The following is a 57,671-nucleotide window of genomic DNA, read 5'->3' as shown; positions in this document are numbered from 1 at the left end:
GAAACCGGAGCGCCTACACCGCCATAGGCAACTCGCCCTCTGAACGGCGATTAGAAGCGCCGCAATTACTTGAAGTACAACACCTTTCGCTGTCACGACTCCGCTCAACGAAGCCGCATCCAGCATCTCAATCGCTCGCGCCGCGACAGACATCACAATCCGGCACATGACAATGGAGGACTCGATGAGCATCCACCAACTGGTCGTTATCGGCTACGACGAGATCGTTCGCAACAAGTACATGCCCGTCATCCGGGACGCGATCGCCGAGGGCCACCTCGATTCCTGGTCGCTGATAGACCTCGAATCCGAACGAGAGGTCATCGAAGCACGGCTTGTCGGTGCGGACCCGCAGCCGCGCACGAAGTTCTTCGTCCAGTCCGATCGAGGCGACCCCGCCCTGGCTCTGGAAACAGCCCAGACCGCGCTGCGTTTCCTGCGGCTGCCGGGCCTGCCGATGCTGGCCTATATCGCCACCGAGGTTGGCTCGCACGAGCAATATCTGCGCCGGTGCGTGGCCGAAGGAATCAACTCGCTGGTAGAGAAACCGGTTCTGGCTCCGATGATCGACGGAGCGTTCGAACCCGCACTGATCTCTACCACCATGGCCGAGCTGATCGCCGACGCCTCAGGAAGGACGGCGCGGCACTCAGTGATGACCTTGAGCCGCTACCACAGCATCTACAACGATCGACTCATCCAGCCGCTGCGCGATCGGATGCTCGCGTGGAAGGCGCCACTGACCTCATTCCATCTGCGGGCCGCAGGCGGGGTCTGGAATCTGTCACATGAATTCGTGACCCGTGACGACCACCCCTACCGTCATGGGTACGGGATGTTGATGCACGGCAGCTACCACTACGTCGACCTCGCGGTACAGGTGCTCGCGCTAAACAAGCTGCTGTTCCGGGGCCGGCCGCTGCGATTGCAGGTGTGCTCCTTCGGCGCTTTTCCTGCTGACCAAGACCAGCGAGTGTCGGCCCGGGCAACGAAGATGCTCGGCGGACACTCGAAATGCGCTGCGCTGGCACGTGAACCGCGCCGGTACGGCGAAACCGACATCACCTCCACGTTCCGGCTGATCGACGCCGAAACCGATACCACGATCACCCTGGGCACTCTGTCTTTCGAGCAGACGACACCGTCGATTCGGAGCTGGCGAGCGTTCCCGGACGGGATGTACAACAAGAACGGCCGGACCAGCAGCGTCGACCTGGAAGCGCAACTGTCGACGCTGTATTCGGTTCACGTTCACTGCTACGACGTCCCTCGCGGGCCCGATGCCGACAAGATAGGCGCGGTCGCGGAGATCCTCACCCGCGCCAACGCCTCGCTGCTCACCGACGATGAGTACGTCTCGCGTGAGACTTTCGACGGCCTCTTCCACAGCGATAGTAACCGCGCCCTGATGCAGAACTGGTTGCGCGGCACCGAAACCCGCAGCCGACTGCAGGACCACTACCTGCCGATGCGTGTCACCGAAGCTCTCGCCCTGTCGCTGCGCATCCCCGGCCAAATCGTGGAAGTCGACGGATTCTAGGAGCCCACGCATGTACCTAGCACGTTCTCAAAAAGACGTCACCGCCTTCTATCTCGCGGCCCTGGCCGGTAAAGCGCCGACTGCGGAGCGGCTGTCGGCACCGGTTTCCGACAGGTTCGCCGAATTCCTGAACGCTGTCGACGTCCAGGCTCCTCGAACCGCCCTCGACCTCGGCTACGGCAGAGGCGCCTACACCGTGGCCTTGGCCCGAGCCGGCTTCGAAGTCGTGGCCGTCGACCAGGTCCCGACCCAGATCCTGCGTTCACGACTAGCGGAGCTCGCGGACTCGGCCGACCGGATCGAGGTGGTTCAACGGAGAATCGAAAACTTCTCCGTCGAAAGGCAATTCGGCGTGGTTGTCGCCAAAGATATCCTGCACTACCTGCGCCAGGATCAAGTCCGCGAGACCCTGACCCGCTGCATCCAGCGTGCCCCGATCGGCACAGGGCATTTCCTCGAGGTGTTCACCGACATCATCCGCACCGACCGGCAAGGACGTCGAGTGTTGATCGAGGACGAAGCCGCATACACCGCCGACACCTTTCGCACCACGATCGAACGCCTCTATACCGGATGGGACTGCCACATGAGCTTGACCCGACACCGCGAGCGCAATACCGACTCGGCGCACAACTACTTCGAAGCCAACAGGATCACTGTCCACGCGCACCGCAACACCGACCACGATCCCCGCCCATGAGGAAACACCCGCTCGGCCTCACCGTAATCCTGCCTTGCTATAACAGCGGGCAGTTCGTTCTGGAGGCGGTCGACTCTGTTGTGCGACAACCGATGTCAAATCCGCTCGAGATCATCGTGGTCGATGATGGCAGCGACGACCCCGAAACGCTGACAAGTATCGACGCTTGCCGCGAGTTCCCCGATGTCCGCGTCGTGCGGCAAGGCGCTAACGGTGGCGCCCAAGCCGCCCGCAACGTCGGCCTCGGCATTGCCCGCTACCCCTACGTCCTGCCACTGGACTCCGACGACCGGCTGTCCACCGATCCAGCCCTCCTCGTAAACGGCAGCTACCCCGAACAAGCGGTCCAGCTCCTAGCCTCCTCACCGCACCTGGCGTTCATCCACACCTACTCGCAGATGTTCGGCGCGTTCAACGGGCTGACGATCTCGGCCTATCCCTGCCGCGAAGAGCTGCTGGTCCGCAAACACCATGCACCGATGTCGATCGTCTACCGGCGCGCCGATGCCCTCGCCGCGGGCGGATATGACCGGGGAGTCCGCAAATGGCAGGACTGGGCGTTCGCGATCGACCTCCTCGCCGCCCGCCACCGGCGCGGGGAAACGAACGAGATCAGCTGCATACCGCGCCCGTTCCACGGGTACCGCGTCCACAGCCGGTTCGCCCGTCTGTCGGCCGCCCAGGTCGATGAACTGGAATCAGTGCGCCTCGTGGTCGAGAAGAACCTCGACTACTTCCATGCGGTCCTCGGCGACGATCGCCCTGCCGACGAAGTGGCGGCGTTCGTCTGCGCGAGCAAACCCGACCGGTTGACCGACCTTCTGCACATGGCCGCCGTCGACCTCGATCAAGCCCTGACGCTGGTTCGAGGGCGCAAAGCCACCCTCGGCAGTCCTGTCGACGTTCTGGGCATCCCATGACCGACACGAATGCGACGCCACCTCCCACCGGCGCCGAGGAGACCAGCGATGGGCAGGCAATATGCTGGGCGACTGTGACCGATACCCACCGCCCCAACAGCGCCGACCCCACAACCCTGCCGACGACTTTCGTACCGGTAGAACTAGAGGGTGAGCTGTACGTACGGTGGGTAGACAACGGCTACTTCAAAGCCGATCAGACCAGCGACAAGCCCGCCTACACCGTCGTCATCCCGCCCCCCAACGTCACCGGCCGCCTGCACATGGGCCATGCCTACGAGCACACCCAGATCGACGCGATCACCCGCCGCAAACGAATGCAGGGCTTCGAGACCCTGTGGCAGCCCGGTATGGACCACGCGGGCATCGCCACACAGAATGTGGTCGAACGCGAACTCGCCAAAGAGGGCCTGTCCCGGCACAATCTCGGCCGCGACGCGTTCGAGCAGCGTGTCTGGCAGTGGAAAGCCGAGTCCGGTGGTGCCATCTCCGATCAGATGCGTCGCCTCGGCGACGGCGTCGACTGGGACCGCGAGCGGTTCACCATGGACGAGGGGCTGTCGCGCGCCGTCCAGACGATCTTCAAACGCCTCTACGACGACGGCCTCATCTACCGGGCCGAACGCATCATCAACTGGTGCCCGCGCTGCGCGACCGCGATTTCCGATATCGAGGTCGATCACAAGGACCTCGACGGCGAGCTGGTCTCGATCCGCTACGGCGAGGGCGATGACCAGATCGTTGTCGCGACCACCCGCGCCGAAACGATGCTCGGTGACACCGCCGTGGCCGTTCACCCTGACGACCCTCGATACAGCCATCTGGTCGGCCGCGAGATCGAGCTGCCGCTGACCGGTCGCCGTATCCCTGTAGTCGCGGACGAGCACGTCGATCCCGAATTCGGTTCCGGCGCTGTGAAAGTCACCCCCGCCCACGACCCCAACGACTTCGAGATCGGCCAACGCCACAGTCTGCCCTCACTCACGGTGATGGACGACCACGCGATCATCACCGCTCATGGCCCGTTCCAAGGACTCGATCGTCTTGAAGCTCGCAGCGCCGTCGTCGCCGCGTTACGAGCCGATGGACGCATCGTCGCGGAGAAGCGGCCCTACACCCACGCTGTCGGGCACTGCTCGCGCTGCGGCACGGTCATCGAACCGCGCCTGTCGATGCAGTGGTGGGTCAAGGTCGCACCTCTGGCCCAGGCCGCCGGTGACGCCGTTCGTGACGGGCGCGTCGCCATCCACCCGCCAGAATTGGCTGGCCGCTATTTCGACTGGGTCGACAACCTTCGCGACTGGAACATCTCCCGCCAGCTGTGGTGGGGACACCGCATCCCCATCTGGTACGGCCCGACCGGCGAAACCAGGTGCGTCGGCGCTGACGAGAGCGCCCCAGATGGTTGGACACAGGATCCCGACGTCCTCGACACCTGGTTCTCCTCGGCACTATGGCCGTTCTCGACCATGGGCTGGCCCGACCAGACCGACGCCCTGGCGAAGTTCTACCCGAACAGCGTGCTGTTCACCGGGTATGACCTGCTCTTCTTTTGGATCGCCCGGATGATGATGTTCGGTCTCTACGCCACCGGGCAGTCACCGTTCACTGAGATCGCCCTGCACGGCATGGTCCGCGACAAGCACGGCAAGAAGATGTCCAAGTCGTTCGGGAATGTGGTCGATCCGATCGAGTGGATGGACTCCTACGGCACCGACGCACTTCGCTTCGCCCTCGCACGCGCCGCCAACCCCGGCACCGACGCACCAATCGCCGAAGAATCGGTCGCGGGCAGCCGCAACTTCACCACGAAGCTCTGGAATGCGAGCCGATTTGCCCTCCTCAACGGCGCTACCACCACCGGGCCGCTGCCTGCGGCCGAGGATCTCTCGGTCACCGACCGCTGGATTCTCTCGCGCCTGAGTGCCGTGATCGCCGAAGCCGACGGCTACTACGAGGACTACCAATTCGCGAAACTGTCCGAGTGCCTGTACCACTTCGCCTGGGACGAAACCTTCGACTGGTATCTCGAACTGTCCAAAGCCGTATTCGCGCAGGGCGGTCCAGCCTCAGATGCATCGCGTCGGGTCCTCGGGCACGTGCTCGATACCTTGCTGCGGCTGCTGCATCCGCTCGTGCCGTTCGTCACCGAGAAGTTGTGGACCACCCTCACCGGCGGGGAATCGGTCGTCATCGCGACTTGGCCGCAAGATTCCGGCTTCCGTGACCCGGCGGCCGAGGCCACGGTCGCCCAGGTGCAGCACCTCGTCACCGAAGTTCGACGGTTCCGCTCGGAACAGGGTGTACGAACCAGCCAGCGCGTCCCCGCCGAACTCGAGCTCACCGATGCCCTGGCTGGTCACGAGGCGGCCATCCGGCAGCTACTTCGCCTCGATCCCCCCACTGACACCTTTCACTCGACCGCGACGCTGCCGATCGGCGAATCACGCGTCAGCCTGGACTTGTCGCAGGCGATCGACGTCGATGCCGAGAAGCGTCGCCTCGAAAAGGACCTCGCTGGCGCGCTCAAGGAAATCGAAGTTGCCGCAAAGAAGCTGAGCAACGACAGCTTCCTCTCCAAAGCTCCCGACGATATCGTCGCTGGTATCCGCACCCGTCATCAGAACGCCGAGCTGGATGCTGACCGAATTCGCGAGCAGCTCGCGATGTTGCTCGGATAACCCTTCGACCGCGAGGCCCCTAGCACTCCCTGGCCGCACTCTCGTTACAGCACTCGGGACAGCGGGCCTCGCGGCATCCCAATCGGACATGGTCTACTCGGGACCAACTTTTGTTCGGATGCATTCACTGGAAGTCTTGCGAAGCCGGCAATGAGTCTTGAAACGCGGAGCCTCCCCACCCGAGCCTCCGAAGACGTTTCCCACGCCGACACGATTGGAAGCAATGATTGGTCGGCGTATTCAAGGCTGACCCACGTAGAGGATCACTCACGGCCCGGGAAGCGGACACCCGTTACAGCTCGTCGCCTCGACCACCGAACCCGGACTTGCGGAAGATCGCGCCTACATCCTGTCCGGTCAGTCGGCCTATACGACGGCGAACTCGAGCAGAAGTGCGGTCTCGACGAGTTCACGGGGACGACGCGGACCACGTTCAGTTTGCCGTGAGATCTTCGTACGCCTCGGCGGCTGGGTGCTGCCATGGTAAGCACGGGTACTGCGCTATCTGCCATTCGATGTGTTTCATGGCGGCCGTGATCAATTCGCTCGGTTCGTGGGCGACTTCGCCGTACGTGCGGCTGCGCCCGTCGTGAACGGTATCCCACTTGGACTTGCCACTTTTACGGGTCGCCGCCCCTTGTTCGTGACTGCCGAACCCTGTGAGCTTGCTGTTCCATACCGGCTGATAACCGACCCGCAGACCGTTCTCACCCAAGTCCGCGTGCACGTCCGGCATGAGCAAGGCGCGGAACCGGAACTCCTCGATCGGTAGACCGCCCTCCATGATCGACTTTCGATGCGAGCGGAGCCGCGAGGAAACAGGACGGGCCGCGCCGACGGTCTTTCCGGTCGCGCTGTTGCTCGACCGCGCCTGTCCCGCGTACACGGGGATCTGGAACTTCGACAGGGGGCGATACAAGTCGATGCTGTCGCCACGGTAGTACAGCGCGTAGAGGCCGGAGCCGTCGAAGCGCGGGATCTCGTCCTCCATCGAGACCAACGGTTGCCGCTCGAGCATCTCGCAGATCGTGTTGGCGAGCCGGGCCGTCGACAGTGGGTCGAACGACTCGGGCGAGTACTTCGCGTCCACGTTCACCTACTCGCCCGAGTATCGACATCACGTGGTGGGGACGAGACGAGCATCGGGTGCTTCACTCGTCGATATCCGGCGTGTCTACGGCGGCGTCCTCGGGAAGGGACTCCGGTGTCACGTCGATTACATCTCCCGCTCGGTAGTAGCGCCACGCGCTCCTGTACTCCTCGGTTTCCTTGTACATGATCACGTACCCCATCAGGGCTGTGATCTGCCAGCCCTCCGGCAGGGCGGCGGCGACGAGGCGGAATGCCTCGTTCGCGGTGAGATCCGCGCGGACGACGTCCAGGAGGCCCCCACTCGACTGGGATGGGAGTTTCTCGTAGCGGAACACGAAGGGCAGTCCGGACTTCAACGCCCCGAGGAACGGTCCGAGCGTCGTCGCGCCCGCTTCGAGACCAGGCACGGGCACGTCGAGGTTGATCGGGAACTCGACGTCGAAGTGCTTCTCCTTCAGGACCGTCCTGTCCCGCTGCCGTCCGGGATCCTTGTTGCCGAAGCCGTTGTTGTTCCACGGAACGCCACCCTTGCCCTTGTAGTGGCTGATCAGCAGCTGTTCCGGCGCCAGGGCGGAGAAGTCCTCGGCGACGTACAGACACGAGAAGGTGACCCTGGTGAGAGGGATGTCGCGGCGGCCGGAGATCTTGCGCAGGTGCTGACTCAACCGGTCACGGAGCGACTTGTCGGCCTTACCGACGTAGACGAACTCTCCGTCGAGATAGAGCTGGTAGACACCGGGGCGCTCGTCGACACCCTCAGTCAGGTTCGTCTCGGTCAGCGGGATGGCGACCAGCGTCGCGAGCGCTGCGGCGAGCTGATCCCCCAGCGCCTTGGTGATGCTAAGCCGGAAGTCGCTGTGATGAGTTCCCCCACCGATCGGCAACATGTGCTGACTCATCTCGGTTGCCCTTCGATCACGATCACGAGAGAACTCTATGGACTCGACTTCTGTCAATCGGACTCACCACGTCCGGAACCATTCCTGTCCGACCCCCGCGGTATGGTTCGCCCATGGATGACCAGCCGGGAAACGTGACCAGGACACGGACCAGCGTCGAGTTGTTCGCCGGTGGTGGCGGACTCGCGATGGCCGTTCATCAGGCCGGCTTCCGGCCCTTGCTGTTCAATGAGTTCAACAAGCGCGCATGCCAGACCCTGGTCGCCAGCGCTCGCAAGACCCTGGGCACCGACGGCTTGGTCGAGATCGAGAATGTTCGACCGAAGCCACCGGCGGTGGGGCAACCCGCGCCTCTGTACCCTGCCGACGTCCAGGACCTCGATCTCAGCGCTTTCCGGGGGGAGGTTGACGTCCTCGCCGGTGGGCCGCCCTGCCAACCGTTCAGCGCTGGTGGTGTCGCCAAGGGCGACGAGGACAAGCGCAACATGTTCCCGGCGATGTTCGAGGCGATACGCCAGGTACGCCCGAAGGCTGTCATCTGCGAGAACGTCCGTGGTCTCCTCCGGCCCTCGTTCGCGGACTACTTCCAGTACATCGTCAACGAGCTCCGACTCCCCCACCAGCAGCGCGTTGACTCGACGCGTTGGCAGGACCACGACGCCCAGCTGCGGCGGATCCTCGCCACCCTCTCTGACAACGACATTGACGCCGAGCACTACAAGGTCGTCGTGGTTCCCGTCAACGCCGCCGACTACGGAGTCCCGCAGATACGCAACCGCGTCGTCATCGTCGCGTTCCGGGCGGACCTCGGCGTCGATGTCGAGGCGTTCGAAAAGCTCGTCAAGACACCCCGATACTCCGAGGCGGCGCTGTTCCGCTCGATCAGGAACGGCGACTACTGGCGACGGCACCCCGACGTTCCGGCGCATGTGCGGGCCCGAGTCGAGGAACGCATACCTCGAGTCGTGAAGGAGGACGACTGCCTCCCCTGGCGTACGTTGCGCGACGCCATCGCCGGATACGGCACCGACGCCACGCTACCGAAGCTGCCTGCGGTCGACCTGAAGCGACTCGACGAGAAGTTCGACTTCGGCGACAAGATCGGCGTCCAGCATCACATCGGATGGCCTGGCGCGCGAATCTACAAGGGCCACACCCCGAACGAACTCGACCGCCCCGCGAAGACGGTCAAGGCCGGAGTCCACGGCGTGCCCGGTGGCGAATCGGTTATGCTCCTCGACGAACGCGACCGCGACCCCGAAACCCCCGACGGCTGGACCTACCGACACCGCTATATGACCGTGCGCGAAACCGCCCGCGTGATGACCTTCCCCGACGAATGGCTCGGCTCCGGGCCCCGCGGTGAGCAGATGCGGCAGCTCGGCAACGCCGTCCCGGTCGTGCTCGGTCAGTTCTTCGCCTCGGCTGTCGCCGACGCCCTTACCGCGGCGGAGGCGACAGAGGCCGACGCCAGCGACACGCTCGTCGCGACCCACTGAAACGATGCGTGAGCGGACTGACGAACACGGCTGGAACCAGCACCTACCGTCAGCGCGGGCGTACAAACGGCGCGACGGGGCGGTGGCCCCGGCGATCGAGCAGGACCGTGCCGCGGGCGGCCGTCACCGTCGAAGTGTCGATCTCGGCGACGGGCGCGTGGCGCGAGCGTCGGTCTCGCTCCGGGTCTATCGACGTACTCGCCGGATCCGGGCGTACCTGCGGTGGTCTTGTGATGGCAAGTCCGTGGAGCGGTACGTCTGCGAGGTCACTCGCGATTCCCGCAAAGAGAATCTGGCACAGGCGTGGCGAGAAGCCCACGCCCAGAAACTGGCTGGTGACGCGCCGCTATCATCCGAATCTAGCGCGTCATCTCCCGCTGTGCGCGCGGTGATGCGCGCGAACCGCAGACGCGACACTGGACCGGAGATGGCGCTGCGGAAGGAACTTTATCGTCGCGGCCTTCGCTACCGGGTTGATGCCAGACCGCTAGCGGGACTTCGCCGAACGGCTGACATCGTCTTCGTCTCCGATCGCGTAGCCGTCTTTGTCGACGGTTGCTTCTGGCACGGCTGTCCCTCGCACCATCGCCCAGCGATGAAGAATTCGGAGTTCTGGAACCACAAGATCGACGCTAATCGGGACAGGGACCGGGATACGTCCATTAAGCTCCGCGACGCCGGTTGGACGGTGATCCGTGTATGGGAGCACGATCGACCTGACGAGGCCGCTGAATACATCCAGGCGGCTATAGGCGACCGTCGGCGATCGACCCGTTCGTAGTCGAGGCGCCGCCGACGCGGTGGCGGCAGATTTGATTTGGGTCGATTAAGCCATTTCCCGCTAAATCAAGATCGCCGCAGTAGTGGTGCGGTCTTTAGCCGAACACCACCTACCACGACTCCGGTGATGTCACCCTCGGCCACGAATTCCGTCACGCCGAATGTCGGTGTCCTTCCTTCGGTCGCGATTTGGATCGCCCAACCGGCGGTGTGATCGTCTAGCGCGATATTCCGCAGGGCGACGGATTCACGTGCCACACCGCGTAGGTGGCCGGCCAGCACAGCCGCCACCACGCGAGTCGGATCGTCGGCGCCGGTTTCCTCGGCTGGCCATTCCAGGAGCTGCCCCAGATCAGGACGGAGGAGGACCAGCACGAGGGCCTTGGCCGCCACGTACGGGCTACCAGGGTTCCGAAAGCGCTCGAAATCCCTTTCAACGTTTACGATCTCACGCACGCGCCGGAGGTAGTGCGCGACGATGGCGTTGACCTCATCACTCGGATTTGCCGCAGCGATCTCGCGGACGACAGCTCCCACCACTTCCGACGGACTCCACGCATCGGCTCTGTCGCGTTCCCCTAGCACGCGATACGCCGCCAGGAAGATCAGCCGATCGGCCTTCGCGGCATCGGTCTCGGTCGCCGGTTCGGCTGCCGCGCTGCCGAGGTCAGGCCAACGCAGCCAGGGGGGCACGATGGCCCCTTCTGGCAGGTGTCTGGCCCCGAGCATGCCAGCCGCGACCGCCATCGCCCCGCTACTTTCGGCGGACGCTATCGCCGCGCTGATCGCTCCGCGCAGGCGGTCGATTCGACCCCAATCGATGTCCGGAGCTCGAGCTGGCGATGCGATCACGACCTCGGCGTCGGCCTCTGACGAGAACAGCTCGGGGCTGACACGCAGCAAGTCCTCATGTGGAAAGACATTTCCGTAACGACGGGCACGATGCTCGCGAAGCGACTTCTCGTCACGGAAGTGGATCGCTACTACGTCGGCCATCGCGGCCGCGCGCGCGTAGACAACGGGATCGTCTAGCTGTTGGCCGTTCAGCACGGACTCCGACAACTCGACCAGTACAGGTGCGCCCGCGCCACGCTCGACCACAACCTGCTCGACCAAGGGGGCTGGCGGTGGACCGACGAGAATCGGAACCCACCCGGGACACAGCCCAGACAGATCCGCGTAGTACTTGTAGAACGACTCGCGCGGTGCCAACAACCGCGAGCTGAGCAGAGCGACGAGGTTCATGCGATTGGTCAGGACGAACAAGCGCGACGACGCGCTCTCGAAACCGTCCGATTCATTCCCAACGGCCGGAACCAGTTCCGATGTCGTCTCTCTCGTTCCAGATGTCGCAACTTCGAGATGTTGACCACCGACGCCTTCGCGGTCCTCTCGACCTCCCTTGGTCACTGTTCCAGCACCAAGCCGGCAAGGTCCGCGACGATGTCCGGCACGTCCGAGTCACCGCTCCAGGACAGATGTAGTTCGTGGCAGGCTCTGGACATCACCACGTAGAACGTCATGCGTGTGGCCGCCGACGTCGTATCGGCGGTGAGCTGCTGTAGCTCGGGCACGAACAACGTATCGAACTCCAACCCCTTGAGCGACTTGTAGTGGGCCAACGTCACGGCTGGTGAATCGAAGTCGAGGACGCGGTGCTGAGGGCTGGTCGAGATGTACTGCTGAACTGGCACCGGCAGCTCGCGCTTCGACAGGGCTCGGTAGAGCTTGCGCTGCATCGTCTGGTTGACGCATGCCACGCCGACTGTCAGGTTGTTGCGTGGCTTGACGTAGCGGACGACGAAATCCACGAACTCATCCGCACTCGCGTGACGCCTGAGCGTCGGCTTGTCGCCATGCCGCTCGGGAGGGTGTGGGAGTCCGGTGGGTGCACCGGCGTAGTACTTCGCCGCCACAGCGGCGATCTCGGCGGTGTTTCGGTGGTTGCGCAGAAGGGATAGATGCTTGCGGGCGCCGATCGCTGTCTCGATCTCGCGCAGCGTGGTGTTGTTGTCGAACAACTGCTGATTCTCGTCAGCGAAGACCGTGATGTTCTTCGCGACGAAGCGCGCGATCCTGAAGAAGCCGAGCGGTAGGTCCTGCCCCTCGTCGACGATCAGGTCCACCAGACCACCCAGTTTTGGCGGGTTGGCCATGAACAGCTGGGCGATCTGAGCCCAGTCGACCTCGTACGAACTATCAGTAATGGTCGGAGGACTGGTGCGGTAGTGCTGCCGCCAGAAGTCCCAGAACCACTTGTGGAAGGTGGTCACATACCCGGCGACGTCCATCTCGTTGGCCGCCTGCTCGGTGTACTGCTGGAGCACCTTCGAGTACATCAGCACGGCTGGCTCTCGATCGTCGAAAGTCAATGCCTGGGCGCGGTATAGCGCCATCACCGACTTGCCGGTCCCCGGGGGACCGCTCACCAGGTAGTTGCCGTCGAGGTCGAGGCTGTAGATGAGGTCCTGTTCCTTGGACAGGTCCTCGAAGGCGGGCAGCCTCACCCTATGCTCCTGACACCATCGACCGCTGCCTCGATGGCCGCGTCGAGCACTGGTTTGAAGAAGCCCCGCACCTTGTCGTTGCCGATCACCATTCCTCGGTCCAGCAGATAATTCCCGCTCTCACAACTCGTTTCGGCTACAAGCGAGCAAGCGTGACAGGCCGCGATGTTGAGGCTGGCGAAGGTGGATGCCAGATTTTCGCTGCAGAGCGGATCAGACGAGCACCACATGGCGTCCTGCAACGCTTCCAAAATGGTGGTTCGTAGGGTCGGCGCCTCGCCTTGGCGCACCAGTCCGCCCAGGGTGCCTTCGGAATCACCCGCAGCGGTATAGATCAGGATGCCCGCTTGCTTGGCGGTACCGTCCGCTTCCAAGCTGCTTCGGGCGTATATGCGTTCCCGCAAGCTCGTCGCCGCGTACCCGGATTCGAAGGCCAACCGGCGAATCATCAGGTGCGCGAAAGTGTGCAGGAGAACGTAGCGAGGGCTAAGGATCGGCCCCGTCCGCTCCCGAAGCCGCGGCGCCATGAAGGAGTTGTCCAGACGGCCTTCGAGTTCCGCGACGCGGGCGCGTACGTCATCCTGCTGCTCCCAGATGTTCAGTCGGTTCTCGTCCAGAGACAAGAAGATGCCCTCACCGCCGACGTCGATCGCTGGCAACCAGCTGACTCGGTGATTGAGCGCGGCCTTCACCAAGGTGTCTTTGTCACCCGGTTTGACCCGATGGAATCCCTCCAATGCGCGCACCTCGCGCAGCCGATCGGCCAGCACCACCTTGTCGATGCGGTCAGTGAGCAACGACGTGACGGCGTTGCTGTCAGCGGCACCCGATGTCAGGCCAACGTGCCTAGTCCGGAAATTCGGATCATCGGAGTTGTCCGACGGAGTCAGGAACGCAGCCCATTCCTCGCCCAACAGGTCGCCCGGCGTCGCCTCGACGGCTGTTGCTCGACCAGCCTCGCGTTGCTTCTCGTCTCGGGCGAGTGCCTTGATGTAGTCGCCAGCTACTCCATGTGCGTCCGCGAGAGTCTGCACCGTGAATGCGAATATCGGGGCGTCTTCGTTGGCCGTCATCAGGGCACGGAACCAATCGTCGGCCTTGATGGCCATGGCCTTCTCGCTGTTCGCGTCCGACCGTGACGGATTCGGAATCTCGATGGACGAGTGGACGACCGGGAAGTACACGTTGCTGGCTCCGCGCTGAACCGCCAGGGGAATCTCATCGCAGTCCGCGCGTTCATCGAAGCGTTGCCAGGGCTGTCGGCCGCCGCACGAGACGCCGATGGACTTGAGCGAATTCTTGGAGGTTATCCCCACTAGGTTTCGACGGCTCTGGCAACTTTGGCACCGGATTTGGAGGGTGTCGAGGCCGCCGCCGCCCTTACCCGGCAATGTCTCGAAGCACAGGTTGTCCTTTTGGCACTGGCGAGCGTCAGGGGTTGAGCTTCGGGAGTGCGCCCACCGTCGCCAGTCGATATCGTCCATGTGCCCCTTCGGGCAGATCTGAATCCAACGCATCGGCACCAATGGCTTGCGGCCGGCGCAACCGCCGCAGGTCGGCGACTTTCCGTCTTGCTCGAGCGAGCGCTTCCACCGAGTCATCCGGCGACACTTCTGGCAGAACAGCCAGGTCGGGAACCGCGAGTACGGTACGCCAGCTTTTGACGGTGCCCAGGAGTTGCTGTCGATCGACGGAGCTGCCCGAAACTGCGTGACGCCGAGAGCAGCGGCCAACCGATCGCTTTGTATCGTCTCGCCTCGGGCGCCCCACCTGAAGATGTCACAACCCACTAGCGACTCGCCTTGGAAGTCGAAGATCGCGCCGACGCCGAAGGGGACGATCGTCTGCGACTGCCTGATTTTGCGCTGCATTTGGCTACTTGCTCCCCTTCGACGACCCCGCACCGTGGATAACCTCGATCAGCGACTCCATGTCCACATTGCGCATCGAACCGAGTGTTGGCCACCCGTCGCCCTTGGCATGGAACTGTTTGATGAGGTTGATCTGGCCTTTGCCATTCGGCTTGTAATACAAGAGCTTGCTATCCGCTTCGGCTCGCCGAGCGCGGTCCAGCCAGTCGTCGATGAACTTGTCCATGTAGCTCCGCGCGCCAATTCGTTCGCGAGGTTCGACACGTTCCACCACTTCGATCAGGGCGTCCGCCAATTTTCGGACTTCGGCCTCGTGATTGAGGATCTCGCCAGCTTGTCCATCCGTGTTCAGGCCAAGTTTGTGTCGGACGAGGATCACCAAGGCGGCGTGCAGCGCGCGGTCACGCGATGGTGGTGAGTACGGGGTGACGCTTGTGGGCTCGACGTGACGGTAGAGCGCTGAGTGGTACCCGCGGAAGTTCTCGTAATGCGATCTGTCGCGCGGCTTGGTAGCGCGGAACAGATCGAACACTAGGCCGGGTGCCGTCGACCGTCCCACACGGCTGGTGGCCTGGATGTACTCGGCGGTGGCCTTCGGCTGACCGTTGACGAGCATCAAGCCAAGGCGAGGAACGTCCACACCCACAGACAGCATGCTGGATGTGGCCAGGAAATCCACCGAGTTCTTGTCGGAGCAAGGCTTATTCAAGCGCTCAAGGAGGCGTGGCTGCTGTGCGCGTGGAACGGACGATGACAGCTCATCGACTTCGTACTCGCGTTTGGGGCGACTAACGATCAAGCTTCCCAACCGGGAGTGGATATCGTCGCGGGCGATGGTGACCGTTTTGCCGAGCTCGCGCAGGGAACTGTGGTAAGCGACCACCGTCCAGTAGGCATCCTGGGCATCGCCTGCCAGGCAGAGGTCAACTGGTGCTTGGAGAAGCGCTGCGCCGGAGTGCACGACTGCGGTGTCGAAGGTGTGCCCTTGGGCCATCATGCCGACGTACAAGCGTCCGGGGGACATCTCGTCCTCCCTGGCGAAGTAAGAATTGCCAGCGTCGATCCCTGCTGGTGGGAATAAATCAACCGGCCGACCGAAAAGGCCGTTGATTTGTGCCGTGGCGCGTCGAATCGTCGCGGTGGAGGAGATGACCTTCGGTGGGCGCAGATCTGACTCGCAAAGCAGGTTGATTGCGGCTTCGTACAGCCCGACTGTCGTGCCCAACGGGCCAGTCAGTAGGTGCAACTCGTCCTGAATGATGAGAGACGGGGGAAGCGTGCCATTGGCGCGTCCGAACAGATTGCCTGAGTCTGGCACCCAGGCTAACTGGGCGAATTTATCCACGGTGCCGAGCAGGAAGGTAGGCGGACTGGCGTATAGCGCGTCGTCGATCACCCGTACTGGCAGCTCGGTATGGAACTCGCATTTGACTGATGGGCAGTGGAACTTGAACGACTGATCAGTGCAGACGATGCCGTAGTCGGCGTCCTCATCGCTGTGTTCGCGGGGCACGATCTCGGTGCCACACCACGGGCAGCGCTCGAGGAGGAACCGATCGTCTGTTTCGCCAGCGTCGCGCAATTCGTCGAACTGCTCGCGCGCCTTGACATAGCGGTTCGGCGTAGTCGCCTCTCCGACCCACAGCCCTACGGATATTGGCTCGTCGCCTAGGCAGGCTGGGTTCTCGCGCCGAAGGTGTTCGCAAGCCGCGATGGTGGAGGCGGTGCGCTGGAACTGCTGGGCAGTTAGCAGCGACAGCGTGTAGCGACTGACAACCGCCGTGCCTCCGCCCGCGGCATCTTCCAGCAGCCGACGTCGGAAGATCTCGAAGGCCGCCACGAACAGGTAGGCCTCGGTCTTACCTCCGCCGGTCGGAAACCAGATGAGATCTACGACATTCCGATCATCGTCTTTGGGGTATGCCAGACCGCGCAGGGTCGTCAAGAAGAAGCCCATCTGGAATGGTCGCCATTTTGCACCGCCCGGATAGTTAGTCGGCAAGTCAGGGGCCGCGCTACGCGGATGGCGCGTGCCAACCAAGTCCTCATCGCTGTGCCTCATCTGAATCAACATGGCCCGATTAGCTAGTCGGAAGGCTTCGATCAGTTTGGCGCGGTCGGGATGTTGCGCGAACACGCGTACGCCCGCGCGCATCCGGTCGCGGGCGCGCACCAGGCGTTTGATCACGGATACCGTCGCGCCTTTGTAACGCTCATCCAAGGCTGCGGCCTCTGCACCTACCTGTTCGATCCAGGCCGCGTACGGGTCAACGAAAGCATCGAGTTCGCGCACGAGATCGGCGGCATCGGTCGAGGCGTCGGCTAGCCAGGCGACGTCTAGTGCCCGCACCGAGTCGCCGTCGGCGCTAACTCGAGGCACGACGAAGGATGGCATGACTTCCGAGCGGACGCCGTTGACCTTGCCGTCAAGCTCTCGCCACTCCGGTGAGCAACCGTGACCAATGGCGAAGACGCGCGCCTTGCGGTGCATCAGCCGAAGCTCTTGCTCCTCAGGATCGTGGGAAGCCATTGTTACCGAGGGGTACTCCAAGAGTTCTCCCGCGCCGTCCACGCTCACGTCGAACTCAACCTGGAGCAGGATGTCGTCCCAGCCTTGTTTCGGGTGCTCACCGTCGATGCTCCGGGCGTTTACCAACGTAACCGTCACGAGATTCCCGTGGGGGTACTCGCGCCAGCGAATGTGGATCTCGGCCTTATTGTCCCAGATAGGCTGGGGCTCGGTGTCGTCAGCAGTAATCGTGACCTTCGCCTCAGGCAGCTGGTCCCGTCGCCAGACACGCCTTGAACCCGGGGACTTCTGACGCGGATCCTCGTCTTGTGCCTCGGTAGGTCCGCCGTCCCGTACCTCGTGAGCGGTCAAAGCTTCTATTGCCGCATCGCCGCTAAGTAGTTCGTACTCAGCAGCGCGGGCTTTGATCGTCAGTTCAGTCGCCGTGGTGAAGAACGACAGCCCCTGCGACGCGGGAAGAAAGTCGTTCGCCGCTGAGACCGGATCGTCGCTGAACTGACTCTCGTCGCCGCCAACAGCCGTCGGAGACTCGTCTTCCTCCTGTCCCTCCCGCTCGACGTACCCAGCGAACTCGGCTTTGCGAGGAAACAGTGTGCCCATGAGGTACCGGCGGTTCGGCGGATCGAAGATGATCTCAGCGGACCCGTCGAACGGACCGACGAGCTGGCGTCGAACGTAGTCGACGAAGTCGGCCCGGACATCTGGGAGTGTGGTCATGCGCCCGCCTTTTTCAATGCGTCGAGAGCCGTTGCGGCGTGGGTCTTGTACAACTCAGCCAAACGGGCTCCGACTGCTGGACTGGTCGCTAGCCATAGACCGGCGCGCGGCCGACTCAGTGCGACGTACAGCAGGTTGATTTCTGCCTCCGAGTCGAGTGAGTCGATATCTACGACGCACACGAACCGGTTCTCCAGCCCCTTGATGTTCACCGCTGATGCCCAGGTGAGGTCGTCGCCCGGCCAACCAGCTGCTGAGCCCTTCCCGAGCACACGCAACGTCCCCTTTCGGGCAACTCGAAGTCCCCTCGCGGCGCTCGTCTCCCAATCGCCACGCAGCGAAACAATGGTGACAGCACCCACCGGCACTTCATGGTCGCGGAGCACGCGCAGGTGCAATTCCAGCGCAGCGGTCTCCGCTGCCGGGTCGTCTACTGTCACCATCTCGACTTCCGGCCCCGAACCAGCAGCGGCCACACCGGTGTCCGCTCCGGTCAGCGCCCGGGTCTGGAATGCGATCTCACGAGTGTTGCGACAGTTGGTTTGAAGGGTGGCCGGCACCGGAGAGAACGACTGGATGTACTGCAGAGCTTCGCTATCGAAGTCGCCATAGAGGTCGGCTTGGCGATTCTGGTCCATGAACATCACCCAACGGCCGTCGCTCCAGCCACCGACTATGGTCGCCTCTAGTCTGTCGAGGCTGTCGAAGTTCATCAGATCCTGTGCCTCGTCGATCATTACGGCATCGAACTGCTGGTTGCTGGGCAATTCGGATGCCGCGTGAACGGCGACACCACTCCCGGCCATCAGTTCTCGTACATATGCGGCAAGGACCTCGCTTCGGCAGATGAACAGCACAGCACGCCCGAGCAGGACTTGACGGCGGGCGACTTCGGTCGCCAAGAACGTCTTGCCGGTCCCTGCTCCCCCGTTGCAGAGCACTCTGGGTGCCTCGCTGATGAGGTCGAGCCTGGTGAACTGCTCGTCGGTCAGACGCACGAAAGCGACGTCGAGCGTGATGGCGCGCGCATCGAGCAAGGGCGAGCGGTCAAAACTAGGACGCAGTTGCTGAATCAGGTTGCCGTGCAGGTGCTTGTCGATCGGCAGCTTCTCCGGCTGACGCCCGCCCCAGTATGCGACCGCCCGGTTGACCGCCGAAACGAATCCTCGACTGAATTGCCCTCGGCCACAGTATGTTTCGTCATCCCACTCAAAGCTGCTCAGGGCCAGGTCGACGTCGGGAGTAACCACCAGGGTCCCGAAAGCGATGTCATCAACTGCTACACCGATCTGCTGCCGCAGCCGATCGCGCAGCGCGTACATACCACTGTTGACCTGCTTGAACGGACCTTCCCGATCTTGTCGGTGGTGTCCGCTACGGTCGCTGTACGTCCACAAGCCGTTGTTACAAGAGATTTGGGCACCCTTGACCTCTACGACCAGCACCAGCTCGTCGAGCACGAGCACGAAATCAAGCTCAGAGGTGAGCTTGTACTCGTGCGTCGGCAGATTCAGCGAGTGCAGTGCCGTGCCCCGGAGGCCGCTGGCTGCCAGCGCCTCGAACACGCGCCGTTCGGACGTAGTTGTCGGAACCGAGCCAAGTTCGGCCGGGATCATTCTCAAAGTCGCTCCCCACAGGTTTGGCTGCAGCGTAATCCTGCCGCACGGAAGTGCCGAGCGCAGCGTATTGGTGTCGCCCAGAGGAGTCCTGAATGGACATTGAGTACGTACGTCGCGTGCTCGTCCGGCTCCAGCCCTTCGTCAAGGAGCATGTGATTCGACGCTCTCGCATCGAGCGCGTGCTGGGGACCCTGCGGACACCGCCCGAAGACATCGCAGCCGAGGTCGATCGACTCCTCGTCAAGGCGGGCATCAAGATAGAAGAGGACGGCGCACCCGCGCCGACCGAGCCCGAGATGCGCGAAAACATACTAACCGGTCCGGAGTTCGATATCGAGCCGGATAATTCGGCAGCGGCCGGTCCGGGACATAGCTCGGATCCTGTGGCAGCCGCTCGCCGGCGGATCCTGGCCGATCGACACGTCCCCGCCGCGAAACGTGCCCGTGTGCTGCTTCGGTCCGAGGAGGAAGTAGGCCTTGCCATTCTGGTGAGAGGGGAGGCGGGCGAACCGCTGGAGCAGGGCGACTTCGCCAAGTTGACCGGCGAATCACGGGAAGCCGCGATCTGCCTGCTACTCCATAACCAGGGTCTGGTGCGCTCAGTCGCTAAGCACTACGCGCCTACTGGCATGACTTCCGAAGACCTGTTTCAGCACGGCATGACAGGACTTATCCGTGCCGTGGAACTGTTCGATCCTAACAGGGGCTTCAAGTTTTCGACATACTCCATGAACTGGGTGCGCCAATCCATCACACGCGCCATCGCCAATGAGTCGCGCATGATCCGAATTCCTGTGCACTTGTTTGAGCGCGTGCAGAAGGTCTGGCTGACCCGTCCGCGTTTGACGGTCGACGGCGAGGAACCGTCTATTCACCAGCTGGCATTGGCTTGCGAGCTAACCGATGCCCAAGTGACCGAATGCCTGTTGCTCGGGCGCCATGACATCCTTTCGCTTGACAGCCCGATCGTGCATGAGGGTGAGGCCACGCTCGGCGAGCTCTTCGAGAGCGCTGACCCGTACGCCGACCCCGAGCTTGAGATTGTGTTCGCCCTCCTTCAATCTCATCTCGCGGCTGTACTCGAGTCCGTCAGCGAACGGGAAGCGAGCGTGGTATCTATGCGCTTCGGCCTCTCGGATGATTCACCGAAGACGCTTGATGAAATTGGGAAGATCCTCGGCGTGACGCGAGAAAGGATTCGCCAGATCGAAAGAAAGGCGCTGACCCACCTACGGGACCCGTCACGGAGCCAGATTCTTCGGGCGTATCTGTATGACACCGACGATCTGCCGACCCGCAAGCAGCCGCTCGACGAGGAGCTCAAAGAAGACGGTGGATGAAATACAGCGGCCCCGCTACAAGTCAGCACCCTGCTGCAGGTAGGGAAAGAGTGGCAGCGAATCCCCGTGGCCCGCGATCTCGGCCGACAGCTTTGATTCGAGATAGCGCGGCACCGAACGCGATTGGCCCTAGGAGCGACCTCGCTACACCGGTGACCTCGGCACCAGATCCGCGAGGAACTGCTGAGTCTCCTCGTCCGTGGAGTAGATGACAACGCCCCGCATAGCGCGCGTGAGCAAGACCTTGTAGACGTTACGAATCAGCTCGTTGAACTGATCGTCGAAGAGCTTCTTCGCCTTTAAAGGCTTGTCCAGGTTGGCATCCCGCACGCTGATGAAACGTCCACCGCGAACCACCAGGTCGGGGCCGATGATGACACCAGCCCAGTCGTATTCGAAACCTTGCGCGGTGTAGACGCAGCCAACTTGCCCGAAACCGGCGGGGTCGGTCGCCCAATATGCGCTCGGCGGAACCCCGTTGAGTGCCCGTTCCGCTCTGGAATTCCACGGCATCGACCACGCACCGATGGTTACGTCATCGACGAGACTACCGTCGTCGTTCGGATCGCTCCACGGCCAGCAATACCCCGCCGTGATGCGCGCAGACTCCCCCGCGTCGTTCTTCGCACGGAGGAAGTCCTGCATCTCCTGCGGTGACTGCGCGACCCGAACCTCGAAGTTCTGCTCATCGCGCCAGGGGGTCGGGCCACCGACCCGCAGTTCGAGCAAACGACGCACCCACTCGTCGTACACCTCACTACCACCGCAACGGAATTGTCCCTCCAGCGCGACGATGTGCACCGGATATCCCGCACGGGTCGCGTGGGTGCGGATCTCGTTCACGGTACCAACCTCATCCGGTCGCACAACCTGATGTTCGTCCAGCAGAAACACCGACACGTTGGCGGCGGCGATGAGTTCATCGATCTGTGGCCGATCCGTCCGCTTGTCCTTCTTGGTGAAGCGGTTCGTCGACACCGCACGGACGCGGTGCGCTTCATCGCAGATCAGAACCTGGAGCTGATTCGGCCGGTAGTCCGCGAAGGTTCGGTAGTACTGGAATAGTTTCTTCAGCGCGGTGGAACCTACCGCCGGATACTTGCGGAGGGACTTGGTGAACGCGCTCGACCCGGTTGCATGCTGGACCTGATATCCCTCTCGGTTCAGCTCCGCAAGTAGCTTCACCGCGATCAGACTCTTGCCGCTGCCCGGACCACCCGTCACGATCACGACGCTCTTCGGATGTTGCTCGTGCGCCAGCCGCACTTGCTCGATCACCCGCTGGTACGCGAGCTCCTGATTGTCGAGGAGCGAATTCTCAGTGGCCTGACGTAGTTCCGACGCAGTAAGGCTCAACAGGTTCGGGCGAGCCAGAATCTTGCTGTCCAACAACCGTTTAGCGGGCCCGATGTCTGGAGTGGGGGCAAGTCGGTCGGCCAGGAACTTTTGAAACGCGTCACGCCGTTCGCCCGTGAACAGCCGGCCGAACTGGTCAGGTTGTCGTGCCCGCAAAGTGCTGATCGAGTTCTCGGTGGCGTTGTGCAGGAACACGGCGCCGTGAACATCCTGCGGGCGACCATGTAGCACCTCTACATACTGTGTGAGGTATTTGCAGTACCCACGCACCTGATCGATCGGATGAAGCTCCTCGTCGCGGACGCCGCTCGCCCGCACGATGCGATCGCTGTTGAAGGCCAACTCGGCCCTGTCCCATTGCTTGAGCTCGACAACCACGTAGGTGTCTACCCCGGTCCGTGGATTGACTCCGGCGAGAACCACATCCGCCCGCGCAGTCGACTCCGGCAGTCGGAATTCGATCAGCATCTCGATCTCGCCCAGGCCGACTTCCTGTAGGTCCCTGGCAATCTCAGGAAGACTCGCTTCCCACGACCGAGTCCGGGAGTTTCGCTGCCCCAGCTTCCATCGCTGACCCTCCAGGATTTCGTCGACGAGCACTGCCTCCAGAGACCAGTTCATTACCTCTACAGCAGTTGTCCGCAGAACCCTGTCCACCATGCCAAATCCCCCTGGCAGCACGAAACCTCGTGCAGCAGGGGCATGTCCGCGCAGCGGAAGCCCGTCGGGCCGCAACCTAACGACCAAGAGCGTATCGCACCCATCACACGAAATCGGCGCCGCGTGATCCTGGAGCCCGTGCAGCGGCAGAAGCATTCCGGCCATCCACTTGCCCACGTAGCTCCCCTGAAACACCGCTCTTCCGCCACGTCGGGCAGCGCCACAGCCGCCCCGTCGCAGACCCTGCCCCGCAGGGCACGATCACGGAAACTGCCACCACAGCCACCAAATCACTGTCTCCGGCGATCGGTCGACCCAAACGTTCCGCCCAAACGTTGTAGTGACCTTCCCATCTCCCAGCACCGCTCGCGTCGGACCAGGTCAGGGTCGCTGAGCGCCTGTCAGCTCACGTTCCGACACCGCGACGCGGGCGGAGAATGGGCACCGCCAATCAGCAGGTTTGGGGCGGCCGGAGTAGCGGCGCGCTTCGGAAGACGTCTCGTACTCCATCAGGTTCGGGTTGATATCACCCTGCAGCATGATGTCCTGCTTGCGGATCTTGTCCGCCAAGCGGTCCCACATGCCCTCCGCTTTGATCCGTGCGAATTGTTCGTGGGAGTTGAACGCCAGCATTGGAAACGGAGGACGGCGGCCGAACCGCTGATGCGTCTCGTGTAGTCCGATCACGAAGAAGGGATGACCGGCGACGCTGTACTTGAACTCACTCGACTGCGGATCGGAAGAGCCCCCGGCCGTCCAGCCGAAGCGTGCCGAGTCTGCCTCGTGCAGCAGTTGCAGGTGCTGCCACAACAAGTCTTCGAAGCGCAGCTCATCCACACCCCGAGGCTGTTCGAAGGTCGCGATGAAGCTGGTGAACGTGCGAGCACTCCAGTCCGCGGCACCGACGAACTCCGCGAGATCCGCGGCCATCAGCCGCGCTGACTCTTCGCTGCCCATCACGTCGTAGTGGCGATGGGCGATGCCGCCCTGACGCCAGGCGGAGCGGCCCGCCAGACAGGCGAACCGGTCGCCGAGCAGGAAGTTCTCCAGTTGAGCTCGCGCCTCTGTCGTCAACGCCGGTGATCCTTCCGAACATCCGTCCTCGGCCGAGCGGGTGAGCTTCGATCCACTCGGCGAATGCAGACACCTCCACCGTGCCGCGCGGCTGATCCTGTCAGTCGACCAGCAGGATACGCGAATCGCGCGAATCATGGTTAACAACGGTTTGCCCGCTCGAAGGCCGAAACCGGCGGCTACCTGTGTCGCAGATCATGCCCCGTTGCCCACAGCGCCAGGTCGCGGTACGCGAACTGATCTGCGACACCATCTAAATCTCGGTGAAGAAGTACGAGGACCAGCAAATAGCCCAAGCGCAGGCAACGAACGCGTTGGGCAACGGCTACTGATCCACGCCGTCCGCTGACCAGTCCCCCGACGGGCAGGTCACATCCGCTGCGGTGCCGTGATCCCCAACTGCCCCAGTCCGATCTCCAGGGTCCGGGCAGTCAACTGGCACAACGTGATTCGGTTCGAACGTATCGGTTCGTCAGCAGCGAGGACCGGACACGAGTCGTAGAAGCTGGTGTAGGCGCGGGCCAGTTCGTAGAGGTAGCCCGCCAGCCGGTGTGGCTCCAACGTGTCGGCCACCTCGACGAGGACGGTCCCGTAGCCGTCTAGGCATAAAGCGAGTTCCCGCTCGGCTGGTTCCATCGGCCCGTCGATGTCCACGACCGTCGGGATCGTGGCCTCGGCTTTGCGCAGGATCGAGCAGACCCGCGCGTGGGCATACTGCAGGTACACGCCGGTGTTGCCGTTGAGCGTGGTCATGCGGTCCGGGTCGAAGGTGTAGTCCTTGACCCTCGATGTCGACAGATCCGCGTACTTCACCGCACCGATTCCCGCCTGCTCGGCGATCGCATCGAGCTCGGCAGACGACAGGTCCGGGTTCTTCTCGGCGACCACCACACGCGCACGCCCGACAGCTTCGTCGAGCAGGTCCATCAACCGAACCGTCCCGCCCGCACGGGTTTTGAACGGTTTGCCGTCCGGCCCGAGGATGGTGCCGTAAGCGACATGAGAAACTTCGATCGCCTCGGTGAGCCAGCCGGCCCGCCGTGCCGCTTCGAATACCAGCTGGAAATGCAGAGCCTGCCGCGAGTCGGTGACATACAGCAGCCGGTCGGCGTGCAGTGAGGTGATGCGGTACCGGATGGTGGCCAGGTCGGTGCTGTCGTAGCCGTAGCCACCGTCGCGTTTGCGGACCATCAGGACCGCCGGCTGATCATCGGGTCCTTTGACCTGTTCGGACAGCACGACGACCGCACCGTCACTCTCGACCGCGACGCCCTTGTCCAGCAGCTCGGAGACGGTATCGGCGAGCTTGTCGTTGTAGAACGACTCACCGAAGTAGTCGTCCGGAGTGAGCAGCACACCGAGCCGGTCGTAGATCGCGCCGAACGCCTTCTCGGACTCCGCGACGATCTCCCGCCAACGGGACACCGTGTCAGGGTCACCGGCTTGCAGGGCAACCACACGAGTCCTGGCCCGGTCCGCAAAGCCTGAATCCGAGTCGAATTGTTTCCTGGCCGCCTTGTACAGGCTGTCGAGCGCCGACACCGAGCTGGTTTCCCTATCGAGTTCCTCTGTATGCCAGGGAGATTCGGGGTGCTCGTCGATGTATTGGATGAGCATGCCGAACTGTGTTCCCCAGTCACCCAGGTGGTTCGCGCGGACGACATCGGCGCCGAGGAACCCGAAGACCCGGGCCAGACTGTCACCGATGATGGTGGTCCGCAGGTGCCCGACGTGCATTTCCTTCGCCACGTTCGGCGCCGAGTAGTCGATGACGACCCGTTGCCCGTCTTCGGTGGTGGGGACGCCGAGCCGGTCATCGGCCAGGCGCGCTGCGACGGATTGCCACACCACTGTATCGGCCAGGGTGATGTTCAAGAACCCTGGGCCTGACACTTGTACATCAGCGATCACACCATCGGCGAGATCGATCTGAGTGACGAGCTCAGCGCCGAGCTTCGTCGGCGGGATACCGACCCGCTTCGCCAACGGCAGCGCGGCATTGGATTGGAAATCCGCGCGATCGGAACGTCGCACTACCGGGTCCGCATCCGCCGCTTCCGGACGGACTCGGGCGATCGCCTCCGACACAGCGGCAGCGACACGTCCGAGCAGCGGCACAACACCGGCAGAGCTCACCTTGGGTTCCTTTCGCGTGGATGGTGAACTCATTGTCCCAAGCACATCAAGCGGAATATCGGCCGCGACTCAGCAGATCGCGCCTCCCTGCACTGAGGGTGGACGGGCAGCAGGCTCGGTAGCAAGCACAAGTCACCCACAGACGTACGCTGACCTGCGAAGTCCAACGCTTTCCAGAAGGGTGTGCTGATGACCGTCACTGCTGGCCGGTTCGCTGTCGGATTGATTGCCGCGGCCACACTGGCGTTGGCAGGATGTGACGGCAACCCGCCGACGACAACACCTACGGGGTCGGTGTCGCCGACGACGGCGTCCGCGCCCTTGTCCGAGGGGCCCGCTGCGTCGACGTCGTCGACCCGCCTCCCAGAAACCACCACCCCGACCACTTCGGCTGAGTTGACACCGCACGCCGCACCAGCACCACCCGCATCCTCACCCGCGATCCAGCAATCAGAGCCGACCTTCTTGTATTGCGAGAACGGCACCGCGATATATAGCGATCAGTCGTACGTAGTCGGGGACCCACGCTGTCCACAGCCCACCGCTAACGAAGACCCGCACGGTCGCGACTACCAGTGTGATGCGCAAGGAACCAACTGCACCTACCCCGATGGCTCTCCGGTCCCGGGTTATCGGCGGTGCGGCACACAGTGTGGTGAAGCACCGACTTCTGGTGAGGTTCAACGCAAGTGGATGGAATGCATCGCTGTGAAATCGGTAGAGCAATGTCGAGCGGAGCAGTGAGGAGTCGTCGATAAATCGCTGCGCCCGTTCCAGAGCCCATACCTCTGGGACGAGGAAGAACAGCTAACAGACCTGCGCCCCGCCGTGTATCTGCGAGACCGCATCTACTGTGACCAGACCCTCCGTACCCCACCCATGAAGCACCTTGATACTAGGGTTGACCATATGGAAAAACGCGTCCAGGTGAAGATCTGTGGTATCAGGTCCGAACTCGACCTCGCTGCGGCGTTGAGTGCTCGGCCCGATGCCGTGGGGTTCATCTCTGGCATCACGCACTTCAGCGAGGACGCGCTCACGCCGGAGCAGGCCGCCGCCCTGTCCGCGCAGGTATCGAGCCGAGTCGGCGCACGCTCGGTGAAACGTGTGCTGGTCACCCACCTCGAAGACGCTGACGCGATTTTGCAGCTTGCGCAGACGGTCGATGTCGAGGCTATCCAGGTGCACGGCTTGGTGAATCGAGCCAATTTGCGAAAGGTGTACGAGCACAGGGGCAATCGCGAGATCCTGCGGGCGGTTCATGTCACCGACGAGGGCGTTTTCTCCGCCGTCGAGGATGTCGCCAAGTATTGCGACGTTATCCTTCTGGACTCGCGCACGCCCAGCCGTCTCGGGGGAACCGGGCAGACACACGACTGGAACATCAGCAAGAAGATCGTCGAAGCGATGGCCGGGCGCAAGGATGTGGCATTGGCCGGTGGGCTCACCCCGGACAACGTCGGTAGGGCAATCGACCTCGTGCAGCCCTATGGTGTGGACGTCAACACCGGCGTCGACGACGCCGGGGGCAACAAGTCCAAGGCGGCATGTGCTGAATTCGTCAAAGCCGCGACCCGGGAGCTCGCCTCGACTTGTCGTCCAGCACAACAGCACTGAGCACCAGCGCCCCGCCGATCACCGCACCCACTGTGATCGGCGTGTTCGTGAAGATCGCACTCACCACGGCCGCGAAAACGGCTTCGTTGAGTCCGATGATGCTCGCAGTTGTCGCGTCCAGACCTCGTAGGCCCAACCAATAGAGGCAGAAACCCGGTCCGAGCAGCAGCGCCCCGACCAGGACGAGCGATCCGGCGGTCCGAGCGTCCGGTGGATCGGTCAGGATCAGTCCGCCGCCGAGCACACTGGCCACCACCAACTGCCATCCCGCCGACGCGATCGTCGGTCGCTGTGCCGACTCCCGGGCGATGAGGCTGACCAGCAGCGCGACACACACCGCGCTACCGACCGCGAGGACACAGCCCAACAGCGCTCTGTCCATACCGATTTCAGCCGAGCTGCCCGGTACCGCCACTGCCACCGCGGCACCGACCAGCACGAACTCGACGCCGACGAGCACCGTCGGTCGGCGCCGCCCGCGCACTATCTCGGCGGCGAGCAACAGCAATGGCGCGATCAGATGCAACGCCACCACCACAGGCAACGGTCCGCATTTCAACGCTGCGACGAACAGCAGCAAGTTGGCTGCCTCGAGCGCGCCCAATCGCACATAGAGGCCGGGCGACTCCAGCAGTGTTCGAATCGGACCTTGGCGGCGTGCACCCGCGACGAGGAGCAAAGTCACCCCGCCCCCGGCAGCGACCAGCGCCGAGGAGGCGAGGGAACCCTCGAGCGCCGCCAGCGCGGCGCTCGACATGCCCCACACGAAGGTCGCCGCGAGCATGATCCACGGCGACGATCGTGTGAGCGATGACCGGACTGCGGTCAAAAAATGTAGGTCACGATAGGCAGCACCACAGCAGTGAACCCGCCGAAGACGCCCGCCGCAATAGCCCGCTGGGAGAAGTTGGGGAATCGGCTGGTCAGCCAGGCGAGTGTGCCGAACGCGAGCACGAAGGTGCCCCACACGATCAAGCCACCCGCGGCAGCACGCTCAGGGAGCGGGGCCTCCTCGGCCAGGCCCGCCTTCAACAGGGCTCCGAGCCCTACGATCGTCAATCCGGCGGCCGATGCCAGCACGAACATCGCGAAGCCCACATGGCTGTTCATCACCAGCCGGCGTGACCCCCATTCGGTCACCACCCGGCCATCGCTGTGGTGCGCGCCGTCGACCTGACAGATCAGATCGAAAACCCTGCCGGGGTTGACGGTTTCGGCAACCGCGGTTCGCGCGTGCACCATGGCCTCGACGGCCAGGGTCGTCGAGTATGCGGTGATGAACCCCTCGCTCGATGTCCGGAATCCGCCGCGACTCGGTAGTTGCTGAGTCATCACCTGCAAATCGAACAACGCGGTCAACGCCGCACGGACCGCCGGGTGAAAGATCAGTGTGCCATCGGCGACCAGCACGGCACCGACTGCCGCATGCAGCCCGAGGTGGGTCCAGATGTGGGCGACATCGCCGCGCAGGAAATGCTCGTCCCCGTTGCAGTTGGCACCGCTGGCGAGCCCGTCGAGCATCCGTTCGATCGCCAGCTCGGATGCCCGCCGCGCCCGCCTGCCGCCCACCGACGCGTACTCGGGACGGGCCAGCACCGTGGCGATGTGTGCCGCCGAGTACAGCGGTTCGGCGCGGACGTCGTCGGACAGCATCGTCAGCGCCAGAAAGGTCACGCCGCGCAGTGTCGCCCGCGCTACTTCCACGTCGTCGGCCGCGTACGGGGCGAGTGCGTGCATCGCGGCAGTCGTCGCGGTCAGGGACACGGGGCCGACAGATCCGGACATCCGATACCCGCCCGATTCGGCATCTTGTTCCTGGATCAACGTCCTGATGCACTCGCGGACGTCGGAATCGGCGTCGGCCACCCCGAGGCAGTGCATCGCCCGCAGTTGCCACGCGATATCGATCGGACCCGTGAACTCCCCCGCACCCGCGGTGGGCGGCACGATCATCTGCCGACGTACCAGATGCAGCACCTCGGCTGCCCGCGGAACGGGAATGCCTGCCGCGGTCAGCGCGCACACCACCTCCGCGGTGTTCTGCGGATTCGGCGGCACATCATGGACCCAGCCCCAGCCTGCCCCGCCCGCGCCATCAGAGAATTGGTAACGCTCGAACCACTCGACCGCCAGTCTCATGCGTTCATCGAGATTGGACATGTCCCCACCTAACCGATCTGTGTCGAACCCATTCCAGCCCAGGTTCTTTCACTTACTAGATGCTCCCAGATGCCCATTGAGTTCACGAGCACCGTGGCGAACGACCTATGAACCCGCAGGTCCTGTCGGTGGGGCGGCGTAGTGTCACGCATATCGGCGTTGCGGGTGACCAACCGGAGGTTCGCGATGGACGTGCTGCTCGGGATCGGAACACGTAAGGGTTTGTTCTTGGCTCGTAGCCGGGATGGGCGGGCCAGTTGGACGGTGGCGCCGCCGCAGTTCCCGGTGGCTGATGTGAAGGCGTTGGCGATTGATACCCGGCGGGGGACGCCACGGGTGCTTGCCGGGGTGTTGAACAGTCATTTCGGGCCCACATTGGTGGTCAGTGATGATCTCGGGGAGACGTGGAGCGAGCCGGATGACGCGCCACTGGCATTTCCCGAGGACACCGGGGCCGCGCTGGGCGGTGTGTGGCAGATTGCGCCTGCTACCGATGTTGAGCCGGATGTGGTGTACGCGGGTGTCGAGCCGTCTGCCTTATTCCGGTCGGCTGATCGTGGCCGGACGTTCGAGCTGGTCAGAGGGTTGTGGGACCATCCCCATCGGCCGCAGTGGGAACCGGGTGGTGGTGGGTTGGCCTTGCATACTGTGCTGCCGCATCCGGTCGATACACAGCGGATGGCGGTGGCCATGTCCACCGGTGGGGTTTATCAGACTGCCGACGGCGGCGAATCGTGGACGCCGACGAACAAGGGTGTCACCGCGGACTTCATGCCCGGCCAGTTGCCGGAATGGGGGCAGTGCGTGCACAAGGTCGCTCTCGATGCCGAGTCGCCGAGCACTATGTATTTGCAGAACCACGGTGGGGTGTTCAGGAGCACCGATGCGGGTGTGAGCTGGCAGGCGATAGACGGTGGGTTACCGCCGTCGAATTTCGGCTTCCCGATCGTCGCGCATCCGCGTAAGCCGGGGGTGATCTACACCTTCCCGCTGGTGGCGGATATGGATCGCTTCCGCTTTCCGCCCGATGCGGTCTGCGCGGTGTATCGCAGTGCGGACGGCGGCGAGACGTGGTCGAAGCTGAACGACGGCCTCCCCGAGGTCCCGTTCTGGGCTGCGGTCATGCGCGATGCCATGTGCGCCGACAATGCCGACCCGACCGGCATCTATTTCGGCACTCGCAACGGCGAAGTGTATTGCAGCGCAGACGAAGGCGACCATTGGCGGCTCGTGGCCGACAAGCTGCCCGACGTGCTGTGCGTGCGCGCCGCGGTCATCGGATAGCGCGATGGCTCGCCTCTGCCTGCCCTCCATGCTCCGCACCTATGTCGACGGCGCCAAGGAACTCGATGTCGACGGTGCGACCCTGCAACAGGTCCTCGATGCGCTGCGCGAACGATCACCCGGTTTGGAGCGCCGTCTCCGCGATGAACGCGGGGTTTTGCGCCGGTACGTGAACTTCTATATCGACGGTGACGAATGCCGTCTTCTCGACGGCCAGGACACCGCTGTCGGCGCACGTACCGAGGTGATGATCATCCCGTCGGTTGCCGGCGGATGAAGCCTATTCCATTGGGGTGCAATGAATCCTGCTACCGGTAATAGGGCGCTGGCTGCACCCAATGGAACCCCCGCGAAACAGCCGGAAACTGCGCCAGGTCGACCTGGTCCAGCTGCATTCGTATCGGACGCCCACCGAGGATGCCCTCCAGAATCAGCCGATCCGATTGTGGCTGTACATAACTGAATGTCGCGAGCTTCCATTGGTGCGCCGTGTCTTTCGACAGCGTGAGGGTGTGCTGGTCGGTGTCGATTCGGGCGGGGAAGGAGACCAGTGAATCGTCCAGCCGCTGCACGGTCATGCCCTGGGGGATATCGAAGATGATGCGGCGGAATCGTTCGGTGGCGCTCGGCATTGTGCTGTTGGACGGTGATCGGCGGAAGTCGACCAGTGCGGGCACCTGCTCGCCCGCGATCGAGTACTCGGTGACGTTCCAGATGCCGTAGAGCGGCGACTTGGGCCGTGCGTTGCCGTAGGTGTGCCAGCCGTCGTATGCCTCGACGGTCGTGGCACCGAGCAGCCACACTCCCATCAGCACCTGGGCTGCCCGCAGTATTCGGTTGCCACGCGCAGTGGACAGCAAGGGTGTCGACGTTCGAGCTACGACGGTGCGGCCGAGTAGGGCCCGAACGATCCGGATCACATCAGGTGCGGCCAATACTGTTGCGTACAAGAACAATTGCAGGGCAAACAGCTTCACCGGCACATCGAACGTGAGATTCATCAGGAGCACCTGCAACGCCACAATGACAGCAAGAACAGACCCGATCCCCGCGGTCACCGGCAGGATGAGAAGGAGCGCCGCAACAACTTCCGCCGCACCCAGTGCCATCTCATACGGCTCCGACAGCGACGACTGCGCCCACAGCACCGCCATCGGGCTCATCTGACCGAACGGTTCGACCAATCGCTCGAGATTGAACGACATCTGCGACGGCAGCACCTTGATCATCCCGTACAGCAAAAGGGCGCTCGCCAGGGAGATACGCAACAGCAACCGGAACCACTCATACAGTCGCGTGTAGTTCGGGCGGCGCCGGTCGAAGACCGACCAGGCGGCGGTCACCGGCACGGCAACCAGGAGCAGGGTGAAAACAGCCACCCATTTCGCCGCGGTGTCTCCGCTACCGGTGACCGTGTAATCGATGGGTACACCGAAGATCTGGGTGCCGACCCAATCGGTGAGCGGATGCAACGCCGTCCATTCGGCGACCTCGCTCACCATCTCCTGTGGCACACCGAGGGTGCGCAGCAGCGCGTGCAGCAGCCACACCCCCGCCATCCCGACACCGACAACGATGAACCCGAACCGGAAGAGCACGCGGACCGCCGGATGCCACCGCGCCACAGCCTCCCGCTCTATGCCATCGACCTCGGGCTCCCGCTGAGCCAACACCCCTGTAACCATCCGTCACTCCTACGGTCGAAAGCCGTGCGGGTGAGACGCTATGGCAGCAGGCGTGTCTCGGAAATCCAGCAAAGTCGTTGCCCCGAATGCTCGGGGCGGCGCGTGGTTACCGCAGGAACGAGTCCACTCGGTTCGTCGCCGAATTTCCCATGCCCATGATTCGAAGTCCGACATAGCAGATGAACACAACCACGGCCACGGTCACCGTCAGGACCGACGCGGCTGCGACGACGGGCGCGATGGCGATCAGTGAAACGCCGAGGATGACACGGTGAACAATCACGGTCGGGGGGTCGAACCGGTTGAATCCCCTGGTTATGACGGCGTCGACGATCAGCGCCATCGCGCAGACGACGAGCAGTATCTGTTGTGCGAGTGGGTCGGGAAAGTGGGTGATCTTGGAGTAGAGGGATGCGGGGTCCAGCTGAGGCGCCAGCCAGATGTGCAGTCCGCTCGAGACGACGGAAACTACCAGCAGCCACCACGAAAAGGTACGACCACGATTTCGCCGGGGCGGCGGTGCAGCCGGGTAGTAGTGGTGGTTTTCCAGCCGCTGGTTCAGATCACCGCCGATATAGGCATGGGAGACTTCCATGCCCGGCAACCGAGGTTCGTGTGGGTGCGACATATCAACTGCCGCCCTGAGTCATGTTGAGATTGCCTTTGATCTTCACATCCTGGACAACCTGAGCAAGCGGATGCGCGCTGCCGATGTCGGCGGAGCCGTCGATTTCGGCGTTCCTCACCTGTTGCTCACTTCGCGGTGGCTCGCTCGGCGCGGCGGTGAGCCAAATCTGCACGATGAGACCGAGCACCAACAGCACCACACCGAAGGCGACCCACCCCGCCGTCCGGTTGTCGGTGAATATCGCAGTGGCGATGTTGACCACCGCCGCCACCACGACAGACGCCGCCGCACCGACAAGTCGTCGCCCGAATGCGTCCATGTCGACCTCCGAAATCCATAGTGCCCGACCTACCGGGCTCTCAGTGTTGTCGAAACCTGTTGGTATCGACGAAGAATCAGTCGTCGTATCGAATTCTTGGCGGACGCGGAATCGGTTGCGTCAGTGTGTTTTCGCCGAAATCGGGGGGCTGCGGTTGCCGGTGGGTTTGGGTAGGGGTTCGTGGTTCGGGTCGAAAACTGTCGCCGGGCACGGAATTCTGGGGCGGCACCCGATTCGATGCTCGCCGTGGCTCGTTCGCTGTCCATGGCGGCGTCAGATCCGCGTCCCCGACCAGGGCGCCACGCAATTCCGCTTCCGCGGCGCGTTCGGCTGCGAGCACCTTCGTATTGGAGGCCTGAGCGAACTCGCGACGGGCTTCGACCTCGGCATCCGCGTCGGCTTCGGCGCTCAGCTTCTCGTACAGCGTCGGCGGTCCGGTCAGCTGCATCAACTTCACCAGCACCGGAAGCAATTCCAGCGACAAGAAGAGCAGGAACAGCATGAGTTGGGCTCGCCCGAGGCTCGGCCTCGAATCACTGAGCGAGTCGAGCGCTTCGATTCTGGCGAGCAGTCCGTCACTGTTCGCCGAGCGGGAGCGGTAGTTGGCCATATCGCGCTCGCGATCGGCTATGAGTCCGTCCAATATAGGCTGACGGCGGCTGATCTCGGCTTGTGCCGCGATCGCGTCGGCGCCCGCGGTAGACGTTGCCTGCTCCTGCGCGGATTTCAAAGCAGCGTCGGCGATGCCGTATTCCCGTTGGGCCGCCTCCCGCCGGGCTGTCGCGGCAAGTGCGGCTGGCCCGTTCGCGCCTTCGACCATGCTTCCGCACGTACCCGCGATCTCGCAGGCCTCTGCATCCAACTTGACTTTGACGTCGTCCGATGCGGCATCGAGGCGCTGCTGCGCTTTCTGCACCGCCGGATTACTCGCGATAGCCCCGGGATCTGTTCGTGCCTTCATCCGCAGCTGGTCCAGCTCCTGCTGGAGCACCGTGATCGAGGCGTATTGGGTGTCGATGGAATCCTTGTAGTCCTGTTCCTTCTGCTGCTGCTGAACTTTGACCTCGGTGAGAATCTCCGACTCGAAAATGCGCAGCACCAACGGTGTCGAGATCACCGCGCCGAGCAACAACGCGAGCACCACCCGGGGTATCGCCGCATAGAGGTTGTTCCGAAACGACTTGTGCCGATGCATCCCGACGACGAGCAGTCGGTCGAGGTTGAGAATGACCACGCCCCAACCGATGCCGAGCAGAATGGCAGCCCACAACGGGGCGTGCACGGCCATCTGCAGTGCGAAGGCGGCCGAGACTGCTGCGACGGCAGCGGTGGTGAGAAGCACCCCGCCCATCGACAGATACTTGAATCGATCCGACGGCGCTCGCGCGAGAAGGTCCTCGCGAACACCGACCAGCGCTAGCAGCCATCGGCTGAACACTATGACACCTCTCGACCATAATTGTTGTGCACCAACGCATTTACTCGATCGACTACCACGACAACTCCGCCCGAGTGCCTGCACGGATCTCGTCGTAGCGGATCAAGGCTCGACCCAGCCCTTGGTCGGCGGACTCGAGTAGGGATTGCGCGTCGGCCAATGTCTCGCCGACACCGGCCAACACGCCGGCGTCGGCGACGCGGGACAGTCGGGCGAGCAGATCGCGGTCGACGTCGCAGTGCGCGGCCAACGCAGCGGTGCGCACCCGATGTTCGCCGCGTAGGACATCGACCTTGCGTTCCGCTTCGAGGTATTCGCGATTCAGGTCCGCCCACCGCGCTTCGAGTACGCGCAGCTCATCGATTGCCGCACTTGCCCGTTCGGTGAGCAACGCCTGGCACTGCGCGCTGAGCACCACGACGTTCTCGGCGGCATCGAGAACCGCCTGCTCCGCGCGCTCGGTGTCGGCGATCAACGCCTCGTTTCTGCCGAGCAGCTTTTGCTGCTGCTCCCGCAGTGCGGGTAGCTCTGCCGACAATGCGCGCAACCGGTCCAGCTCGGCGAGTCTGCGGGTGATCCGTTCGTGCTCGGCCCCGAGCGCGACCAACTCGTCCTCGGTCGAGCGCAGGGTGTCGTAGGTTCGCCGCGCGCCGGCGACTCGCTCGGCCGCCTCGGTCAGTGCCGCGGTCTTGCGGTCGAGCGTGCGCGCCACCGCCGGGCCGGCCAACGCCGCGTCGACCAACACCGGGATCTGCTCGACGAGCTCGTCCACTCGGGACAGCGCGTCGTCGACGGCGATCAAGAGGTCGAGCGTCGACGGGTCACTGCCGGGCACCGAGGCACCGGCCGCCACGACGGCGGCCATAGTTGCCGCGGACCCCGCGATCGCTTTCCCCAACGCCTGCAAAGTCGCGTAGTCGGTCATCGGTCACGACCTCCGGTCGGGTCGACCAGCACGGTCATCACAGCTCCAGAATCGTTGTCGCGCAAACATATCGCGCCGTACGGAGAACAGCGCGTCGCCACGGACACCCGATAGCGGCCGGGTGTCACAGCGATCGAGGCCTCGGTCACGGCGTCGAGCCATGGCCCCTGCTGTCCAGGCCGCACCCGAATCACAGACGAAGCCTCATACGTCTCGATGCATTCCAGCGCGATGGCGGTTCGTTCGGAGACCGGCGCGGGGAGAACGACCTGCTCGAGCAGTCCGTGAACGACACGGTGGGTTACCACACCGACCGCGTGCGGGTAAGCGCCGATGACGCCGACCACCCCCGACGCGATCCGCGCGGCGCCCAGTGCCACCGCGCCCGGTGCGACTTCCCGGACAGCGGCGACCACCGAGCGCAGCGCGACAACGACTGGGCCGAGGGCATTTCCACCGGTCACGATCAGTTCGGCCGGGCGCGGTACCGAGATCCGGTCGAGCAGTCGAGTGACCACCTCGGCGGCCACCTCCGCGACGGGCCGCAATGCGGCGGTGACCCTTGCCGCATCGATCGAGCCGCCGTGCGCACCCGGCAGGTAGACGGGGGTGTTTCGATAGGCCGGGAACTGCGCCGCCCGGTCGAGTACTCGCGTTGCGCGCCAGCGTCTTTCGGCCCGCTCCTCGTGGAGTGCGGCGACTTGTCGGCTACTCGGCAAGTCGAGCATCAAGGCGGTGGGTTCGACATCGCCGATCACCGCGGACTCGACCTCGAACACGCGCACTGTGTCGCCGTCCCGAACGAAGGCGGCCGCGTCGACAGTTCGCGCCCCGACATCGCAGACCAGCCCGACACCGTCGGAGTAGTCCTCGACGGAACCGGCAAGGCAGGCCGACTGTGAAACCGTTCGCACGGCACCGAATTCGGCTTCGAGTGCCGCGATCAGCCGCTCGGCCTGCGGTGTGGTGGCGACGGCGACGAGCGGCTCGTCGTCGCCGCGGACCATCCACTGGTCCGGGACCGCGACCACGAGCTCCGATCGCACAGTGTGGTGTGCTGCCGCTGATCGGGCGGTGGCGACAAGGTCACGCAACGTATGGACCTCTACCAGGTCGTCCTTCCACAAGGCACGCGGTGTCGGGATGTCCCACGGGTTACCGCTACCGACTGCGACTTTCGTGCGCACCGCGCCGATATCGACACCGATCGGCGCGAATCCGTCAGCGCGATCCACTCTTGCCTCTATCCGTCTTGCCCGTCACGAATACACCGACGCCCTTCTTGAACAGAGATTGGCCTTTCGTGTGCGGTTCGAGCAACTTCGTCACCTGCTTCGCGAGCTCGAGCTGTGCATTCGCCCGCACTGCCATCTCGTCGATAGCCGCCCGGTCGGTCGGTTTGCCACTCGGACCGATCCAACCGTCGACGATGGCTACGCCCAGCGAGTGCGGCTCCTTCACATGGCCCGCCAGCACTTCGGTCACCTGCGTCGCGAGGTCGAGCACCATCGATGGCGACTCACGGAACCAGCCGGCGGTCCGCAGCTTGGAGATCAGTTCCTGGACATGGACGCCCTGGACTGCGAGCCTCGCGAGAGTTTCGGCGACCTCTACCACCGAGGTCTGCACATGTAGCTTCTGCATCAAGATCTGACCACCGATCTGTTCGTCCCGTTCGAGCAATTCCAGCCACTGATCGATCGCGGGTTCGGCGAGCACGTGGAAGCCAACCTTGCCCATATCGGCGGCGATGGCGCGCCCGACACGATCGGCGCCGGCCGGATGGACGCCATGGGGATGGGTCAGGCGCCACAGGGCGTCGAGCACCGGCGAAGCTCCCGCGCCGGTCCATCCGACGTCGAGCCGCCCGACCACCCAATGGATGAGAGACTCGCGCTGGGACTCGGTCAGCGCGGCGCGCTCCGCGACCTCGATCAACTCGCGCCGATAGTCGCTGCCGGCGGCGAGCGAACGCCGCGGTGCCTGTCCTTGCCGATAGAGGACGAAGTCCACCGCCGCTTGGTGCCGCGGTTCGGAAATCTCCAGATCACGCAGCGAAGCAAGCAGTTTCGGTGGCAGTGCCGGGCCAGTGGCTCGCATCAAGGTCGGCAATGCCGAGTCCAGCACACTCGGCGCCTGTGCCGGATGGGTTCGCGCCACGATCTCGAGAACCTCACCGACGAGTTCTGGCCGGAAGCTCCACAACATGCCGAGGTCGGTCGGCGACGGGGCGCCGTCCAGCAGGGTGCGACGCAACGAATTACTGACCTGGAGCCAGACCGAGCCCGCCGGTGCCACCGAGTCCAGCTGTTCCGCCAGCGCCGCCATATGTGGAGCCCTGACGATATAGGCCTGCCGAGCAACCTCGACCGCCACTGACCCCGAGTCGACGATGAATGAGGCCAGCGCACCTTGCCATACCGGATCGCCTGCCAACTCGATGATCTCGTCGACGACCTCGGAGCTGGTCAGCGCACCCGGATCAGCCTTCCGCGCGTCCGACAAGGCATCGACGAGGAGGCGGTGGCAAGCACATTCCACCGCCAACGCGGCCAACCGCCGGACCGATTCCGCCGTCGGGACCGCGCACAGCCCGCGCGTCATCGCCGCGACGATCTCGGTGTCGGCGTAGCGCCACAGGCTGCTCAATATCGGCATATCGAGGACCAGGTCGGCGAGCGTCGCGATCCGCCCGTACGCGCCGATCACTACAGAGAGTTCGTCGTGGTTGTATTCGTGCAAGCCGACGAGCCCGAACCTGCGAATATCGGCTACGCGCACCGAGCCCGCTCGCGCACCGTCGAGCACGATACGTTTGAGGTCCATATCGTTCAGCGCGACCAGCGCGGCGTTCGCGGATCGTTCCCTGGTCGCAGTCTGCCTACTCAGATGCTGTGCCACCGCCTCGGCACCACCACGCACGTCCCGCAGGTGGACCAGTGTCCGGCGGTATTCCGCGGCGGTCGGGCTCAACGCGCGTCCCTCGATCGCACCGGTGCGCAGGTCGATCACCGCGTCGCCGGACCTGCCACCGCGCGCGAATGCCAGTCGCGGAGCGGGGTCGGCGGTGGCGTCCGACCAGGCCGCGGCAGACAGCCAAACCCTGGCGCCCGCGGGCAGGAGCTGCGCGATCGAGTCCAACACCGTCAACCTGGCGAGCAGGTCCGACGGACCACCTCGTAGCTTCACCGGACCGTCGAGTACCGCGGCTGCGGCGAGCAGTGCCGCCAGGTCGAGATCGGGATTCGCGTCTCGGCCGCGCGACACCTGGAGTCGTAGGTCGAGTCGCGCGCTCGCGCACGGGTCCGCTCCATCCGGCGCCAACGACGCATCGCGAACCGCGGTGTACAGGTCGGCCAGGCCACAGCCGCTGGCAAGCAACGGCTCGACCGGCACGTAGACGAAACGGTTGGTCGCGATGGGCCGGTTGGTGGCATCCACGTCATCGGTCCACTTGCGGATCACAGTCCCGAGGTACCGATCACCGTCGTCACCTTTCACCGGCATGAACCACACCCAGGGCAGCCCCGCCGGCCCACTCTCACTGGCCAGCGGAGAGTTGCCCGGACTGCGGGCCAGCACGTGTTGCTTCACATGGGCGGGCGGGCACGGGCCGCGACTCGAGGCAAGGATCGCGTAATCGCTGTGCGCGCCCGGCTGTTTGCTCACCACCGCCCAGCCTGCCGACAGGCTGGTCGTCATCGCGGATCCCGCAGACTCTCGTGCAACCAGATCAGCGGTTCCAGAACGTTGATCGGATGGACCTTGCCCCGGATTCGGGCACGCCCGTCTACCGGATCACGCTTCACATTGAAGGGGTCCTGCGATCGGAACAAACCGTCGGGCGCGTGAAATCCGACAGCCGACGTCACGAAGAACTCGATGTTCTTGTCGTCGAAGTACTTGGTCAGGCCCTCGTAGACGAGGTCCGCATTGCTGTGGTCGCTGCGGCACAGCCGATGGAAGAACTCCCGCGCCTGACCATTGCGAACGACCGGCGCGAACGGCGGGTTGGCGTCGCGGCCGGCGAAGCCACCGACATAGGCCGCTTTGTACACGGTCGGGTCATCGAACTTGGTGATGCAGACCGCGACCCGATGCGGCAGGCGCGATCCCGTGTAGGAGCTCTCCATCACCCTCGCCGCCAGCTGTTCCAGTACCGGGTGGAAATACGAGAACGAATCGCCCTGTCGCGCATCACGGTCGGGGTCGAAGAGGTAGACGATGCCCTGGCATTGCTGCAGGTGATCGAGCAACTTCTCGCGGTTGCCACCCGGTGTGTCGTATTCATCGGCGGAGTCGATCGCATCGATCGGACCATCGTCGGAGAACTCGAGATCGAGTAGGTCGTCATCGAGCCGGTCGGTGCGCGATTCGTGCTCGAAGTCGACGCCGGGAACGTCGAGCACATCGAGATAGAACTGATCGCGCTCCACCGACGGCACCGGCACCGGTGCCGGCCCGCCCCGAAACCGCCACGTCGGTTTCGGCGCAGGTGGCGCGGCGACCGCGCGCTCGCCCGTGAACTTGAACATCATGCTGCGGTGCCGTTCGGTCGCCGCCGGGAAGGTCTTCAGCTCGACCAGTTGTTTCGTCGACTCGGTGATGAACTCACTCGCCGTCGGGTCGGCGCCGTTCATCGTCCAGTTCCCGGGGAGTTTGCTGCGCAACGCGGCCAGATTCAGCGCGGCCAGATAGGTCGTCTTGCCGCTACCGGGCGGACCCCAGAGGCCGAGCCGGATCTGCGAGGGTGGCGGCGGCGTGTACGGGTCGGGACCTGTCATCGGTCGATCTCCTGCATCTTCTGCGTAGCCTTGATCGGAAAGTTCAGTGGGACAACATGTTCAGCGACTCGGGGAAAGAAGTCACCGACGATGTCGCGCGCCGTCACCGCGTCGAGCCGGCGGGGGCCTCGTGGTCGACCGAGCTGTTTCCACACCCGCTCGACCATGACACCGAACCGGCTGTTCGGGGCCAGCGACGCGGGTGGGTCCCATACCGCGTGCACTCGCACGTCGGCGCTGCGCAACCGCCTCAGACTCTGTTCCCAGTCGAAGTCGTTCGGACAGCTGCCGAGCGGGTCGACGTAGGGTGCTCGACTCCCGATGACCAGCAGCGATCGACTGACGTTCGGCGCCCACGGAAGCTTGGTCGCCGACGCCAACGCATCCTCCAAGGGCGCGACATCCGGCTCGATGATCTTCGACATCGGCAGTCCCTCGGCGATTTTCCCCGCGTCGTGCAGCGCGGTGAACCCTCGCCGATGGATGGCCTGCTCGCGCCGCCTGCTCAGGTGCTCGCGATAACCGAGCACCGCGACCCTGACCCCCGACGGATTCGGGTGCCGCGCCACGGTTTCGGCGATGACCTCCGCGATCAGCGCGCACCGGCGATCGACCGTCGATTCGCTGCCGGCCAGTTCGACCGCGAACACGACATCGGCCGATGCCTTCGATGGTTCGTATCTCGCCGGGATCGTCGCGAGCAAGGTCGGCCACTCGCTCGCCGCCACCTCCTCCCGATGCACCGCCGAAGCCACGTTCACCGTGACGACGCCGGGGCTCTCCAGAACGAACTCGACGGTCAGCTCGTGGCGCCCGGGGCAGCGGATGATGCTGAGCAGCGTGCGCTGCTCGAGTGGCAGATCGAGTTCATCGGCGATGACGGCGACGACGATCTCGCTCGCGCCGACCGGCAGCGTGAGTGACTGCGTGACCGGCCGGGTTTCGACAGCGACAGCACCCGCGGAGAACAGTCGGAGCAGGACGAAACCCGTATCGCCCGCGTCGTCCACATCCACGATGAACAGTCGATAGGCGACCGGCAAGGGCAGGTACGCCGAGCCTCGGCGGAGGAATTCGTCGCCGATCGGTTCGCCATGTACGCGGTGGGCGGTCGGCAGGAGGGCGACCACCGTGTCCACACCCGGCCACCCGAACAGGCGTTGCAGCACCACAACTCGCGAACCGTCGCCCGCCTGCGGTAGCAGCTGACGTGCCGCTTCGAGATCGAGCTCCACCGCGACCTGCCCCACCCCGACACCACCGGCCAACAGGAACAGGGCCTCCCCCGCCGATGACGGCAACATCGGAAACAGTGCGGTCCAGGGGATCTGACGGGATCGCCCCGCGAAAGCAAGCGCGCCGACGCCGTCGATCCGCACCGCGACGACGTGAAGACCGGTGGCCGACACGTCGACCACCGTGAGAGTGCGCGCACCGCTCGGCGCCTCGGCCAACCAGCCGAGCGCGGGCCCGAGGACATCCCACACCGGCATACTCTCGACCGCCCCCGAACGTGTTCGCGCGGCGTGTATCTCGTCGCTCGTCGGCGTGCCCCCACGAACGAACCCGACCAGCTCGGCAAGCAACGCGTCGTCTCCCGCGACCGGGAACCCGGCCCCGCGCGCGGCGGCGGCGAGATCGAAACGTCGAGTCGCCGTCGCCAGATCCTCATCGAACCGGCGCCGCCGATCCTCGGTGATACCGCCCAACCACGGACCCGCCACCATCTGCCAGCCACAGCCCGGACAGGTCGGCGCGTCCGCGCCCGAGCATCGGCACACCGGGCAACGCACCTCGACGGACTTCACCGTATTCGTCACCGCTGCTACAGCTCCGCGACGTCGACGGGCAGGATCAGGGTGCTGTTCGCGGCTCGCTGCTCGGCGGGCAACGCCGCGACCCGGCTCGCGACGCGGCGTTCCACCTTGTCGAACAGATTCCGCACTGTTCGGCCGTTCCCGAAGTGCACCCCCTCGGCGATGCGACGATTCTCGAGCCGATCACCCGCCCGCGCCAGCACCCCGTCGGCGATGTCGTAGCCCTCGTCGCGCGCCATGGCTTCGAAGATCTGTTCCAGCTCCGAGCGCGAGTAGTCGGCGAACTCGAGGCGCTCGCTGAACCGTGAGCTCAATCCGGGATTCGTCCGGAGGAATTCCTCCATCGGGCCTTGATAGCCCGCGGCGATCACGACCAGCCTGCCGCGATAGGCCTCCATCCATTTGATCAACTCGGCCACCGACTCTCGGCCGAAATCGTTCGAACCGTGCCCGACGAGGGCGTACGCCTCATCGATGAACAGCACCCCGTCCAGCGCCGACTCGATGACTTCGCGGGTCTTCGTCCCGGTCTGCCCGACGTATCCGGCGATCAGGTCGGTCGCGGTCACCGTGACCACATCGCCTTTGACCAGCAACCCGAGGGCGACGAGAGCCCGTCCGACCAACGTGGCCACGGTCGTCTTGCCGGTGCCCGGTGACCCGAGGAACAGCATGTGCGGTGCGGCGACGGGCGAGGTGCGATGCGGTTGGTTGCGGCGCAACTGGAGAACCGAAGCCAGTTCCCTGATAGCGGTTTTGACGCTCGCCAACCCGATCATCGGCGCCAATTCGGCGAGCACCTGTTCGAGCGGAGCAGCCTCGGCCAGGTACCGGCGCTTGCCTACCGGGATGTCGTCGATCGTGGCGGGAGGGATGTTCTCCGGATCGATCGGACTGGTCCGTTGAGCCCAGTTCCGCCGGATCGACGCCGCGAGTTCCCGCATATCGCGCGCATTGCCGAAAGACTCGCGCCGCGTGCGATGGAGGTTGAAGGTCAGCGTCTGCAGGGCGTCGACCAGTTCCGGTGTGCAGGTCAGGCCGATCCCGGACTCCAACCGCTGCACCAGAATCGTGTGCAATTCGTCGGGCGCGAAGTCAGGGAAAGCGATCCGGTTGTCGTCCGGGAATCGGCTGGACAGGCCCGGATTCGTCGCGAGGAGCTCGGTCATGCGGTCCGGGTAACCCGCGATGATCACGGCCAGGTCGTCGCGATGGTTCTCCAACTCCGCCACCAGGCGGTCGATCGCCTGGGTGCCGTGATCGCCGCGCAGCTGATAGGCCTCGTCGATGAACAGCACTCCGCCGAGTGCTCGACGGACCGCCGCACCCGTACGCTCGGCCGAATCGTTGATATAGGGCGAGACCAATTCCTCGACAGCGACTTCTACGATATGGCCGCGACTGAGCAAACCCATGTCTCGATACAGCTCACCGATCAGGCGTGCGACGACGGTCTTTCCGGTGCCCGGTCCCCCGCTGAAGACCAGGTGCAACACCATGGGTTCCTCACCGTTACCGCGACCGGCGGCTCGCAGGACGGCCGCGTTGCCGAGCGCGTCGCGATGTCCCTCCAGATATTCTTTGACCGAGCGCATTCCCACCATCGCATCGAGGGTTTGCCAGATATCGCGGGCGGCCGGAACTCGGCTCGCATCCACATCGAGTGCCTCGCTGGTCAATTCGATACCCTCCTGCGCCAACCGGATCAGTTTCTGCCGCCAGGTCCGAACGGAGTGACGTTGAGCGGCCATCACCCGCAGGATCTGACCCAACTCCGTCCAGTCCGCGATCTGCAAGCCCGCTGTCAGCCGCACGTACTGGACGAGGCGGCCCAGTTCGCGTTCGTCGGCGAATCCCACAGTGCTGATCACCGAGGCCGAACGGTGCGCGTGCATCTCCTCGAACCGGTACACCAATTGCTGTAGATACCCCGTCGCGCGCATCATGTCGGTGATCGCGGTGAAGTCGCTCTGGGCGAACAACAGGACGCACACGTTGCCGGGCGCGGGGTGACTCGCGCTGCTCCAGCGACGCAACATCTCCGGTGCCGATCGGCGCGTATTCGGCGCGATTCCCGGCAACCACGTCTCCGCACCGGGGATCACCACCGCGGTCCGGGTCGACGCGTTGCGCATCAGCCCGTCCAACGTCATCAGTTGGTGTGGGTCGTCGGCGGTCGGCTGTGGCCGGTCGGACCCAGGTGATCGCCGTGGGGTCGACGTCGGCCGCTCCAACAGCATCATGGTGCCGAGCGGACCCGAGAAACCGCTGGTCGCCCGCGGCGCCGCGGTCTCGATCGGCTCCTCACGGGTAAGTGCCCGCGACACCGCGTCCCGAAAGTAGACGGTTCTGCGAAAGGTGCTGAAAACGATCTGCTCGAACCCCGCGGCCGACAGGATCTCCCACAGCATTTCCTCGACCGGACGCGGACACAGGTCGGCCCCGACGACGAAATCGTCGATCCCGGGCCCGTGGACGATCCAGAACGGCTCGCCCTCGAGCGGACGTTGCGCACCGGTCATGCGTTCGGATACCGCCATGGGCGTCGGAAGATCCGGCCCGTTGCCGCCGACCGTGAAAGCTCGCTTGCTCGTGGACACCCGCCGCAGCTCAGGCCGGTCCGGCTTCGGCACGCCGCCGCTTCACCAGATCCGCGACATCGCGCCTACCCGGATCGGGCTCGGCCGCTGTGGTTTCCGCCCGCAAGTCGATGCCCGTCAGGTCGTTCACACTGTGGTGGATCGATTCGATCCTGGCCTGATGTTCTTCCACCGCGAGGTCACCGTCAAAGGTGTGCAACTCCACCGTCGGCGCTGATTCGGGTTGCGGACCCGGGGTGATCTCGATGACGATCTCGCTGGAGCCGACCCTGTTGACCGTCTTGGCCATGAACGCGGCACGTTGGTCGCCCGCGACGTAGCCCACACTCGCGTCGTCGATGACCTGGTACTGGAATTGGTCTTCGAGTGCCTGGGAGATCAGACCGGCCAGATTCGCCCGCAGCTGGGACGCACGCAAGGCGGTCACGGCCCGTGCCACGGTGGCGTCCAACTGCCCGTCCAGCTCGGGAATCCGCTGCGCCACGAGCGATTCCAGCTCCTCGGTGCCGAGCGGGTTGTCATCGTCGCGCACACGGACGAGCAACGCGTCGACCTCTGCAGTGAGCTGGGCGAGCGCGCCCTCGGACCAGAAATCCACATCGGGGGCCTCGACCGGTGCCTCGGCCCGGAACGACTCCCCCACATCGATGGTCTTGTTCGCACCGATCACCGCTCGCAGCTGCACCAGACCGCGTTCGGCGACGTAGCGGCAGGCTTGCCACTGCGCGTCGAGTGCGACCAATTGCGTACGCAGCGCGCTCATCTCACGGCTGGCCCGACGCGCGGAGTCGAGCAGGAACGCGGCGGGGGCACCCTCGGCGATATCGGCCCGGAGCGCGATGATCTCACTGTCCAGCGCCGCCAACTTGCCCGGGCAATACCGCTCGTGAGGGAACTTCAGCACTTCGGTCCTCAGCACCGCGGCATCCGAGAGGTGCGACTTCAGCAGTTCGGCCGCTCGTCCGTGGTCGTCCTGCAACTGACCGACCCGACGGTCGAGGTCCGCGTACTGGGACCTGCGCTCGGCGCGCTCGGCGTCCAACGCGCGCTCGATCTGTTCGCGCTGAGCCTGGAGGGCTTTGGCGCTTTCCGAACGCAGGCGAGTCTGCTGGGCCTGCAACTCACCCAAGATCTGCTGCGAGGTCACGTGCAGGCGTTGCTCGGCGCGCGCCTCGGCTTGTCTGGCGCCCTCGCTCAGATTCGCCAGCGCCGCTTCGAATCCGGCGTGCCTGGCGTTCATCGCGGCCACCGAATTGGCGATACTCTGTTCGGTTTGATCACGAACCTGCCGCAGCAGTCCGGGTAGATCGCGGTTGACCTGAGCAAGCTTGCTCGCATCGGCCTGCAAACGATTCCATGCCGCTTCATCGACATATATCTGTTTTCTACCACTCACGGCGCCGCCCCATTCACGATCGTCTGCCCACCCGCGCGATCATCGACGTCCACTGCTGAACGCCAACTACGCAGGCAAGTATACGGATCACCGCCGCGTTGTCCCGATGAGCATAGTCGGTCACTTGTCCGAAAAGTTAAGTCGGGCAAGTCAACTCATCCCATTTTAGCGACCGAGCAGTTCCGAATCCCGGTTCTCGACCGACTCAGGTCGATTTCCGAGCACCGAATCGAGCGTCGCCAACAGCCCGTGCGGCGGAATTCCGACCAAAGTCACCGAGCGCTCGTCGACGTGCACTTCGGCCGACCGGACTCGATGCTCGAAGTCGTAGCCGCAGTCCCGAAGCCCGTCGGTCAGATGATGCACGACCTGGTTCGTGCTACCGCGCAAGCCACGGCCGTCATCGCGCGCCGCGACATATGGTCCGTCGACCAAAACATCGATCTCGGATAGCAATTCGTCCACACCGGGCCCGGGCGGAGCCGACCGTAACCGGGCGAGCGTGAAGCCCGTGAAGCAGATGACGGTGACCGCCTTCTCGACTCGAACCCGGCGCACGAGTTCGGCCAGCGCCCGAGCCTGCAACATCGGTTCACCGCCGCTGAGCGTCAGTCCGTCGACCACAGGGCCCGCCAACAGCTCGGTGGCCAAGTCAGCCGGTGAGACCAGCCGCCTCGGCTGGATCGGAATCCATTCCGGCGCGACACAACCACGACAGTTCAGCGGACATCCCTGCACCCAGACCACTGCCCGGAAACCCGGTCCGAGCGACTCGGTGGCGGTAGATGTCGCGGCGATATTCAAGACCGCATCGTCTACACCCGTCAATCCGCTGACCCTTCATCGAGGATATTCTCGACCACGGCATCGATGACCTGGCCTTCGTCTGCCGACAATGATTCACCAGGGTCTACGAGTTCGAGGCGAATTCGTTGGACGAGCTCTTGACGCGGTGGCTCCGGAGTGCGGCGGCGCAGGTCGGCGTAGACCGCCCAGCCGAGACTGGTCACACTGACGATGAGGGAACCGAGCGAGATCGGATCCAGGAATTGGTCGGGCGCGGCGGAATTGCCGCCCGCGCGCAATGCCTTCTCGACATCGACGAGCAGTTCCGAACCGTGGTCGGCCGACAGCCGCGCCGCCACGGCACGCGCGGTCCGCTCCGTCGTTGACTGTGTGACAAAGTCGTTCATTTCCACCTTCTCGAGGTCTTCCGCCATCAACGGTCGATTCCGATGCGCCGCGGCACGCCTGCTCCGGTGACTCGGCGCCACACGCGTTCGACATTCGCCCTTCCGTGCACCGCCGACAATTGCGCGAGTCGCTGATGGACAGCACGGAGCTGCATCTCGGAATTCGGCGTCAGGGGAAGCTCCGAGAGTAGGACCTCCCCGCGAATCGCCCACTCCAGCGCGGCGGCGGTATCCGAGCACAGGGCGAGCAAGCTGTAGGTTTCAGCCAGGCGCGCTCGGTCTCCCCACGCCTGCTCCTGCTGCAAGGACTTCTGGAGCAATTCCGCCGCGGCATCGAAATCCTGACGGCCGAGGGCGACTATCGCTAGGTGGTGATGGCAATCTGCCGCCATTCGCGCATTGCCGGTGAGTTCGGCCAGCTCGAGCGACCGCGATGACCACCGCTCGGCAGCGGCCAGGTCACCGTTGCGATAGGTGATGACGCCGAGCATCTGGTAGGTGACCATGCAGCCGGGCTCATCGTGCAAACGCTCCTTGATGATCAGAGACTGTCTGCACCGCTCCTCGGCCAGCGCGAGTTGGCCACGATGGTCTGCGACCAAGGCCAACTGGTGGTAGATGGCAGCCAATCGCGGCTGATCATCTTGGGCGGCCACGAAACTCAGCGCCGTATTGTATTGCGACTCAGCCTGGTCGAGTGCGCCGGCCTCCAGTGATACGGCGGCAAGCTGGTAGAGCGTGCCGACAACCGAAGCCTGGTCACCGAGCTTGTCGAAGAGGGACAGCGCGCGACTGTAGCGGCTGTGCGCACCGGCGAGGTCACGGCGCATCAGCGCGATATTGCCCAGTTGATGGGAACTGACGGCGAGTTGGTGCTGATCGCCGTTCGCCTCCGCCGCGATGATCGTCCGTTCGAACCGGACAACAGCATCGTCGTAGTCGCCGCGGTCCTGCGCCGACCGTCCCAGCTGGTAGTCGATAGTGATGAGATGCGCGGCGTGTTCTGGTGTCGGTCGCGAGTCCAACGTCTGCCGCAGTTCGGTATAGAGGACTTCCGCCTCCTGGTGGCGACCTGCCTCGATCAGGCGATTGGCGTGAGCACTGACGATGTACAGCCACAGCGAAAGGGCGGCCGCGGTTGGCGATTCGGTGCCCTCGATCGACAGATGCCGAACGCGACCGACCCAGGCACCCGCCTCTTGGACGAGCCCACGGCTAGCCCAATAGGCCGAGAGCGGCCGCACCAATTCGTGTGCCTGCGCCCAGAACTGTTGGTCGATCGCGTAGCCGAGCAGGCTACTGAACATTCGGGCCTGTCGATCGACGATCCGCAGGGCAGCGACGGCGTCGCCTCCAGTGAGCTGCCGATGGAGGTCTGTCGCGCGGTCGGCGAATACCGCGAGCAGCGCCGACTGTGTTGCTTCCTGGTCGGAGTGGTAGCTCTCCGGTAGTTCAGCTCGCCATTGCGCCGCCAATGCCAGGGGCAGCGCCGGATGTAGTCGATACGTCGATTCCGTGGTCGCGCTGAGCAAACCCACCGCAGTGGCCCTGTTCAGCGCGTTGTCCCATTGCGCTCGGTCGAGACCTTGAAATATCGGCGGCGCCTCATCGCGGCGGGAAAGCTCGGCGAGCACCGCGGCTTCTGCCGAACCGTGAAACAGGCTGAGCGGCAGCAGCAATCGCCGGTCCGCGGCGCTCAGGTGGGCCAGCGAATATCGCAGCCCCGCGGTGAGCGTGTCCAGCCATCCGTCGTTCCCTCGGATCGAATGTGGTCCGAGGGAACGAAGTTCGGACAAGAGTTCGGCGGGTTCGCGCTCTTGCAGGTGCGGCAACGTCAACCGCATGGCAAGTGGGTGACCGTCGAGCCACGCGGTCAGCTCGGCGTATTCGCGGTGGGCACGTCGTGCGACAGCCTGGGGCTTGTCGTGGAGTAGATGGTCGCTGTACTGCTGGGATTCCGCACCGGATAGCCCGTGAACGGCGATTCGACCGACGTTGGCACCGAGCCACAGTTCCGGATTGCGACTGGTTACGAGAATCACCGACCGTGCCTCGTCGGAGAGGTCATCGAGGAACTCGCGCAGTTCGGCGCGTTCGACTTCACTCAGAGCCAGCGTCGTTCCCGCCCGATCTGGCATTGTCGCGACGGTCTCGAAGTTGTCGAGCACCACCAGCAGCCGTTGGGAGCGCAGGCGATCGCGCACCGACGCACGGCGCGCGCTGTGGTCGAGTGCGACGAACTCGGTACCGTCGATGGCGAAACCGATTGCCGCCACCAGACTGTCGAGCTGTCTCGACGACACCCCTGGGTCGAAGGAATACCAGACCACGCCGTCCGGGTGGTCGAGCGCACCGGTACGTTGCCACCACCGCGCGAACCCTTTGGCTAGTTCGGTCTTGCCCGTTCCCGCCTGCCCGTGCAGGACTATCACCGACTTGGTACTCGCTGCCGATTCCAAGTCGTAAAAGTAGCCGTCGCGCCCGATGAACCCGTCGGCCGCGCTCAGCTGGTCATCGACATCCGTTGTCGGGGAATCGGTCGAGCTGGTCGACGCAAGCGAGGGGAAGCACACCTCGCGCCGCGTGTAGTGCACCGGAACCGCCCAATCACGCAGCAGCAGCGGACCTTTCGGGCTCGGGCGATTCGGGTTGTTCGCCATACGATCTCGCCCCGCCTGTACCGCGACACCGAACGTTCTCCCACTGAACAGCTGATCGTAGAAGGCCGACATGAACTCGGCGGCCGCGACCGCGTACACCGAATAGGCCATAGCGAGGACCGCGTCAGCACCGCCGTTCAAGATCCGCGTGGCGACGCCGGCCTCCAAACGCTGCCCGACGACACCCGATTGGCACGCGTTCAGCACCACCAAGGGCACCTGCGCGTCGCCTAGGACCTCCGCGACGCGTTCGGCGGAAACATGATCCTCGCCTCCCCGCCGCCGTTCGAATACCAGCGCCCCGCTGCCCTCCGCGGTGAAGACGCCGTGTCCATCGAAGTGAACTACGTGAAACGGACGCCCGGACGCTCGCGCGGTCTGCAATACCTCACCCAACGCGACCAAGGTCGGCGGACGCAAGACGACCACATCGATCGGGCCACCCGTGCGCTGGAGGCAGTCGATCATTTCGCGAGCGATCATCCGATATCCGACATCGGACCGGCCGGACGGCCGCGAGATCACCACGAGTACCCGGATGCGGTCGACGACCAACTCCACAGGCGGTTCGATAGCGGTCAGCAGCGGTGTCCGCGCCAGTGTCATCCCACTACGGACCAGCGGCGCCGAGTCGACCGGGTCCCACATCAGCTCCCACGGCACACTCAGCCATCGGGGCGAAGTCGAGCGGATCAGGATCGCGCCGCGGTTGCCCGACGCACGGAACTGACGATAGACATCCATCGCCGGACTTGCGCCGAAGAGCGAGTCGAACATCGCCGTGCCCCAGCGAGACAGGTGGTCTGCGATCTCGGCGCCGCGGTCCTCGTAGACCGCGAAAGGGGCGCTCAGGTAGTCCTCGAAATACCAGCGCAGGTCCTCGACGTCGGCCTCGGTCATCACTGGTCTCACCGCGAACGGTGGCATCGGACCCCCCGCGAGCACGTCGCCACCCGACACGCGCGCTGTCGCTCTGCCGTCGGCATCGATGTCGACGACAAGCTGATTCTCCGCCGTGCTACCCATCCCGCCCCGCCTGTCCCCCGAATCCACCCCGTAGCTCCGGAATATACCGGCCCAGTACGACTTCGGTGCACGTTGCAGCGCGGCGACTCTCGCCACGACGCGGTTGATGCATCAACTGCTATTTCTCGGTTGTCGCGGCGGTGCTGGTCTGGGTGCTGAGCCTTGCGATCCGGTCGGATGCGAAGATGGCGTTCGACGGGGAGCTCGCTCGAGGCGTCCGGACCAAGGCGCCGGGGTGGCAAGGCCCCTGCTGAACTTCGTGTCCACCCTTGATCCGGCCGTTCATGAAACTCGCGGATTCCCGGTCGCCACGTTCCTCGCCACCTCGCTCGATCTGCCGTTCGAAACGGTCGGCCTGCTCATCGCCGCCGACTGGTTCGTCGGCATCTTCCTGAACATCGACGGCGACACCCTCGTCGCGATGCTGGTCGCCAACGCCGACGACAGCGACCGTGATGTCTACAACGGAACGAAGACCGTCACGGTCGCGGCGATCGACCTCAACTAGTGCGGCGAGGTGATGGCCCGCACGGACCAAGCTGATTGATCGGCGCGGGTAGCGCCGGCTCGAGCATCAATTCAGGACAGTCCACACATTGATATCCGGCCCCTGGCCGAGGCAGAACATCTCCTCACCGTCGGGCGATGTCGCAACACCCGAACCCACCTCGCAGGGAGCACCCGGAGTGCGAGTACCGAGCAGGGGCACTGATTGCACCCATTTCGCGCTCGGGCCCCCGGCTTTGGTGCATTTGAGGGTGCTTCCGTCAACCGCGGTGGCGTAGTCGTCGCCGGGCGGGGTGCACGCGACACCGACTGCGGGTGTCGTCTTCTTCGGGGTGGGCACCGTGGTAGGCACTGCTGTAGTGGAGCTTTCGGGCGCGAGCTCCGGCGTCGTGGCGGGAAGTAGAGCGGCGGCCGAGGGTGTAGTGGTCGCGGTGGCGGGTGCCAGGGTGGTGACCGGTGCCGGAGCGGTCGCGAGCGCGATGGTGACTTTCGCCGGTGCCGGGGTGACGAAGCGCGGCGCGTCCATCGGGGCGCTTTCGTCCTGGACCAGCGGAACGAACTGCAGCGCGACGATTTCGGGTAATGCTTGGACCACGGACCAGCCCTCGACTGTGGTTCCCGGTTTAGGAGACGCGCTGTAGGTGAACGTGTCGAAACAGGCGTCGGTGAGGATGGCGTGTTCGGTCCGCTGGGTGATCCCGGCGCGGTCCACGGTGCTGAGCAGCCACTGGTCGGGCCGCGACAGCCGGCTGGTGCCGATGCTCTCGATCTGTGCGCGAACCGCCAACGCGACGCGGCCCGCACCCAGATCGGTCACGCAGTCAGCGGGCGCGAGGGCCACTTCGGTGAACGTGATGGTGCCTACCTTCGCCCCAGTGGACGCGTCGGTGAACGCGAACGGCGTGCCGAGACCTGATGTCGGCACGGAACCAGCCACGGATGCGGCGGCTGGTGTAGTCGGCGAATCGACGCTCCCGCACCCGGTTACACCGGCCAGAACGGCCAAGACGGCGACAGGTGCCAGATGACGTTGCATGAACAGAATCCCCTCCTACGGAAGCCAACCGGACAGATTGGCACGACGGAGCACACAGCTGGAAATACGTCGATCGCATGACCGCGGTCGGGCCGAGGCTCGCGGCAGTGCAACAGATCAGCAGGAAACCCCGCCCCCAGCGCGAGCTCCGATCCACATGCTTGCACAGCCGATGTCAACTATGTTGGTACTCAACGCATTACGGCTCCAACAGCTGCGCGGAGCCGGCATCCGGAGGGGGATCGATGCCGAATATTCATCGCGAGCGGGTAGCACGGTGGGCGGAGCGCACACTCGCCGAACAGCGACAGTTGACACCGGGGCAGCGTCGATTCCTGGCAGGGCTGCTCACTGTGCGTGGCTGGCATCTGCTCGTGGACAGCGGTTCGCCCGTGCCCGATCGGATCGCGGCGTACGCGCTGGGGCGCACGGGGGTTTTCGCACTCGTGTTCACCGAAGCGCTGCCCACCTCGGCCGAGGTCCTGAAGATCCGCGGCGAGGCCGAACGGACCTTCGCCAGGCTCGTTGTCGGCGGGGCCCAGTTCGTACCGCATTCCGTCGATGTCGTGCTGCTCATGCCGCGCGGAGCGCGGGCTACCTCGGACGGCCGCTATCTCGTCGTCGACGAGGCCGGTTTCGTCGAGACGCTGGCCCGTCGTGAGAAGCGGATGCGCGCTGAACGGGTCAGCGAGCTCGCGGCGACCGCTGCGGAGAAGCTTCCCACGCATCGCTACCTCTGTGCCGACGATGCCCCCGAGGCCGAAACCATCGACGCCGGTGGCCTATTCGATCAGGAAGACCTCCGCGAGGACGCGAGATCCTCCGCGCTTGCCAGACCGTTCAGCGACTGGATGACGTTCCTCGACCCCGATCAGGTGCCGCTCGTCCACGCCACCTTCACCGGCCCTGCCCGGTTCAGCGGTCCGGCAGGCACCGGAAAGTCGGTCGTCGCGTTGCAGCGCATGGCGCACTTCGCCAAGCGCAACCCTGGGCGACTGCTCTTCACGACATTCGTCAAGAGCCTGCCCGCCTACCATGAGCGAGGCTTCGCGCAGATCGCGCCACACGCTGCCGGGCGCGCCGAGTTCACCGGGCTGCATGCGTGGGCGATGGCGTTCCTGGACCGCCGTGATGTCGTATTCCGGTTGAACGACAAAGCCGTCGATGCCGCGTTCGCCAAGTCGTGGCAAGGTGCCCGCGGCGTGTTGGGGCGGGTCGAGGGCACCGACCACGGCTACTGGCAGGACGAGATCAATCGGGTCATCAAGGGCCGCGGGATCACCGATCTGGAGTCGTACAAGCGCGTGCAGCGGGTGGGTCGCGAGGGAATCAGCCTGCGGTCGACCCGCCGTCAATTCGTCTGGGAGCACTGGTATCAGCCCTACCAGGAAGTCCTGGACGCGCGGCATGCTCACGACTTCAACGATGTCATCTCCCTCGCCGTCGACGAACTTCGAGCCCGCCCGCTCGACAGCACCGAGGCGTACGCCATGGTCGTCGTCGACGAAGTGCAGGACTTCACTCTCCGGCAACTGCAGCTGGTGCACCAGATAGCGGGCGGCGGCCCCGACGCACAGCTGCTGCTGGTCGGCGACGGACAGCAGCAGGTCTACGCCGGGGGTTGCACCCTGTCCGAGGCCGGGATCCCGCTCGCCGGTGGGCGTGGTCGCGTGCTGCGGAAGAACTACCGCAATCGTGAAGCGGTGCTGCGGTATTCACAACGTATCGAGGCGGGCAACACCGTCGATGACCTCGATGGCGGGGCCGGCGTCATCCTTCGTGACAGCGATCCCACGCTGCCGGACGGTCGGGCAGCCGACGTTCACATCCCCCGTCGCGACATCGACGGGCTACTCCCCCGCGCGCTCCGTGACGCACACCTGCCGCCGGGGGCCGAGATCGCCGTGATCGTCAACTGGCCGAACGAGGTCACGCGATACCTGCGGGTGCTGCGCCGGGCGGGCATCAAGGCTGTCTCGCTGGAGAACTACGACGGCTCGCAGGTCGAACCGGTCAAAGTCGGCACGGTACGCCGCGCGAAAGGGATGGACTTCGCCGCCGTCTTTCATATCACCGAGGAACCACCGACCGACCTGGACGCGCTGTCCGGCGGCGCCAGGGACCGAGCCGAGATGCTCGCCAGACAGCTACTCGTCGCCACCAGCCGCGCCCGCGACTATCTCTGGGTCGCCTACCTGTCGGACTGAACTGGGAGGATCAGAACTGTGTACGACAACCCGCGCGCGTGGCTCATCCGGTCGGGCCGTGACGGCCAGCGCGAACACCGCGCGCTCGACGAGGGCCTGGCCATCGTCGGCTGGGACGAAATGGGCGACCTCAGCCGCTATCGAACCTGGGAAGAGCTCAAGGCAGCACTGCGCGAGAAGTATCCCCTCGCTACCCCCAATGTGGTCGGCAACTGGGCTGGGCAACTCTGGAAATTCGGCACCGACATCGCGAACGACGACCTGGTTGTCATGCCGCTGAAGCTGCAAACCGGCTATGTCGCGATCGGGCGGGTGGTCGGCCAGTACGAGTATCGCGAGGCCGAGCCCGAGGAATTCCGCCAGGTCAGGAAGGTCGACTGGCTGCGAACCGACATCGTGTGGGAGGCGTTGCGGCCCGACCTGCGCGCCAGTCTCGGCTCGTTGCTCACCGTCTGCGGAATCCACCGCAATCATGCGGCCGCTCGCATCGCCCATCTGGCCGAGTTCGGGACGGATCCCGGATTCGACAGTGACGAGGTGGCCACCGATTCGGTTCAACTGCTCGCCGAGGCGAGTTCCCATGCTGCGGGCAATCCCCGTCAACTCACCATCCGCAGTCTGCTCGAGCACTGGCAGTTCGAGCGGCGTACCGCGGCGGCGATCGAGGTCATCAAAACCGCCCTCGCCGAGAACGGGCTCACCACCCGGCCGCCGTTCACCGAGGGTGCGCTCAGTGACATCGTCACCATCGTGCCACTCGATGCCGAGCCCGACACGGTCGCCGATCTCACGGCGGACAGCGAAGTCCGGCAACGGGATTCCAGCGCGGTGGAGAACGTCTCCGACCCGGAACCGATGACCCGTCGGCTGGGGGATCTGCCCGCGACGCTGACGTCGGTGCCCTCGCATGTGAACCTGACCGTCGCGAAGACGACCATGGTGCGTCATCAGTTCTCGCAACTCGCCGTCATCGATCAGGACGGGACCTATCACGGCGCGATCACCTGGGAATCGATCGGCCGAGCCCATATCTCCGGTGACCACCCGACCCTGGCCGAAGCGACCGTGCCCGCCGTCGTCGTCGACCACGACGCTCCGTTGCTCGACCAGATCGACGCCATCTACGACAACGGATTCATCTTCGTGCGCAGCCCTGACCGCGCGCGCGTAACAGGCATCCTCACCGCATCGGATCTCACCCACCAATTCGGCATGCTGGCAAAGCCTTTCGTGCTGATCGAGGAGGCAGAGAACCGGCTGCGCCGCGCCGCCAACGATCATCTCGATCCCGACGACATCAAAGCCGCGGCCCCCAAGAACAGGCGCGCCCACACCACCGAAGCGGCGCACCTGACCTTCGGTGGCTATGTGTACCTACTGCGCGACCCGGTTCGCTGGCGCAAGCTCGGCTGGCGCCTCGATCACAGTCAGGTTCTGGAGCTGGTCGAGCAGGTGCGCGATGTACGGAACGAGTTGATGCACTTCGCCACTGATCCGCTGTCGGCGGGGCAGGAAGCCGCCGTGCACGGTCTGCTGCAACTCCTGCGCACCGCCGAACCCAATCCGTGAGCACAGGGGTGCGGCCGCTACCCGCTGACGGAGAAGGGGAATATCGGCAATTTCGCCAGTTGTTCTCCGGGCTTCATGACGAACGAACGTCCGGTGCAGTCGCCGTTCTCCCAGAACGTCTGCGGGACACTGCCGCCGTTGACCACCGAGCCGGCACCCCGCGGGCCGAGACTGGCGACGCCCAACTCCAGGCAGCTTTCCGGTCCGATCGAGGGCACCTCACCGTGCGGTAGCGAGTGAAGCAAGTCTTTGAAGTCGGGCATGTCCCACCAACAGACCGTGCCGACGGGGCATGGCTGCGTCAGCAGAGCTGTCGGCGTGCGTGCCGAGATCGTCGCACTCACAGTCGGTTTCACTGCGGTAGGTACGACCGCCGTGGTGACATCGACCGGCGCGGCCGGTTGGGCGACCGACGTCACGGCACTGCCTTTCACCGGCGCATCTCCGCTGGCGTCGGGTTGAAACGCCATGAAGACCAGTGCTGCGCCGACGACCCCCGCGACGAGAAACCCACCGGCCACCATCAATTGCACGGTGCGGCGCTTCTCCTTCGTGCCCTTGCTGCTCACCTCGGCGTCACGTCGCCACACACCGAAGTTGGTACTGGAACGCACTTGGCGGGTGTACGACTCGTTCTGGGTGCTGCGATGCTGCGCATCGAGGCTGGCACGACCATGGACGTGCGCCTTCGGCTCGCCCTCGTTGGGCGGGAGTTCTGCACTCACACGCACAGGCTAGTCCCAGACGGCCAGACAGGTTGGGAGAAGCCAAGATTGACCGAACCGCAGGGATGGCCGGCTGGAAAACGCAAAAAGGCCCTCCAACCGAAGTTGGAGGGCCTTTCGCAAAGATGTTCCGGCAGTGTCCTACTCTCCCACACCCTGTCGAGTGCAGTACCA

The 57,671-nt window shown here is 64.3% G+C and carries 40 protein-coding genes and 1 pseudogene; 13 read left to right on the top strand and 28 right to left on the bottom strand.

What is annotated here, in order from left to right; genetic code table 11:
• Positions 1-166 precede the first annotated feature (166 nt).
• Genes ACWDXS_RS29605 through ACWDXS_RS29590 form a run of 4 tightly spaced genes read left to right on the top strand, consistent with a single transcriptional unit; the run spans position 167 to position 5,841 of the window.
• A complete protein-coding gene (locus tag ACWDXS_RS29605; protein WP_449970729.1) occupies positions 167-1,540 on the top strand; it encodes a hypothetical protein in 1,374 nt (457 codons plus the stop codon).
• Entirely contained in the window at positions 1,473-2,240 is a 768-nt protein-coding gene (locus ACWDXS_RS29600) for a class I SAM-dependent methyltransferase (protein WP_449970726.1), read from the top strand. Before ACWDXS_RS29605 ends, ACWDXS_RS29600 begins: the two co-directional genes overlap by 68 nt.
• The gene (locus ACWDXS_RS29595) at positions 2,237-3,160 is read left to right on the top strand and encodes a glycosyltransferase family 2 protein (RefSeq protein ID WP_449970723.1); all 924 of its coding nucleotides are present in this window, start codon (positions 2,237-2,239) and stop codon (positions 3,158-3,160) included. The genes ACWDXS_RS29600 and ACWDXS_RS29595 overlap by 4 nt, the downstream gene beginning before the upstream one ends.
• Positions 3,157-5,841: a valine--tRNA ligase gene (locus tag ACWDXS_RS29590; protein ID WP_449970720.1), complete on the top strand. Its 2,685-nt coding sequence runs from the start codon at positions 3,157-3,159 to the stop codon at positions 5,839-5,841. Before ACWDXS_RS29595 ends, ACWDXS_RS29590 begins: the two co-directional genes overlap by 4 nt.
• A gap of 433 nt (positions 5,842-6,274) precedes the next feature.
• Here ACWDXS_RS29590 and ACWDXS_RS29585 read toward each other — a convergent pair whose 3' ends face one another.
• Both ACWDXS_RS29585 and ACWDXS_RS29580 read right to left on the bottom strand, forming a co-directional pair.
• Entirely contained in the window at positions 6,275-6,937 is a 663-nt protein-coding gene (locus ACWDXS_RS29585) for an Eco29kI family restriction endonuclease (RefSeq protein WP_449970717.1), read from the bottom strand.
• A 55-nt stretch (positions 6,938-6,992) separates the two neighbouring features.
• A complete protein-coding gene (locus tag ACWDXS_RS29580) occupies positions 6,993-7,832 on the bottom strand; it encodes a GIY-YIG nuclease family protein (protein ID WP_449970714.1) in 840 nt (279 codons plus the stop codon).
• Between the two features lie 113 nt (positions 7,833-7,945).
• Here ACWDXS_RS29580 and ACWDXS_RS29575 point away from each other — a divergent pair, with 113 nt between their 5' ends.
• Positions 7,946-9,331 (top strand): DNA cytosine methyltransferase, encoded by a 1,386-nt coding sequence (locus ACWDXS_RS29575; RefSeq protein ID WP_449970711.1) that lies wholly within the window; start codon positions 7,946-7,948, stop codon positions 9,329-9,331.
• A 4-nt stretch (positions 9,332-9,335) separates the two neighbouring features.
• The gene (locus ACWDXS_RS29570) at positions 9,336-10,112 is read left to right on the top strand and encodes a very short patch repair endonuclease (RefSeq protein WP_449970708.1); all 777 of its coding nucleotides are present in this window, start codon (positions 9,336-9,338) and stop codon (positions 10,110-10,112) included.
• Between the two features lie 65 nt (positions 10,113-10,177).
• Here the strand turns inward: ACWDXS_RS29570 and ACWDXS_RS29565 are convergent, their stop codons facing one another.
• The 5 genes from ACWDXS_RS29565 to ACWDXS_RS29545 are packed head-to-tail and all read right to left on the bottom strand — an operon-like array spanning position 10,178 to position 19,352.
• Positions 10,178-11,521, bottom strand: coding sequence for a hypothetical protein (locus tag ACWDXS_RS29565; protein ID WP_449970705.1), 1,344 nt, complete (start codon positions 11,519-11,521; stop codon positions 10,178-10,180).
• Positions 11,518-12,618 (bottom strand): AAA family ATPase, encoded by a 1,101-nt coding sequence (locus tag ACWDXS_RS29560; RefSeq protein WP_449970702.1) that lies wholly within the window; start codon positions 12,616-12,618, stop codon positions 11,518-11,520. The genes ACWDXS_RS29565 and ACWDXS_RS29560 overlap by 4 nt, the downstream gene beginning before the upstream one ends.
• Positions 12,615-14,489: a DrmB family protein gene (drmB, locus tag ACWDXS_RS29555; RefSeq protein WP_449970699.1), complete on the bottom strand. Its 1,875-nt coding sequence runs from the start codon at positions 14,487-14,489 to the stop codon at positions 12,615-12,617. Before drmB ends, ACWDXS_RS29560 begins: the two co-directional genes overlap by 4 nt.
• Before the next feature lie 4 nt (positions 14,490-14,493).
• Complete coding sequence (locus ACWDXS_RS29550; protein ID WP_449970696.1) at positions 14,494-17,736, bottom strand: helicase-related protein; 3,243 nt, start codon at positions 17,734-17,736, stop codon at positions 14,494-14,496.
• Complete coding sequence (locus tag ACWDXS_RS29545) at positions 17,733-19,352, bottom strand: NERD domain-containing protein (protein ID WP_449970693.1); 1,620 nt, start codon at positions 19,350-19,352, stop codon at positions 17,733-17,735. The genes ACWDXS_RS29550 and ACWDXS_RS29545 overlap by 4 nt, the downstream gene beginning before the upstream one ends.
• A gap of 95 nt (positions 19,353-19,447) precedes the next feature.
• Here ACWDXS_RS29545 and ACWDXS_RS29540 point away from each other — a divergent pair, with 95 nt between their 5' ends.
• Positions 19,448-20,695: a sigma-70 family RNA polymerase sigma factor gene (locus ACWDXS_RS29540; RefSeq protein ID WP_449970690.1), complete on the top strand. Its 1,248-nt coding sequence runs from the start codon at positions 19,448-19,450 to the stop codon at positions 20,693-20,695.
• Positions 20,696-20,839: 144 nt separating this feature from the next.
• Here ACWDXS_RS29540 and ACWDXS_RS29535 read toward each other — a convergent pair whose 3' ends face one another.
• The 3 genes from ACWDXS_RS29535 to argS form a co-directional block, all read right to left on the bottom strand.
• On the bottom strand, positions 20,840-22,672 hold the full coding sequence (locus ACWDXS_RS29535; protein ID WP_449970687.1) for a DNA/RNA helicase domain-containing protein: 1,833 nt from the start codon (positions 22,670-22,672) through the stop codon (positions 20,840-20,842).
• Between the two features lie 420 nt (positions 22,673-23,092).
• Positions 23,093-23,785: a guanitoxin biosynthesis heme-dependent pre-guanitoxin N-hydroxylase GntA gene (gntA, locus tag ACWDXS_RS29530; protein WP_449970684.1), complete on the bottom strand. Its 693-nt coding sequence runs from the start codon at positions 23,783-23,785 to the stop codon at positions 23,093-23,095.
• Positions 23,786-24,154: 369 nt separating this feature from the next.
• Positions 24,155-25,921 carry an arginine--tRNA ligase gene (gene argS / locus ACWDXS_RS29525; RefSeq protein WP_449970681.1) on the bottom strand — a complete coding sequence of 589 codons (1,767 nt, stop codon included), beginning with the start codon at positions 25,919-25,921 and terminating at the stop codon, positions 24,155-24,157.
• Positions 25,922-26,830: 909 nt separating this feature from the next.
• Between argS and ACWDXS_RS29520 the strand changes: the two genes are divergently transcribed.
• On the top strand, positions 26,831-27,538 hold the full coding sequence (locus ACWDXS_RS29520) for a phosphoribosylanthranilate isomerase (protein WP_449970679.1): 708 nt from the start codon (positions 26,831-26,833) through the stop codon (positions 27,536-27,538).
• Here the strand turns inward: ACWDXS_RS29520 and ACWDXS_RS29515 are convergent.
• Entirely contained in the window at positions 27,483-28,322 is an 840-nt protein-coding gene (locus ACWDXS_RS29515) for an EamA family transporter (RefSeq protein ID WP_379313726.1), read from the bottom strand. The genes ACWDXS_RS29520 and ACWDXS_RS29515 overlap by 56 nt on opposite strands.
• A gap of 41 nt (positions 28,323-28,363) precedes the next feature.
• Positions 28,364-29,698 (bottom strand): hypothetical protein, encoded by a 1,335-nt coding sequence (locus ACWDXS_RS29510; RefSeq protein ID WP_378992421.1) that lies wholly within the window; start codon positions 29,696-29,698, stop codon positions 28,364-28,366.
• A 186-nt stretch (positions 29,699-29,884) separates the two neighbouring features.
• Between ACWDXS_RS29510 and ACWDXS_RS29505 the strand changes: the two genes are divergently transcribed.
• Together ACWDXS_RS29505 and ACWDXS_RS29500 are read left to right on the top strand one after the other, a co-directional pair.
• Positions 29,885-30,982: a WD40/YVTN/BNR-like repeat-containing protein gene (locus ACWDXS_RS29505; RefSeq protein WP_449970675.1), complete on the top strand. Its 1,098-nt coding sequence runs from the start codon at positions 29,885-29,887 to the stop codon at positions 30,980-30,982.
• A 4-nt stretch (positions 30,983-30,986) separates the two neighbouring features.
• A complete protein-coding gene (locus ACWDXS_RS29500) occupies positions 30,987-31,259 on the top strand; it encodes a MoaD/ThiS family protein (RefSeq protein WP_449970672.1) in 273 nt (90 codons plus the stop codon).
• Positions 31,260-31,290: 31 nt separating this feature from the next.
• Here the strand turns inward: ACWDXS_RS29500 and ACWDXS_RS29495 are convergent, their stop codons facing one another.
• From ACWDXS_RS29495 to ACWDXS_RS29430, 14 genes are all read right to left on the bottom strand, one after another.
• Positions 31,291-32,667 carry a DoxX family protein gene (locus ACWDXS_RS29495; RefSeq protein ID WP_449970669.1) on the bottom strand — a complete coding sequence of 459 codons (1,377 nt, stop codon included), beginning with the start codon at positions 32,665-32,667 and terminating at the stop codon, positions 31,291-31,293.
• A gap of 106 nt (positions 32,668-32,773) precedes the next feature.
• Positions 32,774-33,262: a hypothetical protein gene (locus ACWDXS_RS29490; protein WP_449970666.1), complete on the bottom strand. Its 489-nt coding sequence runs from the start codon at positions 33,260-33,262 to the stop codon at positions 32,774-32,776.
• A gap of 34 nt (positions 33,263-33,296) precedes the next feature.
• A complete protein-coding gene (locus ACWDXS_RS29485; RefSeq protein ID WP_449970663.1) occupies positions 33,297-33,614 on the bottom strand; it encodes a DUF1056 family protein in 318 nt (105 codons plus the stop codon).
• Between the two features lie 76 nt (positions 33,615-33,690).
• The gene (locus tag ACWDXS_RS29480; RefSeq protein WP_449970869.1) at positions 33,691-34,965 is read right to left on the bottom strand and encodes a DUF4407 domain-containing protein; all 1,275 of its coding nucleotides are present in this window, start codon (positions 34,963-34,965) and stop codon (positions 33,691-33,693) included.
• A gap of 139 nt (positions 34,966-35,104) precedes the next feature.
• Positions 35,105-35,977: a hypothetical protein gene (locus ACWDXS_RS29475; protein ID WP_449970660.1), complete on the bottom strand. Its 873-nt coding sequence runs from the start codon at positions 35,975-35,977 to the stop codon at positions 35,105-35,107.
• Positions 35,974-37,212, bottom strand: coding sequence for a hypothetical protein (locus tag ACWDXS_RS29470; protein ID WP_449970657.1), 1,239 nt, complete (start codon positions 37,210-37,212; stop codon positions 35,974-35,976). The genes ACWDXS_RS29475 and ACWDXS_RS29470 overlap by 4 nt, the downstream gene beginning before the upstream one ends.
• Entirely contained in the window at positions 37,199-39,679 is a 2,481-nt protein-coding gene (locus ACWDXS_RS29465; protein WP_449970654.1) for a hypothetical protein, read from the bottom strand. The genes ACWDXS_RS29470 and ACWDXS_RS29465 overlap by 14 nt, the downstream gene beginning before the upstream one ends.
• Positions 39,676-40,761, bottom strand: coding sequence for a hypothetical protein (locus tag ACWDXS_RS29460; RefSeq protein WP_449970651.1), 1,086 nt, complete (start codon positions 40,759-40,761; stop codon positions 39,676-39,678). The genes ACWDXS_RS29465 and ACWDXS_RS29460 overlap by 4 nt, the downstream gene beginning before the upstream one ends.
• Positions 40,758-42,581 (bottom strand): hypothetical protein, encoded by a 1,824-nt coding sequence (locus tag ACWDXS_RS29455; RefSeq protein WP_449970648.1) that lies wholly within the window; start codon positions 42,579-42,581, stop codon positions 40,758-40,760. Before ACWDXS_RS29455 ends, ACWDXS_RS29460 begins: the two co-directional genes overlap by 4 nt.
• Positions 42,582-42,586: 5 nt before the next feature.
• Positions 42,587-45,178 (bottom strand): AAA family ATPase, encoded by a 2,592-nt coding sequence (locus tag ACWDXS_RS29450; protein WP_449970645.1) that lies wholly within the window; start codon positions 45,176-45,178, stop codon positions 42,587-42,589.
• A 10-nt stretch (positions 45,179-45,188) separates the two neighbouring features.
• Positions 45,189-46,418 (bottom strand): hypothetical protein, encoded by a 1,230-nt coding sequence (locus ACWDXS_RS29445; protein ID WP_449970642.1) that lies wholly within the window; start codon positions 46,416-46,418, stop codon positions 45,189-45,191.
• Positions 46,419-46,739: 321 nt separating this feature from the next.
• Complete coding sequence (locus tag ACWDXS_RS29440) at positions 46,740-47,402, bottom strand: 4Fe-4S single cluster domain-containing protein (protein WP_449970639.1); 663 nt, start codon at positions 47,400-47,402, stop codon at positions 46,740-46,742.
• Positions 47,399-47,794 carry a hypothetical protein gene (locus tag ACWDXS_RS29435; RefSeq protein WP_449970636.1) on the bottom strand — a complete coding sequence of 132 codons (396 nt, stop codon included), beginning with the start codon at positions 47,792-47,794 and terminating at the stop codon, positions 47,399-47,401. Before ACWDXS_RS29435 ends, ACWDXS_RS29440 begins: the two co-directional genes overlap by 4 nt.
• Positions 47,794-51,453: a CHAT domain-containing protein gene (locus ACWDXS_RS29430; RefSeq protein ID WP_449970633.1), complete on the bottom strand. Its 3,660-nt coding sequence runs from the start codon at positions 51,451-51,453 to the stop codon at positions 47,794-47,796. The genes ACWDXS_RS29435 and ACWDXS_RS29430 overlap by 1 nt, the downstream gene beginning before the upstream one ends.
• Before the next feature lie 295 nt (positions 51,454-51,748).
• Here ACWDXS_RS29430 and ACWDXS_RS29425 point away from each other — a divergent pair.
• Positions 51,749-51,961: pseudogene (locus ACWDXS_RS29425) on the top strand (dicarboxylate/amino acid:cation symporter); the annotation flags it as partial.
• Positions 51,962-52,027: 66 nt separating this feature from the next.
• On the opposite strand, the gene ACWDXS_RS29420 reads toward ACWDXS_RS29425, so the two are convergent.
• Positions 52,028-52,885 carry a hypothetical protein gene (locus ACWDXS_RS29420; RefSeq protein ID WP_449970630.1) on the bottom strand — a complete coding sequence of 286 codons (858 nt, stop codon included), beginning with the start codon at positions 52,883-52,885 and terminating at the stop codon, positions 52,028-52,030.
• Positions 52,886-53,241: 356 nt separating this feature from the next.
• Between ACWDXS_RS29420 and ACWDXS_RS29415 the strand changes: the two genes are divergently transcribed.
• Both ACWDXS_RS29415 and ACWDXS_RS29410 read left to right on the top strand, forming a co-directional pair.
• Positions 53,242-55,203, top strand: coding sequence for a UvrD-helicase domain-containing protein (locus ACWDXS_RS29415; protein ID WP_449970627.1), 1,962 nt, complete (start codon positions 53,242-53,244; stop codon positions 55,201-55,203).
• An 18-nt stretch (positions 55,204-55,221) separates the two neighbouring features.
• On the top strand, positions 55,222-56,772 hold the full coding sequence (locus tag ACWDXS_RS29410) for a hypothetical protein (RefSeq protein WP_449970624.1): 1,551 nt from the start codon (positions 55,222-55,224) through the stop codon (positions 56,770-56,772).
• Positions 56,773-56,789: 17 nt separating this feature from the next.
• Here the strand turns inward: ACWDXS_RS29410 and ACWDXS_RS29405 are convergent, their stop codons facing one another.
• Entirely contained in the window at positions 56,790-57,497 is a 708-nt protein-coding gene (locus ACWDXS_RS29405) for a hypothetical protein (RefSeq protein ID WP_387447681.1), read from the bottom strand.
• Positions 57,498-57,671 lie beyond the last annotated feature (174 nt).

Source organism: Nocardia sp. NPDC003183 (assembly GCF_053590715.1).
The sequence above is the reverse complement of the archived record's forward strand: the minus strand, read 5'-3'. Positions and strand labels throughout refer to the sequence as shown.

Excerpts from the sequence above, each read along its gene's own strand:
- ACWDXS_RS29490 (WP_449970666.1), bottom strand. The coding sequence starts at position 33,262 with ATGGAAGTCTCCCATGCCTATATCGGCGGTGATCTGAACCAGCGGCTG.
- ACWDXS_RS29540 (WP_449970690.1), top strand. The coding sequence starts at position 19,448 with ATGGACATTGAGTACGTACGTCGCGTGCTCGTCCGGCTCCAGCCCTTC.
- ACWDXS_RS29435 (WP_449970636.1), bottom strand. The coding sequence starts at position 47,794 with ATGGCGGAAGACCTCGAGAAGGTGGAAATGAACGACTTTGTCACACAG.
- ACWDXS_RS29460 (WP_449970651.1), bottom strand. The coding sequence starts at position 40,761 with ATGACAGGTCCCGACCCGTACACGCCGCCGCCACCCTCGCAGATCCGG.
- ACWDXS_RS29475 (WP_449970660.1), bottom strand. The coding sequence starts at position 35,977 with ATGACCGACTACGCGACTTTGCAGGCGTTGGGGAAAGCGATCGCGGGG.
- ACWDXS_RS29510 (WP_378992421.1), bottom strand. The coding sequence starts at position 29,698 with ATGTCCAATCTCGATGAACGCATGAGACTGGCGGTCGAGTGGTTCGAG.
- ACWDXS_RS29520 (WP_449970679.1), top strand. The coding sequence starts at position 26,831 with ATGGAAAAACGCGTCCAGGTGAAGATCTGTGGTATCAGGTCCGAACTC.
- ACWDXS_RS29575 (WP_449970711.1), top strand. The coding sequence starts at position 7,946 with ATGGATGACCAGCCGGGAAACGTGACCAGGACACGGACCAGCGTCGAG.
- ACWDXS_RS29515 (WP_379313726.1), bottom strand. The coding sequence starts at position 28,322 with ATGCTCGCGGCGACCTTCGTGTGGGGCATGTCGAGCGCCGCGCTGGCG.
- ACWDXS_RS29550 (WP_449970696.1), bottom strand. The coding sequence starts at position 17,736 with ATGACCACACTCCCAGATGTCCGGGCCGACTTCGTCGACTACGTTCGA.
- ACWDXS_RS29535 (WP_449970687.1), bottom strand. The coding sequence starts at position 22,672 with ATGAACTGGTCTCTGGAGGCAGTGCTCGTCGACGAAATCCTGGAGGGT.
- ACWDXS_RS29495 (WP_449970669.1), bottom strand. The coding sequence starts at position 32,667 with ATGGTTACAGGGGTGTTGGCTCAGCGGGAGCCCGAGGTCGATGGCATA.
- ACWDXS_RS29445 (WP_449970642.1), bottom strand. The coding sequence starts at position 46,418 with ATGAACGCCAGGCACGCCGGATTCGAAGCGGCGCTGGCGAATCTGAGC.
- ACWDXS_RS29580 (WP_449970714.1), bottom strand. The coding sequence starts at position 7,832 with ATGAGTCAGCACATGTTGCCGATCGGTGGGGGAACTCATCACAGCGAC.
- ACWDXS_RS29415 (WP_449970627.1), top strand. The coding sequence starts at position 53,242 with ATGCCGAATATTCATCGCGAGCGGGTAGCACGGTGGGCGGAGCGCACA.
- ACWDXS_RS29595 (WP_449970723.1), top strand. The coding sequence starts at position 2,237 with ATGAGGAAACACCCGCTCGGCCTCACCGTAATCCTGCCTTGCTATAAC.
- ACWDXS_RS29570 (WP_449970708.1), top strand. The coding sequence starts at position 9,336 with ATGCGTGAGCGGACTGACGAACACGGCTGGAACCAGCACCTACCGTCA.
- ACWDXS_RS29590 (WP_449970720.1), top strand. The coding sequence starts at position 3,157 with ATGACCGACACGAATGCGACGCCACCTCCCACCGGCGCCGAGGAGACC.
- ACWDXS_RS29505 (WP_449970675.1), top strand. The coding sequence starts at position 29,885 with ATGGACGTGCTGCTCGGGATCGGAACACGTAAGGGTTTGTTCTTGGCT.
- ACWDXS_RS29430 (WP_449970633.1), bottom strand. The coding sequence starts at position 51,453 with ATGGGTAGCACGGCGGAGAATCAGCTTGTCGTCGACATCGATGCCGAC.
- ACWDXS_RS29500 (WP_449970672.1), top strand. The coding sequence starts at position 30,987 with ATGGCTCGCCTCTGCCTGCCCTCCATGCTCCGCACCTATGTCGACGGC.
- drmB (WP_449970699.1), bottom strand. The coding sequence starts at position 14,489 with ATGCAGCGCAAAATCAGGCAGTCGCAGACGATCGTCCCCTTCGGCGTC.
- ACWDXS_RS29605 (WP_449970729.1), top strand. The coding sequence starts at position 167 with ATGACAATGGAGGACTCGATGAGCATCCACCAACTGGTCGTTATCGGC.
- ACWDXS_RS29545 (WP_449970693.1), bottom strand. The coding sequence starts at position 19,352 with ATGATCCCGGCCGAACTTGGCTCGGTTCCGACAACTACGTCCGAACGG.
- ACWDXS_RS29485 (WP_449970663.1), bottom strand. The coding sequence starts at position 33,614 with ATGGACGCATTCGGGCGACGACTTGTCGGTGCGGCGGCGTCTGTCGTG.
- ACWDXS_RS29480 (WP_449970869.1), bottom strand. The coding sequence starts at position 34,965 with ATGGGCGGGGTGCTTCTCACCACCGCTGCCGTCGCAGCAGTCTCGGCC.
- ACWDXS_RS29465 (WP_449970654.1), bottom strand. The coding sequence starts at position 39,679 with ATGACGACCAGCCTGTCGGCAGGCTGGGCGGTGGTGAGCAAACAGCCG.